39 protein-coding genes and 1 riboswitch are annotated in these 57,671 nt (G+C 47.2%); of the genes, 6 read left to right on the forward strand and 33 right to left on the reverse strand.

The features are described 5' to 3' along the window. The first annotated feature begins 428 nt into the window (after positions 1-428). Entirely contained in the window at positions 429-1,682 is a 1,254-nt protein-coding gene (locus IEY53_RS25750; RefSeq protein ID WP_189030093.1) for an MFS transporter, read from the forward strand. Positions 1,683-1,697: 15 nt separating this feature from the next. On the opposite strand, the gene IEY53_RS25755 is transcribed toward IEY53_RS25750, so the two are convergent. The 4 genes from IEY53_RS25755 to IEY53_RS25770 form a co-directional block, all read right to left on the reverse strand. Continuing rightward, on the reverse strand, positions 1,698-3,566 hold the full coding sequence (locus tag IEY53_RS25755) for a transglycosylase domain-containing protein (RefSeq protein ID WP_189030095.1): 1,869 nt from the start codon (positions 3,564-3,566) through the stop codon (positions 1,698-1,700). Beyond that, positions 3,563-4,186, reverse strand: a complete 624-nt coding sequence (locus tag IEY53_RS25760) for a hypothetical protein (RefSeq protein ID WP_189030097.1) — start codon at positions 4,184-4,186, stop codon at positions 3,563-3,565. The genes IEY53_RS25755 and IEY53_RS25760 overlap by 4 nt, the downstream gene beginning before the upstream one ends. Positions 4,187-4,280: 94 nt before the next feature. Further along, a complete protein-coding gene (locus tag IEY53_RS25765; RefSeq protein WP_189030099.1) occupies positions 4,281-5,399 on the reverse strand; it encodes a sensor histidine kinase in 1,119 nt (372 codons plus the stop codon). A gap of 19 nt (positions 5,400-5,418) precedes the next feature. Continuing rightward, positions 5,419-6,126 carry a response regulator transcription factor gene (locus IEY53_RS25770; protein ID WP_189030101.1) on the reverse strand — a complete coding sequence of 236 codons (708 nt, stop codon included), beginning with the start codon at positions 6,124-6,126 and terminating at the stop codon, positions 5,419-5,421. Positions 6,127-6,271: 145 nt separating this feature from the next. Between IEY53_RS25770 and IEY53_RS25775 the strand changes: the two genes are divergently transcribed. Then, entirely contained in the window at positions 6,272-7,546 is a 1,275-nt protein-coding gene (locus IEY53_RS25775) for a molybdopterin-dependent oxidoreductase (protein ID WP_189030103.1), read from the forward strand. 55 nt (positions 7,547-7,601) lie between these two features. Here IEY53_RS25775 and IEY53_RS25780 read toward each other — a convergent pair whose 3' ends face one another. The 21 genes from IEY53_RS25780 to IEY53_RS25880 form a co-directional block, all read right to left on the reverse strand. Next, complete coding sequence (locus IEY53_RS25780; protein WP_229696362.1) at positions 7,602-8,528, reverse strand: hypothetical protein; 927 nt, start codon at positions 8,526-8,528, stop codon at positions 7,602-7,604. A 13-nt stretch (positions 8,529-8,541) separates the two neighbouring features. Continuing rightward, complete coding sequence (locus tag IEY53_RS25785) at positions 8,542-9,774, reverse strand: ABC transporter permease (protein ID WP_189030105.1); 1,233 nt, start codon at positions 9,772-9,774, stop codon at positions 8,542-8,544. Then, the gene (locus tag IEY53_RS25790) at positions 9,771-10,490 is read right to left on the reverse strand and encodes an ABC transporter ATP-binding protein (RefSeq protein ID WP_229696363.1); all 720 of its coding nucleotides are present in this window, start codon (positions 10,488-10,490) and stop codon (positions 9,771-9,773) included. The genes IEY53_RS25785 and IEY53_RS25790 overlap by 4 nt, the downstream gene beginning before the upstream one ends. A gap of 12 nt (positions 10,491-10,502) precedes the next feature. Further along, positions 10,503-12,209: an alkaline phosphatase gene (locus IEY53_RS25795; protein WP_229696364.1), complete on the reverse strand. Its 1,707-nt coding sequence runs from the start codon at positions 12,207-12,209 to the stop codon at positions 10,503-10,505. Between the two features lie 208 nt (positions 12,210-12,417). Further along, positions 12,418-14,430 (reverse strand): NAD-dependent DNA ligase LigA, encoded by a 2,013-nt coding sequence (ligA, locus tag IEY53_RS25800; RefSeq protein WP_189030109.1) that lies wholly within the window; start codon positions 14,428-14,430, stop codon positions 12,418-12,420. Between the two features lie 169 nt (positions 14,431-14,599). Further along, positions 14,600-16,957 carry a DNA helicase PcrA gene (gene pcrA, locus IEY53_RS25805; protein WP_189030111.1) on the reverse strand — a complete coding sequence of 786 codons (2,358 nt, stop codon included), beginning with the start codon at positions 16,955-16,957 and terminating at the stop codon, positions 14,600-14,602. A 28-nt stretch (positions 16,958-16,985) separates the two neighbouring features. Then, a complete protein-coding gene (gene pcrB / locus IEY53_RS25810) occupies positions 16,986-17,702 on the reverse strand; it encodes a heptaprenylglyceryl phosphate synthase (protein WP_189030113.1) in 717 nt (238 codons plus the stop codon). Between the two features lie 196 nt (positions 17,703-17,898). After that, positions 17,899-18,768 carry a phosphatidylinositol-specific phospholipase C/glycerophosphodiester phosphodiesterase family protein gene (locus tag IEY53_RS25815; protein ID WP_189030115.1) on the reverse strand — a complete coding sequence of 290 codons (870 nt, stop codon included), beginning with the start codon at positions 18,766-18,768 and terminating at the stop codon, positions 17,899-17,901. Between the two features lie 111 nt (positions 18,769-18,879). Continuing rightward, the gene (locus tag IEY53_RS25820; protein WP_189030117.1) at positions 18,880-20,280 is read right to left on the reverse strand and encodes an undecaprenyl-phosphate glucose phosphotransferase; all 1,401 of its coding nucleotides are present in this window, start codon (positions 20,278-20,280) and stop codon (positions 18,880-18,882) included. Beyond that, positions 20,277-21,176 (reverse strand): glycosyltransferase family 2 protein, encoded by a 900-nt coding sequence (locus tag IEY53_RS25825; RefSeq protein WP_229696368.1) that lies wholly within the window; start codon positions 21,174-21,176, stop codon positions 20,277-20,279. Before IEY53_RS25825 ends, IEY53_RS25820 begins: the two co-directional genes overlap by 4 nt. A 214-nt stretch (positions 21,177-21,390) precedes the next feature. After that, positions 21,391-22,422 (reverse strand): glycosyltransferase family 2 protein, encoded by a 1,032-nt coding sequence (locus tag IEY53_RS25830; RefSeq protein ID WP_189030119.1) that lies wholly within the window; start codon positions 22,420-22,422, stop codon positions 21,391-21,393. 105 nt (positions 22,423-22,527) lie between these two features. After that, entirely contained in the window at positions 22,528-23,391 is an 864-nt protein-coding gene (gene rfbD, locus IEY53_RS25835; protein ID WP_189030121.1) for a dTDP-4-dehydrorhamnose reductase, read from the reverse strand. 304 nt (positions 23,392-23,695) lie between these two features. Beyond that, positions 23,696-24,832 (reverse strand): dTDP-4-amino-4,6-dideoxygalactose transaminase, encoded by a 1,137-nt coding sequence (gene rffA / locus IEY53_RS25840; protein WP_189030123.1) that lies wholly within the window; start codon positions 24,830-24,832, stop codon positions 23,696-23,698. Continuing rightward, on the reverse strand, positions 24,829-25,197 hold the full coding sequence (locus IEY53_RS25845; RefSeq protein WP_189030125.1) for an EamA family transporter: 369 nt from the start codon (positions 25,195-25,197) through the stop codon (positions 24,829-24,831). Before IEY53_RS25845 ends, rffA begins: the two co-directional genes overlap by 4 nt. Before the next feature lie 14 nt (positions 25,198-25,211). After that, complete coding sequence (locus IEY53_RS25850; protein WP_189030127.1) at positions 25,212-25,928, reverse strand: GNAT family N-acetyltransferase; 717 nt, start codon at positions 25,926-25,928, stop codon at positions 25,212-25,214. Positions 25,929-25,978: 50 nt separating this feature from the next. Next, the gene (locus IEY53_RS25855; RefSeq protein ID WP_189030129.1) at positions 25,979-26,923 is read right to left on the reverse strand and encodes a glycosyltransferase family 2 protein; all 945 of its coding nucleotides are present in this window, start codon (positions 26,921-26,923) and stop codon (positions 25,979-25,981) included. Positions 26,924-26,990: 67 nt separating this feature from the next. Continuing rightward, positions 26,991-28,910 carry a glucosyltransferase domain-containing protein gene (locus IEY53_RS25860; RefSeq protein ID WP_189030131.1) on the reverse strand — a complete coding sequence of 640 codons (1,920 nt, stop codon included), beginning with the start codon at positions 28,908-28,910 and terminating at the stop codon, positions 26,991-26,993. A 102-nt stretch (positions 28,911-29,012) separates the two neighbouring features. Continuing rightward, positions 29,013-34,175, reverse strand: coding sequence for a glycoside hydrolase family 99-like domain-containing protein (locus tag IEY53_RS25865; protein ID WP_189030133.1), 5,163 nt, complete (start codon positions 34,173-34,175; stop codon positions 29,013-29,015). A 36-nt stretch (positions 34,176-34,211) separates the two neighbouring features. Then, positions 34,212-35,882, reverse strand: coding sequence for an ABC transporter ATP-binding protein (locus tag IEY53_RS25870; RefSeq protein WP_229696365.1), 1,671 nt, complete (start codon positions 35,880-35,882; stop codon positions 34,212-34,214). Between the two features lie 15 nt (positions 35,883-35,897). Further along, positions 35,898-36,680 carry an ABC transporter permease gene (locus tag IEY53_RS25875; RefSeq protein ID WP_229696366.1) on the reverse strand — a complete coding sequence of 261 codons (783 nt, stop codon included), beginning with the start codon at positions 36,678-36,680 and terminating at the stop codon, positions 35,898-35,900. Between the two features lie 61 nt (positions 36,681-36,741). Then, positions 36,742-37,662 carry a glycosyltransferase family 2 protein gene (locus IEY53_RS25880; RefSeq protein WP_229696367.1) on the reverse strand — a complete coding sequence of 307 codons (921 nt, stop codon included), beginning with the start codon at positions 37,660-37,662 and terminating at the stop codon, positions 36,742-36,744. Between the two features lie 117 nt (positions 37,663-37,779). Between IEY53_RS25880 and IEY53_RS25885 the strand changes: the two genes are divergently transcribed. Continuing rightward, a complete protein-coding gene (locus IEY53_RS25885; RefSeq protein ID WP_189030135.1) occupies positions 37,780-40,527 on the forward strand; it encodes an O-antigen ligase family protein in 2,748 nt (915 codons plus the stop codon). 93 nt (positions 40,528-40,620) lie between these two features. Here the strand turns inward: IEY53_RS25885 and galU are convergent, their stop codons facing one another. Continuing rightward, positions 40,621-41,508, reverse strand: coding sequence for a UTP--glucose-1-phosphate uridylyltransferase GalU (galU, locus tag IEY53_RS25890; RefSeq protein ID WP_189030137.1), 888 nt, complete (start codon positions 41,506-41,508; stop codon positions 40,621-40,623). 350 nt (positions 41,509-41,858) lie between these two features. On the opposite strand from galU, the gene IEY53_RS25895 reads away from it, so the two are divergent. Next, positions 41,859-42,404 carry a glutathione peroxidase gene (locus IEY53_RS25895; protein ID WP_189030139.1) on the forward strand — a complete coding sequence of 182 codons (546 nt, stop codon included), beginning with the start codon at positions 41,859-41,861 and terminating at the stop codon, positions 42,402-42,404. Positions 42,405-42,808: 404 nt separating this feature from the next. Here IEY53_RS25895 and IEY53_RS25900 read toward each other — a convergent pair whose 3' ends face one another. The 6 genes from IEY53_RS25900 to uvrB all read right to left on the reverse strand — a co-directional run bounded on the left by IEY53_RS25900 (position 42,809) and on the right by uvrB (position 54,623). Continuing rightward, complete coding sequence (locus IEY53_RS25900; protein ID WP_189030140.1) at positions 42,809-45,331, reverse strand: U32 family peptidase; 2,523 nt, start codon at positions 45,329-45,331, stop codon at positions 42,809-42,811. A 244-nt stretch (positions 45,332-45,575) separates the two neighbouring features. Continuing rightward, positions 45,576-47,483, reverse strand: coding sequence for a stalk domain-containing protein (locus IEY53_RS25905; protein WP_189030141.1), 1,908 nt, complete (start codon positions 47,481-47,483; stop codon positions 45,576-45,578). 28 nt (positions 47,484-47,511) lie between these two features. Next, positions 47,512-48,588, reverse strand: coding sequence for a S1C family serine protease (locus tag IEY53_RS25910; protein ID WP_189030142.1), 1,077 nt, complete (start codon positions 48,586-48,588; stop codon positions 47,512-47,514). Between the two features lie 163 nt (positions 48,589-48,751). Then, positions 48,752-48,961 carry a DUF2759 family protein gene (locus tag IEY53_RS25915; RefSeq protein WP_189030143.1) on the reverse strand — a complete coding sequence of 70 codons (210 nt, stop codon included), beginning with the start codon at positions 48,959-48,961 and terminating at the stop codon, positions 48,752-48,754. 368 nt (positions 48,962-49,329) lie between these two features. Further along, positions 49,330-52,203: an excinuclease ABC subunit UvrA gene (uvrA, locus tag IEY53_RS25920; protein ID WP_189030144.1), complete on the reverse strand. Its 2,874-nt coding sequence runs from the start codon at positions 52,201-52,203 to the stop codon at positions 49,330-49,332. Positions 52,204-52,631: 428 nt separating this feature from the next. Beyond that, a complete protein-coding gene (gene uvrB / locus IEY53_RS25925) occupies positions 52,632-54,623 on the reverse strand; it encodes an excinuclease ABC subunit UvrB (RefSeq protein ID WP_189030145.1) in 1,992 nt (663 codons plus the stop codon). Positions 54,624-54,802: 179 nt separating this feature from the next. Between uvrB and IEY53_RS25930 the strand changes: the two genes are divergently transcribed. Together IEY53_RS25930 and IEY53_RS25935 are read left to right on the forward strand one after the other, a co-directional pair. Then, positions 54,803-55,579: a flagellar motor protein gene (locus tag IEY53_RS25930; RefSeq protein ID WP_189030146.1), complete on the forward strand. Its 777-nt coding sequence runs from the start codon at positions 54,803-54,805 to the stop codon at positions 55,577-55,579. Further along, positions 55,576-56,448 carry an OmpA/MotB family protein gene (locus IEY53_RS25935; RefSeq protein ID WP_189030148.1) on the forward strand — a complete coding sequence of 291 codons (873 nt, stop codon included), beginning with the start codon at positions 55,576-55,578 and terminating at the stop codon, positions 56,446-56,448. The genes IEY53_RS25930 and IEY53_RS25935 overlap by 4 nt, the downstream gene beginning before the upstream one ends. A 361-nt stretch (positions 56,449-56,809) precedes the next feature. Here the strand turns inward: IEY53_RS25935 and gcvH are convergent, their stop codons facing one another. Then, on the reverse strand, positions 56,810-57,202 hold the full coding sequence (gene gcvH, locus IEY53_RS25940; protein ID WP_189030149.1) for a glycine cleavage system protein GcvH: 393 nt from the start codon (positions 57,200-57,202) through the stop codon (positions 56,810-56,812). A gap of 184 nt (positions 57,203-57,386) precedes the next feature. Further along, positions 57,387-57,484: riboswitch (glycine riboswitch) on the forward strand. Positions 57,485-57,671 lie beyond the last annotated feature (187 nt).

Consider the following 57,671-nt stretch of genomic DNA (forward strand, 5'->3'; position numbering starts at 1 on the left):
CCTGAGCCAGGATCAAACTCTCCAATTAGTATTGAAAAGAGCGATTGCTCATTTTGAAACTGACGATTCATAAATGAATCTTGTAATCATTAACGCGTTCCATTTGTTCAGTTTTCAAAGAACTTGCTCCCGGCGTTTCGACATTCAGTCTTTAGCACAGGAATTAGATCATATCATGTTTCTTTACTTCTTGTCAACTTATTTCTTCATCGCGTTTGTTTCATTGTCGCAATGCCTCGTAAGCACAAGAGATAATATATCATGCGCAGATTTACTTTGCAACCCTTTTTTTATTAAATCAACAATTGACATATAATTACCGCTTTGAACGCACAAATCGGTTCCATAATTCTCCGGATGTGTCTACAATAAGATTTATCGTCCTTTTATTGTTTACATTAAATACTACCCATGCGGAAAGGAGCCCCATGACCAATAATAGAACCCATGCACTGCCTTCCAAAGGCACAGGTGCAGAAGATCGTAATTTACAACAGGCAACAATCTATCGTATCCTGCTGGCAGTCAGTTTTGTTCATTTGTTCAATGATTCCATCCAAGCTGTCATCCCGGCGATTTTCCCCATTCTAAAAGAGAATATGCTGCTCTCGTTCGCACAGATTGGCTGGATTTCCTTTGCCTTGAATATGACATCCTCGGTAATCCAGCCTATTATCGGGTATGCAGCGGACCGTAAACCCCGTCCCATTCTGCTCCCGCTGGGCATGTGCTGCACTTTTTTGGGTGTTCTGCTGCTGGCCTATGCGAATAATTATGTGCTGGTCTTGTTCTCGGTTATACTGGTTGGCTTCGGCTCAGCCGCCTTCCATCCCGAAGGGATGAGAGTGGCCCATATGGCGGCTGGACTGCGCAAGGGACTATCCCAATCTATTTTTCAGGTGGGCGGAAATGCCGGACAAGCGCTTGGTCCCATGCTGACCAAATGGATCTTCATCCCTTTCGGGCAGATTGGAGCCCTCGGCTTCACGATTTTTGCCGCTGCCGGGATTGCTGTCCAGAGCTATGTAGCACGCTGGTATCAGCAGATGCTGAATGACGGTTACACCTTTCGCAAAAAAGCTGCAGCCCGTTCGCTTGATCCTGCCCGCAGCAAAAGCATACTGACCGCCACCATTATTCTTGTGTTTCTTGTTTTTGTAAGATCATGGTACGGCGCTTCGATCGGCAGCTATTACTCCTTCTACTTAATGGAGAATTACAGCATGAAGCTGGACGATGCCCAGGTCTACATCTTTATGTACCTCGCAGCCGGGGCCGTGGGAACATTCTTCGGCGGACCGCTTGCAGACCGTTTCGGCCGGCGCAATCTCATTCTGCTCTCTATGGTGGGGACGGTTCCCTTTGCACTGGCCTTGCCTTTTGTAAGTCAATTCTGGGCAGCCATCCTGTTGCTGATTGGCGGATTCATTCTCCTGTCCAGCTTCTCAGTGACAGTTATTTACGCGCAAATGCTCTACCCGGGTAATATTGGAACCGTCTCAGGACTGATTACGGGGCTGGCCTTTGGGCTCGGCGGGATTGGCTCACTGGTGATTGGCAATCTTATCGATATTATGGGCATTACCACGGTGTTCATAGCCTGCGGCTTTCTGCCTTTGCTGGGTTTGCTTGCTCTGCTGCTACCCGGTGACGAAAAGCTCGAGCAATGGGCCTCGGAATAGGCCATCCTACCATTCCTAGCCGCCTCCTAAAGCCTTGCCTATGACTTGTGCAAACAACGCGGCCGCCACTCCGTTCCCCGCAGTCATATAGTTGTCTTTGTCCGTCCGGTCAAAGCCGATCCATACGGCTGCAGTATAGTGGGAGGCAAAGCCGGCAAACCATAGGTCCCGATTGGCCTTGCTGCTTACACCCGGCAGGTCCAATTGGGTTGTTCCTGTTTTCCCCGCTACCGGGATATTCAACCGTGCCCGCTTGCCGGTCCCTTCATTCACAGCCTGCCGAAGCATCATCGTTAAGCTCTCAGCTGTATTCAATGAAATTACCTGTTGGGGCAAAGAGACATGGGTGTACAGGACTCGGCCTTGGTTATCACTAATACTGCGCACCATATGTGCCTCGTTTAAGATTCCCCTGTTGGCAAAAACACTATAGGCCTGGGCCATTTTCAAGGGCGAAAATCCAGTATGCAAGCCACCGAGGGCAATCGGCAGATGGTTGTCTGCACTTGCCATCGCAAGACCAAGCTTGGCAGCAAAACCGCGGGCATAAGAGATCCCCACCTGCTTCAGCAGCCATACAGCCGGCGCATTAATGGATTGCTGAAGCGCCATCCTCATACTCACCTGCCCCCGGTATACTCCATTCAGATTCGCGGGACTGTAAGTCCCAAAGGCATTTTTGCGGTCTTGCAAGAGGCTGTCGGGAGAATAACGTCCACTTTCCAGCGCGGGCCCATAAACAATAATCGGTTTAAAAGCAGACCCCGGCTGTCTTGCATCGATCACCGCCCGGTTCAAACTGCCCGTGCTGGGATTACGCCCGCCCATCAAAGCAGCAACCTCACCGGTACGGTGGTCAATCATCACCATAGCCGCCTCCACCTGCCGGTCCTGTCCGTCCGGAGGGAAAAACTCCGCACGTGAGAAAGTCTGCTCCATGGCCCGCTGTGCACCGATATTCATGCCTGTCACAATGGTGTAACCGCCTGTCTGCAGCTCCTCTCTTGATTTCCCGGTAATCCGCACTGCCTCTTGCAGCGAGGCATCTATATAAGAGGCTCCTGCCACCTCAGCTTTAACAGCGGCCGGAGGCTGGTAACTCCGTTTCATAGCGGCCGCCATCTGCTCATATGTAATCAGGCCCTGCTGATGCATAATCCGCAAGACAAGCTCCCTTCTCTTCGTGGAGAGCTCGCTGTGCTCTGCCGGATTATAAAGGGAGGGACCTTTGGGTGTAGCCGCCAATGCGGCAATCTGCCAAATATCCAGATCTTTCAGATTGGATACGCCGAAGTAGCGCTCCGCTGCCGTTTGTACCCCGTATTGCCCTTGGCCCATATAAATCTGGTTAAGATACAGCTGCAAGATCTCTTTCTTGGACAGCCTCTTCTCCAAAGCCACAGCAATGGAAGCCTCATTAAGCTTGCGCAGCAGATTCTGCCCCCGGTCCAAGTAGAGCCCCCTGGCCAACTGCTGGGTGATGCTGCTCCCGCCCTCTGAAATCTTCATGCGGACCGTGTTGTTGAGAAATGCGCGGGCCATTCCCCGATAGTCCAGACCCTGATGGCTGTAAAAGCGGCGGTCTTCAACGGCCAAAAAGGTGTCGATAAGCAGCTGCGGCATTTCATCCAGCTGTGCAGTAATTCTATACCCCGATTCCGGCAGCGGAATCCTGCGTAGCACGGTTCCATCCGATGCGGTAATTTGGCTGGATTCCTGCAGAATCAGCTTCTCGGGATGGCGGCTCAGCATCAGCCCGCCGTATAGATGAATATAGAGCAGAAAGGCCAGCAGCAACACCGCGAGAAGCACCCCGACATCAAACCCGGCGTATCCTATACGCAGAAGGAGGCAACGCCAGGATCGTTTTTTACCACCGCTCATGACCGGCCATTCAGGTTCTCCAGGAACCGCTCCATTCCCATGGCTTCACGGGTTGCCATCTCAAGCTGTAGAGAAGCTCCCCCTGTTTCCTCTTCAGCCGCCGCTTCTGCCTCAGCGAGCAGACGTACCAGTGCCTTTGTCCTTAAAATAAGCGTCATCACTTCTTCGCTGTCCAGCTGATGCGCCTCCAACACTCCGGCTGAAACTGCCCTCGTATTCCATGTTTGCCCTTGCCTGTTCCGGTTGACTGTACGCAAATGGCCGGCCAGCTGCCCCAGTTCTCCACCCGAGATTACCGAAAGCTTCTCAAAAGAGCCTTTAACCGCTAACGCCTCACCGGCAAGCAGGAGTGCTTTCATATCTTCGGCGGTTTTTTGCGAACGCATCCAGAAGAGTCCTGCACTCCCCGCCATAAATAGGAAAAGGACGATTGGCGTCTTGCCAATATGATTGATAATCCAGTGGGTACACCGGACAAACAGCGCTTCTGATTCCGGTGTATAACGGGAATATATGATATGGAACATCCTCTGCACGGCAAAAAGGAACACTCCGCTAAGCAGAAGGCTGCCTCCGAATATATACAAATAGCTCAAACGCACCGTATGTAATTTTTTCAAAACGATCCCCTCCTTATGCAACGGGAGCCTCTCCCCATAACACAAGGATATCTTCCAAATCTTAAGAACCCCCCTGTAAGTTCTTAAGAATCCCTTAAGACTTCCCGTCCGGAGATAACGGAAAGCGGGTGATGAAGTCTGTCCGATACCGATCGCTTTGCGCTACAATTACACCCTGATGGCGTTCCACGATTCCTTTGGCAATAGCCAGTCCCAATCCCGAACCCCCGGTATGCTGCGATCTGGAGCGCTCTGCCCGGTAAAACCGTTCGAAGATATGCGGCAGATCGTTTTCTCCAATCATCTCCCCGAAATTACTGATCCGCACCACCGCTTCATCTCCTTCACGGCTCAGACCCATTTCCAGCTTCTTGCCCTCCCGGCCGTACCGGATTGCATTGGCAATCAAATTCTCATAAGCACGCACCAGTTCATAGGGAGCCGCCTCAATCCACAGGGATTCTGTCTGGTCCTCAAGCTCGTAAGTCATCCCTGCCTTGGACAACGCCGGAACCGATTCTTCTGCCAGCTGCCGCATAAACGCCTTCATATCCAAACGTTCCAGAACAAGCGGCAGCCCGCCGCTGTTGACCCGCGTATACTCGAATAAATCATCGATCAGTTTGCGCAGCACCAGTGATTTCTGATAGGCAATACTTACGTAATAGCGCATTTCTGTTTCTTCCCGGCAGCGGTCCTGCTCAATGTATTCCAAATACCCCAGAACAGAGGTCAGAGGAGTTCGTAAATCATGGGACACGCCGGTAATCAGCTCATTTTTAGACTGGACGGCCTTTCGTTCCTCCAGCAGGGAATGCTGGAGCCGCTCGGACATGATATTGATATTCTCGGCCAGTACACCCAGCTCATCCGCCGTGCGGACTTCAATCCGGTGCGACTCTCCAAGCCTTGTAATCTGCTGAATTCCGCGTGTGATCTCCTCCAGATACGAGACTATTTTGCGGGTATACATAAAAAAGAAAAACAGGAAGCTGATAATCCCGGTTGCGGTCAGCAAAGGGGTGGAACCAATATGGTTGATGATCCACTTCAGGATCAGAGAGTAGGGGGCCGATGGCGGAGCCGGATTCAAATAGACCATCGAGTTGACGAGCTGATAGCCTGTCGTAAGCAGCACTGCCCCTGATAATACGCTCAGCAGAAATGCCCAAATAAATTTCCAGCGGATGGTACTGATATATTTTGTATTCATTACAGGTTCACCTCACACTTTAGGACGGACCGTCCAGCTTGTAGCCAATTCCCCACACAGTCTGCACATAACAGGGCCGCTTGGAGTCCACCTCGATTTTCTCGCGGATATTGCGGATATGTACCATCACCGTATTGCCCCCATCCAAAAAAGGCTCATTCCAAATATTCCGGTAAATTTGCTCCATGCTGAGCACCTGACCTTGATGCCTGGCCAGCAGCTCCAGAATGGCAAACTCTCTGGGTGTCAGCTTCACCTTGCGGTTATCCACACTCACCTCATGCCTCAACGTATCAATGATCAAATCTTCAAAGACCAGCTCGTTGTCATTCCCCCTCACAGGAGCCTCTTGGTTGAATTTATGATACCGGCGCAGCTGTGATTTGGCCCGGGCCACCAGTTCCAGCGGATTAAACGGCTTCCCCACATAATCATCAGCGCCGATGCTGAGTCCGACAATTTTGTCCATATCGGAATTTTTGGCGGACAGCATAATGATCGGCATCTTCCGTTCCTCGCGGATCTTGATACAGGCGGCAATCCCGTCCATCTTTGGCATCATCACGTCGAGAATAATCAGATCCACCTCTTCCCTGTTCAGACAATGGAGGGCTTCGATGCCATCAGCGGCCTTGAGCAGCCGGTACCCCTCGTTGCTGAAATAAATATCCAGCAGGTCTACAATCTCTTGTTCATCGTCCACCAGCAGTATAGTTTCTTGTTTCACAGGCTTCGTTTCCTTTCTTCCTCTCTTTCCATTAGTCTATAAGAAATTCTTTGGAAAGGAAATTATTCAATGGCGAAGCTTTGCGGTACAATTAGTTAAAACTTAAATGAAAATGCCGATCTGAAATAAAGGGAGGGATTCACCGGTGAAAAAACCTTGGGCGGGAATTCGCAAAGGTTATGGAAAAAAGCTGGTCTCGATTCATGCCTGGAATGCCTGGCTGGTGTTACTGCTGTCCATAAGCGGTTTATTGCTGGTAGGCGGGTTCTGGCGCGAGGTGCTCGGTGAAGGGCGGGTATGGCTCAAGTGGGCACATATTGCCGTCGGACTTGTCCTGCTTATTCCTGTCGTTTATTATTTGCTGCTTGCCGCCAAACATTGGAAGCGGCTTGCGGGGAAACCCTCCCAAAAGGCCAATGTGGTCTTTGTATTAGTGCTGCTGGTTGGTTGGATCCTATCCGGCCTTGTACTCTGGCAATTCAGGCTGGCCGGCCCGAAAGCCGCCAATGCGGCGCTCCTGATTCATGATCTTCTGACCTGGGTCGGCCTTCCCGTAATCATCTACCATTCCATTACCCGGACCAAATGGCTGAAAGAGCCGCAGAAACGTTCCATCCGCCCCGAACCAAACACTGCTGGGGAAAAGGCCCCGGGCGAGGTTGGGCGCAGCCATCCGGACTCATCAGAACCCCAGCCTGTATACTCGCGCCGCGGATTTATCAAGATTGCCGTCGGTGCAGGACTGGCCGTTACTCTGGGACCCACCTTTGTGCGGTGGATCGGCAAATCCTTGCAGCTTCCGGGTACGGCAGATTATCTGGCCGATAATGCCAACCGTCTGCTTCCTGAACCCGTGCCCTCGGCAAAGTCCGTTCCGCCGGTCGGAGGAGGTGCAGAGGGGAACTTTCGCGTGTATACAGTAACAGACATTCCGGCTTTTGATAACACGAACTGGTCCTTTACAATCGATGGTCTGGTGGACAAGAAATTAAGCTGGAACTGGGAACAGTTCGTGCAGCTGCAGCGTGAGGTTCAGGTGAGTGATTTCCACTGTGTCACGGGCTGGTCGGTCTATAAAAACACCTGGGAGGGCATCCCCCTCTCCAAGCTGCTGGATATGGCGGGTGTTCAAACGAAGGCGGTGATGGTGAAGCTGTATTCGGGCGATGGCGTATACACGGACTCCCTGACCCTGGAGCAGGCCCGCATGGAGGATATTATGGTCGCAGTGATGCATGACGGCAAGCCCATTCCGAACCAGCTGGGCGGACCGGTCCGCCTTATCACTCCCCAAATGTATGCCTACAAGTCCGTAAAATGGCTGAACCGGATTGAACTGATTGAAGAGGAGCATATCGGATACTGGGAGCAGCGGGGTTATGACATTGATGCGTGGATACCCGGTGCGAAGCGGGTATAGACGAAGCAAAACCTCCGTCACCCCAGAGTGGGTGGCGGAGGTTTTGGTATTAGCTCTACAATGGAGTGAACGAAGCATCATATAGTCGGAACATGGTTTTGTAACCGGACTCGTCAATCTTGATGCCTACGTCCAGGCGCCCTGTAATTTGCAGAGGATCGGAAGTGTGCCTGAGCTTGCTGCCTTCAGGTACAAAAACGATCATAATCTTGTTCCAATACGTCTCATCCCCATTATCAAAGGGGCATTCCGCACCCGGCTCCGGGATCAGCAGAAACCAGTTTTTCTCAAAGGAAAGGACTTCGCCCATAAAACCTTTAATTGTAACTTCACTTCCGCTAAGGTCCCAGAACTGCTCCGAGGGCCGGGTCTGATCACTCCCATCAAAAAATCCACCCCACTCAATCGCTGGAGGACCATCAGCTGAAGGTGCGTTCTGACTCTGCACATCCTGGGACGGGCTTGCGGCCGGTTGTACAGTTGCAGTCGGTGCCGGTGGGGTTTCCTTCTCAACCGTGTCACTCTTAGCCCCGCTGGCAGAGACCGGGGACGGCGGGGCTTCCGACTCCTTCGGCACAGGCTGCTTTTTGGTTACAGGTGGTATAGAAGGCGTTTCTTTGGGAGGAACTGTGGCGACCATAGTAGGAACAGGCTCCTGAGTGGCCGGCGGAGATGATGTTGCCTTTGCTGATGACAGTGGTGCAGGTACCAGTGATGCCGCTGCTTTCTCCGCTTTAGGAGCCGCTGACACAACGTCTGAGTTAGCGGCAGCTGTCTGTGAGGGCACCGCAGGAGCCGGTGTCTGTACCTTGTGCGACCCAGCACCAGCCCCCTCCACCACTGCCTCTACATTCTCCTCCCGGACGGCAGCAAAGGATTCCCCTTGCCCTTCCGCCATCCTGTCCTGGCCACACGCCTGAAGCAAAAGCATACTTAAAACGGTGCCCGTCAACAAAATCAGCCTTCCTTGAAATCTATTCAACTGAGTTTACCTCCTAGGATTTGAACAAAGCCAACGGATGAAGACGGTACATTCGGAAAGCAGGACCCAAGGAGGCCAGCAAACCGACAGAAAGCGTACCGGCTGCAATGAGCCAATGCTCTGCCGTCCAGTGATAGGGGTTGATCTGAATGCCCGCTTGCGCAAAAAGGGTGTCTTGCAGCAAATAAGCTCCAGCATGGCCCAGAAGCAAGCCGAGCACGAGGCCTACCATCGTCACCAGCAGGCCTTCACTGGTCAAGCTCATCCAGACATAAGCTCTGGATTTGCCGAGCAGACGCAGCAGCCCCACATCCTTGGTACGTTCTCCAACGGCAGCAACCAGGGACAAGAGAATCGTTATGGCAGCCAAAAAGACACACAATGCCGTCAATATCCCCAGCAGCCGCGACCCCTGATCCACCGCATTCAGCACCTCCGATACCGCTTGGCTGGTATATGCCGCCTGAACCCCGTTGCTTCCATCAAATAATTCCTTCAGATCATGAGCCCCGAGCAGACTGACGGGCTTGACCAGCACTGCTGTAATTTCACGCTTTTCCTGGCTAAGACCATGCACAGCCCACGCATAATCGACTGTCGTAAATACGGCACGGTCATCGGAGGTCTGGAGTGGGGGGAGGATACCCGCAACGGTATAATGAAAGCTTTCATGAGCATGCTCCTCGCCACCTTCATGCTCTTCCTCTTCTGCATGCCCAGTCTCCAGGCTTCCATGATCCGCCTCCTGCACAAGTCCGTGCGCACCTGAGAACGTATCCCCTACTTGCAGCCCCAGGGATTTGGCCACATACGAACCAATGATAGTTTCACCAGTATGCTCGTACAGTGAACCTTCCTGCAGATTACGGCCGCCATAACGGGTGACAAAGTACCCGGGATCGATCCCGACAATGGGGAACCCGTTATAATTATCGCCCGTGGTCATGGCAAAAGCCTGATCCACCTCATCATCCTGCTGTACCTGCTCCAGAATAGAGAGAGGTATGTTCCCTGTCGGTGCTCCGATGTGATAAAAGGTGTTCAGCACCAGCTGGGTTTCACTTCCCGCTGCCCCGATCACCAGATCAAACGGTCCGTACCCTTTTTTTGCACCTTGCTCCACACTTTCCCTCGACAGGGTCAGCAGGACGATAAAGGCAACAGTTACCGCAACCGCACAGACGGTTAAGAGTGACAGGAAACGCCGATGCATGACGTTGCGGATCGTTAACCGGAAGAGGCTCATAACAGTACCTCTTCCCGTGTGGTCCGGCCTGTCGTCTGCATGGCGGCCGATGCTCTCCGGACCCGGTTAACGTCTTGAATATTTAGACATTTCGGAAACCTGCTCGCCATGTTGAGATCATGGGTAACCACAAGCAAGGTATGCCCCTGGGAAACGCTCAGCTCCAAGAGCAGCTCAGCTATTCCGTCTGCCGTCTCCCAATCCAGACTGCCAGTCGGCTCATCCGCCAACAGAAGCGGCGGCTCATTCACAAGCGCCCGTATAATTGCTACCCGCTGCTGCTGGCCCCTGGAGAGCTGAGAGGGCAGAAACTGCCCGCGGTCCTGAAGCCCTACCCGCTCGAGCCAAGAGTCGATCAGCGCTTTTTTCTCCTTGGGAGGTTTCCGGAAGGTCATGGCCATCTCCACATTTTGTCTTGCCGTCAGCGAGGGAATGAGGTGGAAATCCTGGAGCACATAACCGATCGTAGCGGCCCGGAACGCATCGCGTCCGGCCTCAGACAGCTCATGCAGCGGCTGTCCATTCACAGAAATCCTGCCGCTGTCCGCGCGCAGGATTCCGCTGATCAGATGAAGAAGAGTGCTTTTACCGGAACCGCTGGGTCCGGTAATCGCCACATTCTCCCCTTTTTCAATACGCCACTCAGGTATATCCAGAATCGGCACCTCTCTGCCATCCATACGAAATTGCTTCTTCAAGGCTTGAACTTGCAGCAAGACACTTCCCTCCTATCGCAATGCAATTCGTTCGGAAAGTGCATCCCATTTCAGGGTAGTCCCCTTCAATTGACTGAAGGTACTCAGCGGAAGATACAGCACGCCATTGTCAACATCAACTGTAGAGGTGGCAGCTTTGCCGTTAAGTTTGACCGTCTTGTCCGTAAGATTAATGTCTACCGTATTCTTTTGCAGGCTCAGCTTTGCCGTCGCTTTGTCTCCTTTGTAGGTTCCGCCCAATGCTTTGATCAAAGCTTCCGCAGGATAAAGCACTTCATTGTCACGGCTGACTTTAAATTTAGGGTACACATATTTGGATTGCAGCTCCTGGGACCGCTTGTTCAAATCAACACCCAGAATGGCCGCGCCGGCTTTGGCAATTTGCGTATTGTCGATCTGTCCCTTAATTTGATCCGCTATCGGACCATAAGCCCATACTCCTACATCGACTGCGGAGTGGCCATGACCGGACCAGCCCACCAGCAGACGTTTGGAGATTACCGCATTGTAGGCCCCTTCACGTTTGTAGGAGGACCCGTCTCCCGCCATAATTTGTTGAATCTCTTCATCCGTAAGGTCGGTGATCCACGTATTCCCGGTTACGATGCTGCGGATTTCCTCTGGCGTTTTTGCCGCTTCAAGAGCAGCGGCCAGCGTTTCGGAGGAATGCTTTTGTTTATCCCAAAGATCTATATTAATCTCATAGATATTGTCGCGGGATAAGGAAAGACCGCCCGTTTCGTGGTCGGCCGTGACCACAACGGAGGTATTGCCGTTCTTTTTGGCAAATTCAATCGCCGTTTTGAAAGCGGCATCGAAGTCCAGCGCCTCCTGCACAAGGGTTGGCAGATCGTTGGCATGACCGGCATGGTCGATACGCCCGCCCTCAATCATCATGACGAAACCTTCTTTATCGGCGGACAAAATGTTAAGTGCCTTGGAAGTCATCGCCGCCAGACTTGGCGTCTCAGCCGTACGGTCCGGAACATAAGCAACATGGGAGTTGCCGAACAAGCCCAGCACCTTGGTATTTTTCGAGGTAAGGGCGTTTAAGCCTGCGGCATTCTCAACAATCTTGTATCCTTTGGCCTGAAAGTCAGGCAGAATGTTTTTGTCGGTACGTTTGCCTTTTTCGTCTTTGGTGACAAAAAATTGCTTGCCTCCGCCCATCAGCACATCAACGCCGCTCTCCAGATACTGTGAGGCGATCGCCGATTCATTGTCACGGCTGCGGACATGGGAAGCATAGACAGCAGGTGTGGCATGGGTAATACGCGCTGTTGTCACGAGCCCTGTGGCTTTGCCGCTACTCTCAGCAGCTTCTATAACGGAGGCAAAAGGCTTGGATACATCTTCGTTGGAGACACTGATACCCGCGTTATAGGTTTTGTGCCCTGTGGCAAATGCGGTGCCGGCTGAAGCGGAGTCGGTTACAATCCCCGATACGACTGTATCTCCGTCTTCCCCACGGTCGGCGTATGTAGTCGCTTGTCCTACGTAATAAGGATCAAGATTGAGGTGGCTTGCCCCTTTGGTATACTGCTGATAATATCTGGCAGCGGAAATTTGGGCAGGTCCCATGCCATCCCCAATCAGAACAATCAGATTCTTGGATTGGGCTTTGGCAGCCCCTCCTGTACTTGTACCTTGCGATGCTCCAACCAGTGTAGCGCCAGATACTACAGCTACAGTCAATCCGCCAATAACCATGCTTTTCATAAGCCTGTTCATCGTATATCGTATACCCCTTCCTCATGATAGAGTTCTAACCCCATTCTATCTTGGAAAAGTCAGGGAATTGTTAAATCAAGCCTGTTATAGTATTAAATTAGCAACTGTTCATATAAAATACAAAAAGTCCCTTGGCTTTTCGCGGTGAAGCGAAATAACCAAAGGACTTATAGGCATTGCTACTAACGGCCAAAGATTAACTTTCCAGAAGCCTGATTAATTCTTCCTCATCATCAATGACCTGAATACCCAGCTGCTGGGCTTTGGCCAGTTTGCTGCCTGCTTTTTCACCGGCGATAACAATGTCCGTTTTCTTAGATACACTCCCGGAAACTTTAGCTCCCAGAGCCTCCAGACGTTCTGCCGCTTCTTCGCGGGTCAGCTTGGTCAAGGATCCGGTTAAGACGACGGTTTTGCCGCTGAAGAAAGAATCGGTGTTGACCACACGCGGCGCTTCCGGAGCCTTCGCTTCTACTCCCAGCTCCAGCATGCGCTGAATACTCGTCACAACAAATGGATCTGCAAAAAAGCCAACGATGCTCTCCGCCACAATCCCGCCGATATCCGGCAGCTCGGTCAATTCCTCGGCAGTGGCCTTCATTACAGCCTGAAGATCATGGTAATGCTCCGCGAGCATCCGGGTTGTGGCTTTGCCAGTGTTCGGTATCCCCAAAGCGTACAGGAAGGAGGCGAGATCGCGCCCTTTACTGTCTTCCAGCGCCTTCAGCAGATTCTCGGCTTTGCGTTCCCCGAAACGCTCCAGCTTCACCAGCTGCTCAAAAGTCAACTCGTACAAATCCGCAGGCTCATGGACATTCAGTTCATCATGCAGCTGTCCGGCAGTCTTGTCGCTGAAGGTCTCAATATCCATGGCATCCCGTGAGGCAAAATGCGTGATCCGGCTAATAATCTGCGGCCTGCAGTTAAGCTTGTTGTTGCAGAACAAATGCGCACCGCGCATTTCAAGGGGGAATCCGCAAGCCGGACAGCTCTCGGGGAAGATGATCTCCCCGCCGTCGCTTTCTTCCGTCACCTTGCCCAGGATCTCCGGAATGACATCGTTGGAACGGCGGATGAATACCCGGGTTCCCAGTGCATGCTTCAGATTCTTGCGTTCAATATCGCCGACATTGTTCAGCGTACAGTTCTGCACGGTTACTCCGGCCAGCTCTACCGCTTCAACCCGGGCCAACGGCGTTACTTTCCCCGTACGGCCTACGTTCCAGGAGACGGATTCCAGGATGGTCGTCGTTTCCTCTGCCTCAAATTTATAAGCCACTGCCCAGCGCGGGAATTTATCCGTATACCCCAGCGCTTCCCGAATCCGGAAATCGGTAACCTTGATCACCGCACCATCAATAAGGTAATCCAGTCCGGCCCGGCTCTCTTCGATCTCGGCCAGCTGCTCGGTAACATCATCAAAGGTCTCGAAATAGGTGAGATAAGGATTCACTTTAAAACGGTTCTTGCGCAGGAAATCCATCATCTCCCGATGATCCGCAAACTGTACCCCTTCGGCATAGCCTACATTATAAAAAAATGCGTTCAGCCTGCGGCTGGCTGTCGTCTTCGGGTTCAGGTTGCGCAGCGCCCCCGCAGCCCCGTTGCGCGCATTCTTCAGCGGCTCCGCTGCACGGGAGTTGTAATCGGCAAGGACCGAAAGGTTCATGATCCCTTCACCCTGTACTTCAATAACCCCTTCCTTGAACGGAATCGTTAAAGGCACCGACTTAATCGTCTTGACCTGGGCAAGTATGCCTTCACCCGTTACCCCATTCCCCCGTGTTGCCGCCTGCACCAGCTCACCGTCACGGTAGGTCAGATTAAGCGTCAAGCCGTCGAATTTCAATTCTACGGCATAACAAGGCACTGGCAGGGGATGCTCCGGGTTCTTGGTGTTGTAATCGGCCACTAGCTTAAGCACACGTGCATTCCAGGTGCGCAGCTGTTCGATATTCTGCGCTTTGTCCAGACTCCAGAGCGGTGAAAGGTGGCGATGTGGTGTAAAACCCTTGAGCAGTTCACCACCGACACGCTGGGTAGGCGAATTCGGCAGCACGATTCCGCTCTCCGCCTCTAACGCGACGAGCTTGTCATAAAGGGCATCATATTCCTTGTCGCTGATTTGGGGTGCATCCAGTGTGTAGTATTGATAATTGTGCTGATTCAGCTCGGCCACAAGCTCTTCCATCGTTTGCATCACATCCATCTGTGTACATCCCTCCGTCAATTAGGTTCCTAAGCTTCGCTGCAGACTTATATATATTCCTTCATTGCCCAAAAGAACGCTGCACAATCGCATCAGGCGCGGATAAATCCGCGTCCAGGCGGCTACAGTTGCAGCAGCAAAGCCTCGTGACGTCATACCAAAGGGCGGCTTATTCGACCTTGGTGATAGGTGCAAACCCGGCTAGCAGCCGTTTCACTCCGGTCGGTGCAGGAAAAGCAATCTGCAGCTCCGTATCGTTGCCGGTCCCTTTGACGGACACCACGGTGCCAATGCCCCATTTGCCGTGGGACACTTTGTCGCCGGCGGTGTAACCTCCGGCCGCCGCAGCCCCCGCACCGGGAGCGCGCACCGCTCCCCCGGAAGTCACGGTCACGCGGCTTTTGCCGGCCGCCGCTGACGCGGTGCTTCCGCCAAGCCCGGCGGTGTCCCCGCCGGATGGCGTTGCCGTTGCGGCTCCGGACCGGCCGCCGAAGTTCCCCCGGCCGCCGCCGCTGAAGCCGCGGCCGCCATAGGCACCGCCGACCTCCGCGCCTCCGCGCCGGAAGCGGTCCGAGGCCGAGCCCGTATCTTCCTTGAGTTCCTCCGGAATCTCCTCCAGGAAGCGCGACGGCGGATTCGCCGTCGTCCGCCCGAACAGCGTCCGCATCCGCGCGCAGGAGAGAAACAATTGTTTCTCCGCGCGCGTGATGCCTACATAAGCTAGCCGGCGCTCTTCTTCCAGCTCATCGTTGTCCTGGAAGGCCCGGCTGTGCGGGAATACCCCTTCTTCCAACCCGATAATAAAGACGGTCGGGAACTCCAGACCTTTGGCGCTGTGCATCGTCATCAGCACCACAGCATCACTGCGGTCTTCTTCATCGTCATTCACGCTGTCGATGTCTGCGATCAGTGCAAGGTCCGTGAGGAAGGAGACCAGAGACTTGTCCTCGTTGTTTTTCTCAAATTCCATAGTCACTGAGATAAACTCGTCGATATTCTCCAGCCGTGAGCGGGACTCCAGCGTGTTCTCATTCTGCAGCTCCAGACGGTATTGGGACAATTCGAGAATCTTCTCCGTCAGCTCGGTCACGGACAGGAACTCGACCATGCGGTGGAGCGCTTCGATCATATCGTAGAATTCCACCAGCATATTGCGCGTACGTCCGGCAAAGCCGAGATCGTCCACCGTTTCCAGCACCCGGAAGATCGAGACTCCGCGTTCACCGGCAGCCGCAGCCAGTTTCCCAACCGTCGTATCCCCAAGCCCCCGTTTCGGAACATTGATGATCCGGGTCAGGCTGATATCATCATCCGGGTTGGACAGCAGACGAAGATAAGCGAGCAAATCCTTGATCTCTTTACGGTCATAGAACTTGATGCCGCCCACGATTTGGTAGGGAATATCCGATTTGATCAGAATTTCCTCGATAACCCGGGACTGCGCATTGGTCCGGTAGAGGATGGCGTGGTTCTGGTATTTCTGGCCCTGCTTGACGTTTTTGCTGATCTCTCCGGTGACAAAATACCCTTCATCATGCTCCGAGTCTCCGCGGAACACCTTGATCTTGGGTCCTTCTTCGGAGTCCGTCCACAGCTTCTTCGGCTTGCGGCCGGTGTTCAGGGCAATAACGCCATTGGCGGCGTTCAGGATATTCGAGGTGGACCTGTAATTCTGCTCCAGCAGAATCGTCTTGGCTTCGGGATAATCCTCTTCGAAGTTCAGAATGTTCGTAATATCCGCTCCACGCCAGCGGTAAATGGACTGGTCGCTGTCCCCTACGACACAGATCCGGTGGTGACTGTCAGCAAGCATGCGGCACAGCATATACTGCGCTCTGTTCGTATCCTGATACTCATCCACATGGATATATTTGAACTTCTTCTGATAGAAGTCCAGTACCTCTGGAACCTCTTTGAATAATTCAATCGTCTTCATAATCAGATCGTCAAAATCCAGTGAGTTGTTGCTCCGCAGCCGTCTCTGGTACATCGCGTATACCTTGGCAATAAGCCCCTCGAAATAATCGCCGACCTTTTGCTCATACTGCGCAGGCGTAATCAGCTCGTTCTTCGACGCACTGATCACGGCCTGTATGGCCTTGGGTTCAAACTTCTTCGTGTCTATGTTCAGTTCCTTCATACAATTACGAATTACGGACAGCTGGTCCGTCGAATCGAGGATCGAAAAATTGGAGGTGAAGCCAATCCGTTCAATATCCTTGCGCAGAATACGCACACACATGGAGTGAAAGGTGGATACCCAGATGTCCCTTCCTTCAGAGCCGACCAGCTTGGATACACGCTCCTGCATCTCCCTGGCGGCTTTGTTGGTGAAGGTAATAGCGAGAATCGCCCAAGGCGGAGCTTTGCGGTTCGCAATGAGCCAGGCGATCCGGTGGGTAAGCACACGGGTCTTGCCGCTGCCCGCTCCCGCCATAATGAGCAGTGGCCCCTCCGTGGCTTCAACAGCCTGACGCTGCGGAGGATTCAGCCGGCTTACGGCTTCTTGTATACTAACAAGTTGCATGTATAACATGCTCCTTTCTAATCTGGGTTTAGAATTCTATCGGCCGTGTCTTGCGCACAGCTTCAACGGTGAGCAGCGCCTGCTGCACATCCCGGTAAATAATATTGCCTACCACCACGGTATCACAGAGCGCAGCTGCCTGCCGGGCTTCTGCCTCGCAAGTAATGCCGCCTCCATAAAAAAGCTGACTGTGCTCCAGACTCTCACGCACGGTCTGCACCGTCTCCATATCGCCAAATCTGCCGCTGTATTCCAGGTATACGACCGGCAGCGACATTAGCCTGTCCGCAACCTGTGCGTATGCCGCAGCCTCATCGCCGCTTAAAGCAGTCTCTGCTCCTGTAAGACGGGCTACCGCAGAGTCATCATTCAGCACAATATACCCTTCAGTGACTACCTGATCCCACGGTATCAGGAATCCGTAACGTTCTATGGCGCGGCGGTGGTGGCCTACGATCCAGGCCGGATCGGGTGTGTTCAGCACCATGGGAATCAGATACAGATCAAAGCCGGGAACAGCCGCTTCCAGATCCGATACCTCCAGGGCACATGGCAGATCATACTGCTGTACTCTATCCAGCAGCTCCACCGTATTCTCATAGGTTACACCGGTAGAGCCGCCGATTAGAATGGCATCCGTTCCTGACCGGCAAATCGCCGCAAGATCTTCATTGCCAAGCTCACGGTCCGGGTCCAGCTTGAACACATGCCGCCAGAGCTTCATCATTTGCAACACGGGTCTCATCTTATAATCATCCTTATCATTCATATGGGCAAATATGGACAAGCCAAAAACCCTCCTGCCGCCGCAAAAGATATAAATCCAGTCTAAGTCAGCGAGAGGAGGTGTGTCAATTTAAACGGCACAAAAAGGCGAACATTTTTTCGCCTTTTTGTGGAAGCTTTGGAGATCGCTTAGCAGCAACAGGGATAAAGGGCTTTCACCGCAATCCCCTGATGTTGTCCAGTTCCTGTTCCGGTACAAAATCCGTATAAAACCCGTCCACGCCCAGCGTCGACAGCTTGCGGATTTCGTCTTCATCATTTACGGTATGCACATAGACGCGGGCGCCGGCTGCTTTCAGCCGCTGTACAAAACCTTTGGTGGCACGCCCGACCGGCATCGTGATATCGACCCCCGTCTTTTTCACAAACTCAATCACTTGCTCATCGCTATCCTTGGACTCATAAAGAGTATAAATGACGGATGTAAAAGGATGCACCTTCTGAAGTTCAACCAGCATGTCCTGGTTATAAATCTGCGGAATTATTCTTTCCAGTATCGCCGGGTCCTGGCGCACCGCCGCTTCCGTCAGCAAAGTGAATTGCTCCGCGACAAGCTGCGGATCCGTCTCCTTGGTATCGGTAATAATATAAGCATCGGGATAATGCTGCAGCAGCTCCACAATTTTCTCCACATCCAGAGGCGAATACAGATCCAGAATAGGGCTGTTCATAAACTCGGTATATTTTAGAACGGTTCCTTGTTTCCTGGCCGGCAGCACATCCTGCTGCCCTAGATCCTTGCTCATTTCCCCTGACCACTCATGGCGGGCAACCAGCCTGTCATCTTTGGTCAGCAGCAAATCTGTCTCGAACACACGGGTGCCCTGCTCATAGTTGGCTACGAATGCTTCATAGGCATTGGTATATGGATGTCCGTTGATTCCGCCCATGGCATGCGCCACGACCCGGTGAGAATCAAAACCTGCCGCAGGCTGTTCCTCTTCCTTTTCCAAGAAAACTATCAGCAGCATGACCAGGGCCATAATGATAATCACAGATGCGGTAATCTTGTGTCTGTTCCTCATGTGCCTCAGCATCCTTTGCTAAAGAGTAGAATAGAAAAACAATACCCCGCTTTGCCATAGGCAAAACGGGGCTCTACATAAACTTCAGCTGGGAATTTCTGCGGACAGGCGTTAATACGCATTCTTGAAGCCGTTTCGGATCGTTTTGAAGATAATCCGGATATCAAACAGCAGCGACCAGTTCTCAATATAAAAAATGTCATGTTTGATCCGTTCTTCGATAGAGGTATCTCCGCGTAGCCCATTGCTCTGAGCCCAGCCGGTGATCCCCGGACGCACATGATGCTTCACCATATACTTAGGAATCTCGCCTTTGAACTGCTCCACATAATAGGGACGTTCCGGACGGGGGCCGACTACGCTCATATGTCCAAACAGCACATTAAAAAACTGCGGCAGCTCATCCAGACTGGTCTTGCGGATAAAGGTACCAAACCGTGTTCTGCGCGGATCTTCAGGCGTACTCCAGCCTGTATCTTCACCGCTCTCTTCCCGGATCTTCATGGAACGGAATTTGTACATCATGAAATTACGGCGGTTAAGGCCTACCCTCTCCTGCTTAAAAATCACAGGACCCGGCGAAGTCAGCCGTACCCCAAGCGCCACGATCAGCATCACGGGCATCATCATCACAATGGCGAAGAGAGAGAACACAATATCGAACATCCGCTTGGCCATTTTGTTGCCCGCCATATCGAGCGGGATATCCCGCACATTGATCATCGGCATCCCGGCAAAGTTGTCGAAATACGGACGCGCCGGCAAGTAGTCGAAGAAGTCGGGAATAATCAGCGTACGTACCCCGGCCTTTTCACAATCTGCAATAATGGAAGGATACTTCGAGTGGGCATCCAGCGGCAGCGCCAGGATCACCTCATCTACAGGCAACATCTCGAGCATCCCGGACAACTGATCGACTGTTCCCAGAATCGGCTTGTAGCGCTGTTCCTCCAGTCCATCCCAGGTATGATAGTCATCCAAAAAGCCAATGGCCTCATATCCAAGCTCCGGGTACTGCTCCAGATTGTTGTAGAATCTTTTGCCCAGCGTACCGGCTCCGAGGATGAGTACAAACTGGCGGTTGTAGCCTTTTTGACGAAGGGACTTTAGCATTTTCTTCATGATAAAGCGGTATAGCATGATGGAGAGCAGATTGAAGCTCATATAGACCGCCAGATAAGTACGCGAGATATTGATTTCTTTTACAAAAAACATCAGGCCAAGCAACATGAAAATTGCCACACTATGCACCTGGAATATCTTCATAAACTCGTCAACAAATCTCTTCTTCCGCTTCGGCAAGTACAGGGACACGAGAATCCCAATCAGTACCGCAAGTCCGCCATAGATCATACTCCAATAGGCATAGGATTCTATGGTCAGCGAGGGTTCATAATCCATCCAGCCGCTTCTGAATTTGAGCCACCAGGCTGCCAGGAAACACAACTGGATCACTACAAAATCAGCAACCATATACATCTGCGTTAAAAATTGTTGATTACGGCGAATCATAATCTCACCTCGGGTTTCGATTCATTGCGGGTGTCCGTATTCACAGCTGCAGAAAGACTCTGCGCCGGAAGCGGCACCGGTCTCGGAACAGTCAAGGCATTGCGCACAAGCGACAGCAGAAACTTCACGCCGACTCCAGCATAGACCGCTCCATTTATCATACTGTTGTACTGCCTGCTATAATGCTTGCGGTGAAATAAAATCATGGCCCGGTGGAATTCATACACGATCTTGAACGGCCTGCGCCTTGCACTGCCGCCTTTGAGGTGAACAATGGAAGTCTGCGGATAATAATGAATCCCCCAGCCGGCTTCCTTAATCCGGTAGCACCAGTCCAAATCCTCACCATACATAAAAAATTCCTCATCCAGTCCGCCGACCTGTTCAATCGTTTCCCGCCGGATCAGCATAAACGCGCCGACCAGGCAATCTACCGGATAATCCTGATCAGGATCTAAATAACCCAGCTGATAGCCGTTGAACCTTGGACGATCCGGGAACAGCTTGCTGAACCCAAAAGCATAATAGAACGAAGCCGCGGGCGTCGGGAAGCCCCGTTTGCAGGCTTTATCCAGCGAGCCATCCGGAAGGATAACTTTGCAGCCGGAAGCTCCGAGATCGGGCCGTCCGTCCATAAAAGCAATCATCGTCTCCAGCGTATCCTTACGCACCACCGTATCGGAATTAAGCAGCAGCACATACCGGCCGGAGGCAACCTCCATACCCTGATTGTTGCCTTTTGCAAAACCGACATTTTCTTCATTGGCAATCAACAGCACGCCCGGAAACTCCCTGCTGATCGTCTCTACCGAATCATCATGGGAGTGGTTATCTATTAGAATAATTTCATAGGAATAGTTCGTTTCAGAATCATAGACCGACCTCAGACAATCCATCGTCAGGTCGCAGGTGTTGTAATTAAGGATAAGAATGCTCACATCTACATTCACTGTGTAACGCTCCTGACAAAAATAGTAATCTCTCGACAACATTATAGCATAAAAAATCTGGAAAGTTGCGGACATAGGCAAAGATCCCGCTGTATAAATAGACCAGTTGCTCTATAATTCTACAATTACATCCCTATTCTATACTCATTCTCAACTCTTTCTATCCTCTTACTCTACCTTTTATCCGTCTCTGAATAACTCTACGTTTCTTCTTAAGAGCCGGCAGCTGGGCAAAAAAAGACTTCCAGGCCATGATTAACCCCGGCTCCTTCAGGAGCATATAACCAAACGCGGCAATCTCGTAAGGAAGCGCCACAAGCCAGGTGAGGAATAACGTCCGCAGCGGCTCATTTTTGTAGAGCATCTTGTAGCGGTTGATATAAGAGATCCGTCTGATGAAGATCCCTTTGCTGCTGCGGCCGGACGTCTTCCAGCCCCGTTCATGATAACCTACAGCCTTTGCCTCATAATACCCCTGCCATCCCAGCAGCTGCGCACGCCAAGCTACGTCCACATCTTCCTTATACGCAAAAAAATCCGCGTCAAAAAACTCGCCCTCAACGCTGATATCCTTTATCATCCGCCGCGAATACATCGCAGCTGCACCCGATACGCCAAACACCGGCCCCGACTCCGTCCAATTGCTGGACGGTTCTTCAGCCCCACGGTCAAAGGCACGGCGGGCCCGGTTCATCCGCAGCCCGGTGCTGTCCACTACCTGATGATCGGCCTTAAACAGAAGTTTGCCCGTCGCGCTGCCGATTTGCGGATTAGCCTCCATCTGCGCAACAAGCCTGGAGACGTAATCCGGCGCCAAAGTAAGGTCCGGGTTAAGCACAAGCACGTATTCGGTATCCGTGGCCGCAATGGCCTGATTGTGAGCAGGGGCGAAGCCGGTGTTGTGGGGGTTGCGGATTAGCAGAAGATTGGTTCCGCCTGCTGAATGAAATTGCTTGGAACCTTGCTCCGAAATAATCTGAGCCCCATAACCTGAGGATTCATCTGCTGCTCCTTGTTCGCTATAAAAAGCCTCTACCCGGTCAGCACACCCATCCCCGGAGGCATTGTCCACCACTACAATGTGCTTCAGCGGATAATCCTGCGCTAGGACAGCTTCGAGACACTCGATAATGTCCTCCGCGCTGTTGTAGGTAACGATCTGAACGCTTGCTGTTGGATCCTTGATACTCATCCTCGCCATCCTCAAATTCATAGTTATATTCATTATAGCGAAAACAAAGCAAAAACTCCCGCACCGATATACCGATGGGGGAGTAGTAAACTAATCTTATGTGCTTTATTCCTTAAGCTCCAGCAGGAAATCCCGCAGACCTTCGCGCCAATCGCGGATATCCGCAAATCCATTCGTCCGGATGGCCAAATGCTCCATGACCGAATTCCGTGGACGTGGTGCCGGACGCGGAAACTGCTCGGTCGCGCAAGGCTCAAGAGTTGCTGTGAACTTCAGCCCCAAGATATCCTCTGCCTCAGCAAAAATGGCTTGGGTAAATTCAAACCAAGTGCACGAATTGCTGTTTGAAGCGTGATACACTCCGTATTTTTCGGTTTGGATCAGTTCCAGCAGAAAGCGGGCCAGATCCACAGTATATGTCGGTGAACCTTTCTGATCGTCCACAACCTGGAGCAATGGCTTTTCCTGGCCTAGCTTCAGCATCGTTTTGACAAAGTTATTGCCATATTTGCCATATACCCAAGAAGTCCGCACGATAAAGAATTTGGAAGAAAGCGACTGGACAAGCACTTCACCTGCTCGCTTCGACTTGCCGTAGATACTCTGCGGGTCTGTGTTGTCATACTCGTGGTAAGGCTGGGTTCCCATACCATCAAAAACATAATCCGTACTGATGTACACCAACTTAGCCCCGGCTTTCTCTGCAGCCAACGCCACGTTGCGGCTGCCGACCGCGTTGATGAGATACGCCGTATCCACATCACTCTCCGCTGCATCTACAGCCGTATGAGCTGCGCAGTGAACAACCGTATCCGGCGCGAATTCGCCAACAACCTGGGTGCATTGCTCCAGATTGGTGATATCCATCTCCCGGCGATCGCAGCCGAGTACTTCATGGCCATGTTTTTGCAGCAACAGTACAACATCTTGGCCTAGTTGTCCGGCCGCGCCTGTGACTAGAACTTTCATGGTTTGACCTCCGTGTATGACTGAATCCTTGCATAAGCAATATTACCAAGAACTGCCTAGAGGGGTACATATTGAAGTTTATCCTATTTTTTCGCTATGCCCTGAGATGGATTTCGTTTTCCATTCCTTACTGTTTAACAATATGCACTTTCATCTGCTTATTATTACTGCCATGTTATTTCGGCAGAATCAGTAATCCTAGGGCTTTTAGTGCATTAGAACCCAACGTGTTTCTCCCTTAAAAAAGTTGTATGTTAACAACTATTAAGCCTATTGACGAGTTCGCCGACTTAAATATTACAATTTATGATTCCGCTATATAAAATCTGCCTATTTCTTCAATCACTACTTTAATTTCTTCTAATGGCAGATTGAAATATAGAGGTAGTCTTAGCAAACGTTCACTTTCTAGCGTAGTATATTTATCTTCACCGCTCATTTCCCCAAATTCATTTCCTGCAGAAGAAGAATGCAGGGGAATATAATGGAAAACGGTATGAACACCTTTACTTTTTAAAAATGAAATCAACCGAGTTCTTTGCTCTAAATCCGCAGTTTTGATATAAAACATATGAGCATTGTGAACAACATTTTCCGGTACGGTTGGAAGTTGTATATGACCTACTTCTTCAAGATGTTTCAAACCTTTATAGTAGGTATTCCAGCAATCCAAACGATAAGAATTTATTATATCCGCATTTTCCAACTGTGCTGATAAAAAGGCCGCATTTAGTTCACTCGGAAGGTAAGACGAACCAATATCAACCCAAGAATATTTGTCGACTTGCCCTCTAAAAAATCTTGAACGATTAGTACCCTTTTCACGTATTATTTCAGCACGTTCAATAAACTTATCATCATTTATAATGAGGGCGCCCCCCTCACCGCAGTTGTAGTTTTTAGTTTCATGAAAACTATAACAACCTAAGTGGCCAATTGTTCCTAAATACTTATTTTTGTAAGTACTCATTACACCTTGTGCCGCATCTTCAATGACAATTAAATTGTATCTATTTGCTAATTCCATTATAGTATCCATTTCACAAGATACCCCCGCATAATGGACCGGTACTATTGCTTTTGTTTTAGGGGTTATCGCGTCCTCTATCAAGGCTTCATTGATATTCATAGTATCTGGACGAATATCTACAAATATTATTTTGGCTCCTCTAATAACAAAAGGATTTGCCGTGGAAACAAATGTGTAAGAAGGCATAATTACCTCATCACCTTCTTGGATATCAGCTAGTATGGCTGCCATTTCCAAAGCATGGGTACAAGAAGTAGTTAATAACGCTTTCTTTGCATCAAAGTGTTCTTCAAACCAAATATGGCATCTATGTGTGAAATGACCATCTCCTGACAGATGTCCGCTCTGTAAAGCCTCTTTAATATATTGTTCTTCTTTCCCTGTCAACGCGGGCTTGTTAAATAGTATCATGTTATCGACCTACTTGATATTAGTATTCCTACCACTACAAATCCAAGACCAACAATCTTATATGCAGTAACAGGTTCTTTAAATAGAAAAATTGAAAAAATAAAGACCAAAACATACGACAGACTCATAAAGGGGTACGCATAACTAATATTAAATTTAGTCATCGCTGCCATCCAAAACAGAGAAGCAACAAATGCAGAAATCAACGAGGAGAAGATAATCGGATCAAATATTAGTTTTAGTAAAAAAAGCAGCTTGTCATAAATAGGATCTGGAAGACTACCGAATTTCGTTATCCTCCACTTCATGGCTAGTTGACCATAAACAGTGAAGAGTATAGTCCCTAAGATGTATAAATAACCCATATTAATCCTCACTTTTATTTATTTGTATTAACGTTGTAATAATACCAACTTTCCATATATTTAACTTTAAATCCATGTTTAGCATAAAAATTCTGAGCTATTATATTTCTGCCTTGTGTTGAGACTTCAACTTCTAGAACGTCCTTATGCTTTAAATAACCAAATAATGATTGCAATAAAATTGCTCCAACTCCTTTGCTACGATATTTCTCATCTACTGCTAAAATACCAATAGCAGCTACTTTACATGTTTTTATTTTAGCAGTAATAAAGCCAATCGTATCATTTCTATCCGTTACTTTTATACAAAAATCATCAAATTCACCATTTATAGATTTGATCGCCCAAATACCAAACATTTCATTAACTTTACTTTCTTTAAAAATTGAATCATGCCCATAATATCGACTATATATAAAAGACCTTGAAGCAAGAGAATATATACTGCTTTCATCCCCATTTGTAGCAAAATCTAAATTCGCCTCTGAATTAAGTGTTAGCTTTTCAATATTCATTTTGCAGGTTATTTTAATATCAGCAAAGTGGAACCCCCACTCTTCGAGAGAATTAATGACGGAAACATCATCGATTTTGCACAATGTTTGAACAAAATCAATTTTGTTTTTTTGAATATAACTATCTAGTAAATCAAGTGATTTTGCATCTATCTCACTTAAAGAAGCTATATTATATCCAAAGAAATTCGAGTCCCATTCCAATTTAGTAATCATTAACTCACTTCCTCCTATAGAGTAATACGAGCAGTTGATTAAATCCCTTCTTACTCTTTCATTGATAAGTCATTTTCTTGGAATGAAGAGCGCCTTACCGCATACTGCTGAGAATAAGAAACTTGACCAATTATTCTAATCAGGTATTCACCAACAATACCAAATGATATAAGGATCAAACCAGAAAATATACATATTAATGCAATAATACTTGACCATCCAACAGCGCTAATCCAACCGGATAATTTCCCCACGAGTACATAAATCACTATTAAAGCACCAATTCCCGAAAAAAGAAAACCAATCCAACTGATAAACTGTAATGGGAGGGTTGAATAATTGACTAGCATATCCATAGCTAATTTATAGCTTTTTTTCAATGAATAATTAGATTCGCCATATTTCCGAAAATCATGCTGTACTTCTATATTGGATATATTGTTTGTATTCTTCAATATTAGAGCGTCAATCATAGGATTTTCTGTATTATAAGCAATCACCGAATTAACCAGTGCCCTAGATAAGATACGAAAACTGGACATTTTAATATGTGCTGGTTTTGAAAATATCTTTTCATAACTCTTACCAATAATATAACTCCCAAAATTGCGATATCTCGCATGTTTCTTTATTACCGGGTTTCCAACTACACAGTCATATCCCTTTTTTATTTCATTAAGTAAATTCGGTATTTCTTCAGGAGGATTCTGCAGATCATCATCCATAGTAATAATAAAATCCCCATTCGAAAAATTAAATCCACATATTATCGCATTATGCTGTCCAAAATTCCTCATTAATTGAATAATTTTCACTCTTTTATCTTTAGAATTTAATTCTTCCATTTTCTCATAGCTTCTATCACTACTACAATCATCAACTAGAATTATTTCATATGAGATATTAGATGAGTTCAAAACCTTTGTTAGTCTTGCGTACAATTCCTGAAGACCTTCGTAACTATTGTAAACTGGGATAATAATAGACAAGTCCATAGAATTCAATCCTTTTCCTTATTATGTGGATACAAACAATTCAACACATCCTACTAAGACAATTCTTCTATGGAATATGAATCGTTTCCTCAATGTGCACTAGTCTCTTCGCATCATTATCACTAAAGATCAAAACAACTTTATAAGTCCCAGATATAAGCGTACTAGTATCGAATGAATATATATGATATCCCGTATTTAAACCATTATAATCATCTGCTTTGGTAGATTCTCTTCGCTCAATACCCGTTTTTAAATAATATTGTCTTTGGTCATTTATAAGGGCAGCTTGAATAACAGTATTTGAAGATTTTGCACCTTGGATTCCACCCCATCCTCCTAGACTAAGAATATTATTTTCATAAGAGAACCAATCTTTAGTATACTTCACTTCACTTGAATCCTTGCTATACATTTCATTAAATTCCTTAGCGGTAAAATCACTTGTTTCATAAGTAGACGGTCCAATTTTGACAATTAAGTAATCTCCAAAATCTTTAACATACCCTTTTCTCGGATATTGTTGCATTCCACTAGCATTCTTAATAATCTCTTGCTCGTCCATATTTGTAAGTTCCTTAAAATTATAACCATGCAAGTTCATAAAACGGAATATTCTCCCTGATTTCCTCAATTCACTTTGAATGCCGTTAAATCTGTCCCATTGAAAAATGGAGTATCCTTCAGTATCACCCAGTTTCAAATTATAATTTTCAGGCAAACCAACAAAAACGATTTCTTTTTGCGAATTGTCCCCATTGTATTCTTTTATTTCCTCTGCAATTGAATTCATTTTGGCCAAGTCCAGCTGATACCTTTTGTAATCTGTATCAAAGACCTGATTTATATATTTGGTCTGATATAATACAGTTAATACAACCAAAATGGACACTATTATATGAAGGTTTATCTTTAAGACTTTTTTATTCTGAAAATACATATAAATCAATGCAATAACAAAACCTGTGAATACACTATAAGTAATAAAAATTCGATTCACTAGATTTATATTTCCCGTGATAAAGTACATCGAAAAAGCAGACAGTATAATCCCCAGGCCTAATAACAAATAAGTTATTTTTTTGTTATTAACAGCACCCATAACGCTATATATCAGTAATAGAAATGCTGAAGCAAACGCTACATAGATGCCCATACTCTTCCCTATAAAACTGAATCCAAAAAAGACCTTTATAAATTCAAAAAGAGAACTGAATAAATTACCAACACTACTAAAATCGTATTGAATATAGTTCGAAGTATAGCCAGACGGACTAACAGAAAATAGGCTTTGCAGTCCCGATGTAATAACTGAGTTAAATAACAAAACAACGGCAGTTAATACTAATCCTTTTATTAAAATAAACAAAACTTTTGGAAGAGTAAACTCATTTTTATTTGACGAAAAATAAACTAATAAAAAGCATACAGTGAATATCCCAAAAACAAAATAAACAACTGCTAACTCTGAATAGGAGAGCGCAAAGGTGAACAAAATTACCGCAAACAACAAATGTACAAAGGATTTCTTATTAACGACTTGTTCAAAAAAATAATTGAGTGCTATTGGAATTAAGCAAAGAACTATCCCCATCTCAATAGTAGTCATCATAAAAATAAAATTTTCTGCGATCAATGGGCAAGATATACTCACACAAGAGAATACAATTATAGATTTGTCGTTGAAGTATTTATCTGAAAACTTTTGTAGAATATACCCCCATAATGTAATTCCTGTCGCAATCAGCAATACCCCAATAAAATCACGCCAAAAAGGTATATAGTCAAAAGTATTAAAAACATACTGGGTGAGATGCCCTCCCCATCTTCCTTGTGCCAACAACGCTCCGCCATTTATGTAACGATCGAAACTCTCATCATCTACTCCCATAGATGGGTTTGTTAATGTAAATCCATAGGCTAAAGCTATTGTTATTGAAATTGACAACCAATAATATTTATTTCGTTGAAGTGCTTCTGCCAACAACCCCATCACTCCCTATAATTACATGCAGAATACAGGGGAAGCTTGAATCGAAAATCAGACAATTATAACTAATCCATCAATCCATTTTCCCCTGTACCCTATTTAATATAAATCGGTTTTTTTCGTTCTAGATTCTTCTACTGCCTCTTTTGTAGCCTGCAAATAAGCGTAGCCGTACTTTTTATCAGGTTCCAAATAGGCTCCTTCTCCCCATTCGTTCCATGCATTAATAAATACTATTTGGTCGTCTAAATCGGACCTGTTTTTACCTTCTAGAATCACATCTTTCAACCATTGCTTGTACAATCCAGGTGTTGCTCCTTGAAATATCATCCCTTTATTATTTCTACGAGCTGTGTTGTCCCACATTGGCATCACTGCACGATAAAGCTTTGGTAAATTATACTTAAAGTACTTTTGGTTCTCTACTAAATCCTTATAATCGAAAACCTCTCCGGAAAAATCACCACGGATATAATCTATATCCTGTGTAATATTCTTACAATTTGTATACACAGTTCCTGGATGGAATTCTGAAATAGCATCATAACCTATCCCAAGCAGATCTAATTCGACCATATTTTCCTTTACAGCTATAATGTATAATTCACCAATCCCCTGCTCAAGGCAGTATTCACGCCAATATTGAAGTACGGTAGTAGGCTCTGGCATCAGTGCTGGCCTGTAAATGGTTATCATCTTTTTATCTTGCACAGTGATATATCGTTCATCCTTCAAAAATCTAACCATATCGTGAATCACATTCTTATAACTCTCCACACTTTTTGGCTGCTCCATTAAAATATCAGAATTTGTCCCATCGAAACGTTTTGTCCAATTTTCATTTGCCCAGCAAAGAGAGAATGGGAAATCCAGACTTTTATCCTCAAGGAACATTTCGATCGGCTTTTCAAGAAGGCGCTCACCATCGAACCAATAGTAATAAAAGGAAAATCCGTAGACCCCATGCATTTTCGCTAATTCAATTTGACGAAGCATATTCTCCCTAATCCTTAAATCATAAAATCCAAGCTCACCAGGTAAGCGAGGTTGATAATGACCTACAAATTGAGGTACTGCACGTGCTACATTATTCCATTCCGTTACTCCTTTTCCCCACCATTCTTCATTATGTTTGTCGGGATGGAATTGAGTTAGATAATAAGCCACTATTTTACTATCTACACCCTGGCGTCTAAATGGTAAATCAGTAATTGGTACATAAGTTGAAGTATCTTGGTCTGGGATTTTCAGTATTTGCTCAATATAATCAATTTTGTTTAATTCAGGCCCTTGTGTTTCATTAATCAGTGATGGACTATCATTAAATTCCTGATCTGCTGGGGAATATGAAAGAAGGCCTGGCATGAGAGTCTTTTTGGTATTATACAGAAATCTTTCCTTAACTCTAGGAGTCATTATTGGGAGTTTCCAAAAGGCACTCTTTAGAATCCGATAAAACTTCCTTTTTTGCGGAGCTATTGGGGAAAGGATCTCAAGTTCAACACTTGATGTACGTTCTAAGAAATTAACTGAGACAGACTCTACATGGTTACTTCTAACCAAATCAACTGTACGCTGAGTTATGGATGTCCATGTATTTTCCAAAGCTTCTTTGGTCAACAGTGAGCAATAATTTTCATCCGTACGCAAACTAATAGCTTGGTCAACAAATTCTATGAACTGATCCGGACTGTGTGCAATCAAACAAGATTTGTATTTCAGGCATTCGGGAAGTGCATACGTTACAATAGGTTTATTCAAAGCCATATACTCAAATATTTTCACAGGTGAAACAGATTTAGTTATATCATTTAGTAAAAACGGTAAAATTGCAATGTCATAGAAGACAGCATATTGACTAAGCTGTGCATATGGCTTAGATCCAATATAATGAACATTATCGCATTCTAATAGTCCACTTTCTCTTAGTGAACCATCATGTTCATACCCTATTAGTAATAATATATAATTTTCGTTCTCAGCTAATTTTTTCAGCATTTCAAAATCAATCCACTGAGCCAATGCTCCATGATAACCAATTATAATCTTTTCCATTGACACTATTTCTCTAATGTCTTCTGGTGGCTCTGTCGTAACCCTGTCCAAATTCCAGTGATCGTAATCGACGCCATTGGTTATTAACTCCATATTCTGATTACGAAATGGCTTTATTTGATCAAACAGCTTATCTGCTGTAGCCACTATAGAAATAGTGAGATTCTTTAATATATAGTCGTGACGTTCGAACACGAATTTAGGGATATTCCCCGTTATCTGAGGCGTTATCTCATCTATATATTCGTAAACAATATGGTAGCCTTTATTAATAAATAATTCCAACTCTTCAATCGTAGTAGCAAGATCTATAGACTGTAAACGAATAATTTTAAGACCACTCTTACGATCTAAAATTTCAAACAATTTTTTCTTGATTTCATAGTTATCCAAATTTATTACACATAACGTCGGGGTAACAAACTCACAAATTTCTATTTCTTTATCTACTAATGGATGCGCTCCATAAAAGGAAATCCCCCCAACATTCCCTGCTTGAAGAGACAGGTGCTGGAACCTTTGAAATAAGGGTGTATTCCATCCCATCGGAACATGGAAAATATCAATAAATGTATGTGGGGTATCCTCTATCCATTGGTCAATTACTTGCCAGATATCGTTGTGTTGAACGATTTCCGCAATCTTCCCCGAATCTTTAACATTTGCTATTGACTCTGGGCCTTTATCGTATATTTTCTTTACGGTCTTTGTTAATCCTATTGTTTTCATGTTTTGATTTGTCTTCTTCATGAGCTTGTAGCACTCTCTAATCAAATTAACAATTTGTTTTTTTGAATTTTTCGAGTGATCTAATGTGATTCTTAAAGGTTTAGTTGCTTTCCAAATTCTCGAGTTAATTAGTAAATTGTATTCTTTAGAGACTAATGAATTGTCATGCGCCAGTCTATTAGTTTGAAGATTCAGCGCATTTATTTTGATATCCAATTGCTCATTTACCCATGTTAGTTCATCTCTTAATCCCAATAAATCATTACGTTCTGCCAAAAGACTCTCGCCATGATTTTTCTCTTTTTTTAATTCATTATTAAGTCTATCATTTTCAATTTTCAATTTTTCTATTTCCCTTAATTTATCAGCATAAAGTTGAAAATGTTCTTGTGATTCATCTATTTGAATGTTTATTTTCTCTTTAATTTCTTCATACACCTGGTTTTCATCGAGGGCTTGAATTTTAAACCTTAACTCCAATTTCATTCCATTTGCCTGTATATCCCCAGTTAGATAAATAGGATCAGTTGTCAGGAAAAAATCCATCTCAGAGTCTAGAGAAAAAGAATTGAATGGTTTTAGAATCACAGGAGTCCCATCAATTTCAGATAATATTATGGAACATTTACAAGCATGACCTTCAATGGGATCAAACCGAATACCTTTAACGTTTTTGTATTCGCTAATGTCAAATTCCAATATAACTTCCATTAAATCACTATCATAGTAGTGTTGGACCTTCTCACGGTCATTAAATCCTTCACCTGTATCAATGTATACATTAGCCATGAAATTCCCTGTTATAAATATCTGTTCTGGATCAAGCAAGCTGATCGTATTCTTCTGATACATTTCCTTATTAAACATTTTCACATGTGTAGCCGAAAAAAAACCTTCCCATTTATAAAACACATTTATCATTTCAGTACTAATTCCAAATGTTTTATAAATATTTTTTTCCAAAACAAAAAAACCAACATGTCTATGTTTTGCATAGAACTCTTTGATAGATCGCCATAAAATGAACTCCACAGGCAAATCGCAATCCAGATTCCATTCATAATCAAAGACAATCCATTGTTCATTGGTGTAGAACATATTATCAAACAAAGTATCTACGTTGCTGAACGAGGTGAACTCCAACTGCCCGTTAAATACTTCCGAACCAAATATTCGGTGAAACTTATCAGAGTAGGAATTAACCCGAAGAGGTTCTGGTGATATAATAGTTTTAAATTTATTTAATAACGACAAGTAACCTTGAGAATCTTTATTCTCAACCTTTTCTAGAAGCAAAGTTTCAACCGTTGGAAGGTCAAGGAAGTCAAAGGCTAAATCATTTCCCTCCATGTGAGCAGGTAGTAACGAAATGGGTTCTTTATTGCTTTTAGAATGTTCGAACACTTGATACATATGCTTCAAATGTTCTTTAGCTTGATTAGTAAGCGGGCGCTTTAAGACAATAAGCTTGTCTTTTTCATTGATAATCATTGTACATATTTTGTAAGAGTCATCTCTATTAGCGTTAATTTTCACATATAATATATCTCTGGCGGTGTCGCCATTTTCAACATTACCGCTTTGATCATTATTTTTACCAGCAACAATCAGGAACGAATTGGCAAACACATTTTCTACTTCCTCTTTAACTAAGAGATTCTGCATTTGCACTTCATCAAAAAACATATAACGATCAGTATCATAACTGTTAACATCATATGACAAGGGTACCTTTTCAAAACCTTCATCCGAATAAATAATCTCAGGAAATTTGTAGTCTGGATAAGGGTAGTAAAACTTTTTCGCTATTAAACCACTGTCATTTAATAAAAGGCTTATCTCGCTTTTAGAGAAAGTTTTAACCTTTTTTTCATTAACATAACCATTCAGTCCAACAAACAAATCTCCAAGGTGATCTTCTTTTGCTCCAGAGAAATATTTTAAACCAAGTCTATTTTCAATTGCTATTAATACTTCTCCATCATTTTTCATATAATTTGACATACGTCTTATAAAATCTTCATAGGGTTTGTCACTATTTATAAATCCGCCTGCATATTCTAAAACACCATTTACAACAATGTAGTCAAATTCCTCTTTGAATTCCATATTTTCAAAATTACCTACAAATATTTCTAAATTTTCAATTTCTTTATGACGTTCAAAATTTATATTCGCACGCTTATATGTTAATTCTACAGACGCAACATATTTAGCCTTATCGCATAATAATCTAGTTATCGCCCCGCAACCTGAACCAATTTCCAGAATTCTGCACTGTTTTTTAAAGGGAAACCAGTTCAAAATATTTTCTCTTAGATGAGAGAGATGGTAAAAAGCCGGCCACCCAATATTGTTATGTTCCTCTAAATCATACTGTTTATTATTCATTACAATTTCCAGTATTGCATCTTCTATGGTCACACCATCTGAATAATTCGATTCATTATTATAGAATTCCAAATTGAATTTAGCCATTAAAGCCTCTCCATTCTAATTTTTTCTTTCAAAGCATTATTCTCCCTTGCGTTTTCTTAGAGACGATTCACTGGGTGTACCCATATCAAAGTGAACTTTAATATCTGTGATGTTGTCATTAACGATCATAAAAGAGATAATCCTTGAGTAAGTATCAATTTCGGTTAGAAACACTCTACCGTCAAAGAATGAAAAACTATACGGTACACCTTTTAAATCCAACGCTTCTTTTAGTTCTTCAAATTCAGAAGTTTCTAAGCTTTCCAAATTTTTCGTTCTAATTAACATTGGAGCAACTTCACCAGCACCGTTTTGATACACGCTTATATAAAAATAAGAACCGATTTTAATGATATCGTTCATCCCTCTTAATTCAAAGGGTACCTTGTATTCACAAATTTTATTAAACGGCGAACTTAAATAATCAGCAACTATAATTTTACCCGGCCCTGACACAAAAAAGAGTTTTCCATCTATGATTCGAATACTTCTGATGTAAGAGTTCTCCTGCAGGTACCCTAATCTTATTACTTTATCAATTACGACTTCTTCCCCATTATTACTCAATACAAATACATGTTGTGACATAGCCGAGATACCAAAAAACATCTGACTTTGTGCATCATATAATATTCTGTTAGGACTTTCACCTACACGGTCTATTATTTGTGTTTGTCTAAATGTATCACCATTTTTAACGAATACTCGAATCTCATTCCCATTCGTATCATCTACCAAAAAGACATTTCCATCACTAGAAATAGAATGTGGATTACCAAGAGTATCTGAAAGTGTCTTCCATCCTTTTATTGGATCTGATAGATTATTATTGTAAATAACACGTTGATGCCAGCAATCTACAATAAAGTATTCGTCCCCTACTTTCTCAATATGTGTTGGAGTATATAACTGTTTTTTCCATTCATTCGACTTATTAGTATCCAGTACTAATTGATCCTTCTGTTCCTTCAGTAAATACTCTTGTTTTGAGGATTCCATATATTCGCTGCATACTTCTTGTGCATTACCATACATCCGCACGGTTCCATGATCCAACCATACGACTTTATTACACATTGATCGTATTTGCTCAATGCTATGGGATACCAGTAGTACAGTAGTTCCTCCGCTCATCAGTTCGCGCATTCTTTTAGCACTCTTTTTCTGAAACTGTGTATCTCCTACAGATAAAATCTCGTCAACTATTAATATATCGGGATTAACTAGAGTCGCTATGGAAAATGCCAACCTCATAATCATACCAGAGGAAAAATTCCGAATCGGTGTATCCATAAAATTATGCAATTCCGAAAAATCAACAATATCATTATATCGTTCACTCAGATACTTTTTGGAATAACCCAGTACCGCACCATTTAGAAATATATTCTCTCTTGCAGTTAAATCGACGTCAAATCCCGCTCCTAGTTCTAACATTGGTGCAATATTCCCTGAGACTTCAAGTTTGCCTATTGAAGGAGACAGTATCCCGGAAATAATTTTAAGAAGGGTACTTTTCCCAGCGCCATTCTTACCAATAACACCAACAACATCACCCTTTTCAATTGAAAAAGAAACGTCCTTCAAGGCAATAAACTCCTTGTATTCAAGCTTGCCCGCGATTTTTTTCACCATAAATTCTTTGAGGCTTGATATACGGTCATTAGCCATACGGAATTTCATAGATACATTCTCTACTTTAATCAAGTGAAACCCTCTCTCTTATAAATAAAGAATAAATTGATTTTGAGTTTTCTTAAATACCAATGACCCGACTATTAAGGATATTATTGCGAACACCGCACAATAAATCCAAGCTAATGCATCAGGAAAACCATTATTTAATATAATCACACGAATAAATCTTATAAAATGATACATCGGGTTAAGTTCCAAAACCAATTTCATTTGTGGCGGCAGAATATTTTCTGGATAGAATATAGGTGTAACATAAGTCCAAATTGTTAGTACTATGCTATATAAAAACTGTGTGTCACGAAAGAAGACCATTAAAGAACTGAGAAGTAAAGATAGGCCACAAATAAAAATAAACACACATCCAATTCCATAAAGTAACGCCAAGTGATGATAAGTTATCTTCATCCCCGAGATAATAACCACGATGTATAATGCCATCAATGAAAATAAAAAATTCACACCACATGACAAGACACGCGAAAAAGGATATATGTACTTGGGCATATATACTTTATTAATTAAAGAAGCATTTTGTATAATACATGTCATTGCTTGTGATGTTGCTTCAGACATAAAATTGAATATCACTATACCGCTAAGTAGATAAACTGCATAATAAGGTATGTCAAATCGAAATAATGTTGAAAAAACCATATACTGTACTGTCATTATCAGCAGGGGGTTTAATAAACTCCAAAGAACCCCAAGAACGGATCTTCTGTACTTAGTCTTAAAATCTCTTTCTACTAGCTGTGCAAGAAGAAAGCCATATTTTTTATAAAAGAGAAAACTGGTACTTTTAAACACTATAATCCCCCATCACCTTATTAGACATATCCAGCCACAATTGAATTTTTATAATTTCAATCTAAATATACCCTATTAAAATCAAGAATTTAAACAGAAAATCTCCTTCTAAGCTTTGTCTGTATAACTGTGTTTTTTTTAGATATAGCACGCGCTCATACATGTTATTTCTAGGCTTCAAAAATAGTTCTAATTGCTCTCTTTGAGCACCATTCATATCATCCTCATAACACTTCCAAAACTCTAATGCTTGCTTATATAACATTCTCTTCCCTTTATTTGATGAATAACTACGTACTTTCCGAAGTATAAAATCCTTTAATGATTTATTTCCTCCAATTAAGTTTTTATCATGCTGTCTATATAATACTGACGGTACTGAATCAAAAACAACTTCTCCCAGTGCGGATATACATAAGTAGGACCACCAGTCATGCATAATAATGTTACTTGTATCAGGGTTCCTTCTTGTTATTCTATCTCTTGCAGCTTTGTTTATAGTAATAGTAGTCCCTACGGCGATATTCTCAATCAATGCATTGTAAAAAGACAGATTCTTTGTAGGGGACTTCGGCCATGCTTTAATTCTTCCCAGTTTGGAATCCGTCAAGTATGTTAAAGTGAAATGCATCAATGGTTTATTATTGTCTAACTTATTTAGGGCATTAACGGCCGTCTCTACTCTATGTGGCAACCAAACATCATCTTGGTCACAATACGAGTAATAAGAAGGAGAGCCATCTGCTTCTTTCAAAAGGACTTGAAAGCTTTCAACAGCACCAATGTTGTACCCTTTTATCAATTTAATCCGTCCAGGATATTTCAGAGTATAATATTGAAGTATCTCTAACGTGTTATCTTGTGAACCATCATCTCTTATCAATATGCTTATATCATTATAAGTCTGACTTATAATGCTCTCGATTTGTTCAGCAATATATAGTTCTCCATTGAAAGTTGATAATAAAACTTGAACGTGCAATAAAATTACCGCCTTTTAAATTGTACTAAATATTCACTTTAGTTTTTGTGAGAACTAGCTCCTTTGTACCTCATATGCTAAAATATCCTCGTACCTACAGGAAAAGGAGATTATAACGTGTCGAAACCAGTATACGGTAAAAATGCCGCTCAGTCGAGAAATGTTGAAAAGATATCAGGCTCGGTGTGGGCGCTCTGTGCTGCTTTTATTTTATTTTTGTGTTGGACCCCATTTCAAGTGGGATTGTTTAATGGACAACAGATGGACTTCGAGAAGCCGCTGTATATCTCGGCTTTGCTAAGCGGCCTGATGCTGCTGGCCTGGGTGGTCTTGTATTACAAGAAGTTCAAGTTGGACGAGCAACAGGATCTGGTAGCTGCGGCTACGCTGTTATTGCCACTGACTTACGCCTTGTCACTGTTTGTCGCAGTCTCGCATTATATGGCGATGAATATGCTGTTTATTCAGAGTATGTATGCCGCAGTTTTCATTATAGCCTTTTATCTCTTGAAGCAAAAGCAACTAAATGTTGTCATTCAAAATGCAGTGCTCGCCATCTCCTATTTTATCATATGGTTTGGGCTGCTGAACTGGCTTGGAGGAAGCAAATTCGCCGCCAGCCTGGTAGGCTGGTTCTCTAACACAGTTCGGAATGATAAGTATCTGGATGCGGTAATGACCGACTCCAACGGTCTGCGCCTCACTTCCATTTTCCAGTATGCAAATACATATGCAGCGTTCGGGATGGCCTTTCTGTTTGTTGCTGTGTTTGCTTTGATTCGCTCTCGTAAATGGTATGGTACCTTGACGCATGGGTTCATGCTTGTACCTATCATTGTGTCGATATTGCTGACCCTCTCACGCGGCGGCCTCGTCTTGCTGCCTGTAGTCTTCATTCTGCTGTTGCTCTTCTTAAAACCTGCACAGCAGATTCTCTGGATTGTGCACCTGGGGATTGCCGGTATCGCCTCACTGGTAATTGCTAATCCTATTACCACGCTTGGAACCGAGCTGAACACGGCGTTCACCTCTTTGGCAGCCTTGAAAGGCTGGGCTTACCTGCTGGGTGCCTCGGCCGTTGTAGCCGTTCTGGGCTGGATCATTCAGCGCTATGCTGCCCCTTGGCTGGAGCAAAAAACTGGCGCTTGGGGTGCACGCAAGCTGACCGGCCTGTGGATTCCACTCGGTTCTGTGGTAATGGTGGCCATTGTGGCTTTCCTGTTCATTGGGACAAGCGCCAAAAATATTCTGCCTGCGAATATCGGAACCCGTCTGGAGAACATTAACTTTAGGCAGCACAGTGTATTGGAACGGATTACTTTTTACAAGGATGCTATAAAAGTCGTCAAAGACTATCCGATTCTGGGTACAGGCGGCGGAGGTTGGGCATCGCTGTTTGAGAAATATGAGAACAATCCATATACGGTCCTTCAAGTGCATAACTTCTTCCTGCAATACATGATTGAGGTCGGGATCGTAGGGTTTGTCTTATTCATGGGTTTCATTCTGTACATTTTCTATAAATATACCCGCGGTTATCTTAAGCGGGATAAAAACGAATTTGAGAATGGTTTCTTCTACCTCATCATTGCCCTTTCTATTCTCGTTCACAGTCTTTTGGACTTTAATATGAGTTACGCGTTTATGGGAATTCTAGTCTTCCTCGGTCTGGCCGGGATGGCAGCTGTAATGGAGAGCAAACCGCTGCGTCGCAGTTGGAACAAGACAGGGATCCGTCTGGGGTATTATGGTGTCCTTACTGTAAGCACCCTGTTCATGCTGTTCCTGTCGATCAGCTACATCGGCTCCAGCAGTGAGGCTCTAAAAGGAAAAAGTCTGGTTCCTGTCAGTACATCCTATGAGGAGATCAAGGCTCCTTTTGCCGCTGCATTGAAGGACCGTCCAAGCCATCCTGAATCCGTCTTGTACGTGACTTCTTTGAATTATCAGGTGTTCAATCAGACTCAGGATGAGAAATTCCTGGCTGAATCCTACAGTCTGTTGACCCGTGCCTTGAAAGACGAGCCTTACAACAAGAATCTGCTGACCCAACTGGTCAATTACTATGATCTGAAAGGTGACAAACCTGCTGCCTTGGCAGTCTTCGTCGACAATGCAGATAAATTTGTCTGGGATATTAAATGGTACGACGGGCTGATCACCCGCGCTGCCGCTTTGGGGCAGGAGGCTCATGTCCAGAAGGACGATGCCAAGGAGAAGGACTACTTCTCCAAAGGGCTCGCAGCCTATAACGGCGTGATCGCAGGGATAGAGCACATTAAGACACTTCCTCCGGAACAATTGCAAGGGCGTGCGTTCTCGGTAACACCTACCATTGCGCTAAGTGCCGGAAAAATTCAGTACATGTCCGGTCAAAAGGATGAAGCCGCCGCAACCCTGAATCTGGGCCTTGGAACCGACTATCCTGACTTAGTGAACAGTGGCACACCTTGGAGTACCGAATGGTACGCTGCGCTGATCAGCCGTTCTTTTGAGCTGGGACAAGCTGCATACTCCCAAGGCAACCAGGACGGCAAAGCCTTACATTTCACAACCGGGCTGACCGCGTATAATCAGGTGGTTGCAGATCAAGGCCAGACGATTAACGCCACTCCTTCCACCGTTCTAAACGTGGGTAAAATGCAATTGATGTCCGGTCAAAATAAACCGGCGGCGACGACATTAAAGCAAGCCTTGACGGCAGACTACAACGATGTTGTCAACCGCGAGATTGCCCGCTACTACCTGGCAGCCTTAATTAAGGCAGGGGAAGAGGACCAAACAGTGTATAACGCACTGATTGCAGTGGATCCGGCAGAGGCTGAACAAATCAACGCTTTGGCATCCACACAATTCCAACAATAAATGTTTTTGTTAAATGACAAACGGCTGCGCTATCCCTTAGGGACGGCGCAGCCGTTTTAATTAAGTTCGAGATTGGTAAGTACAAGAATTAGTTCACTTCACCGCATTAACCATTTCACTGTCGATTACATCCTTCAAATATTGAAGCAGGCCTTCCTTGAGCTCTTCATGCTGGAGTGCATAATGAATGGTAGTTTGAATAAAGCCCATTTTCTCACCGACATCATGACGTTTGCCTTCAAAATCATAAGCGACAATCCGTTCTACTTCGCTTAGACGCGCTATGGCATCGGTTAACTGGATTTCACCGCCTACGCCGACCTGCTGTTCTCCAAGCATGTCAAAGATACGCGGGGTCAGAATGTAGCGTCCAAGGATCGCCAGATTGGAAGGAGCCTCCTCACGAGTTGGTTTCTCTACCAGCCGGTTGGCTTTATGAACGCGTTCTGCAAGCGGAACTCCATCTACAATCCCATAGCGGTGAACTTCTTCCCAGGGCACCTGCTGGACACCGACAATGGAGGATTTGTATTCTTCATAGACTTCGATCATCTGCTTCAGGCATGGTTTATCTGCTTGGACAATATCATCGCCTAGCAGGACGGCAAAGGGCTCGTTGCCAATGAATTTACGGGCGCACCAGATTGCATGTCCGAGGCCCTTCGGCTCTTTTTGACGGATATAGTGGATATCGGCCATCTCTGAGGATTTACGGACCGACTCCAGCAACTGCCATTTCTGCTTCTCAGCCAAATTGAATTCCAACTCGAATGAATTGTCAAAATGGTCTTCAATAGCGCGTTTGCCTTTCCCTGTCACAATAATAATATCTTCTATTCCAGAAGCCACGGCTTCTTCAACAATATATTGAATAGTCGGCTTATCGACAATGGGCAGCATTTCCTTGGGCATGGCTTTGGTGGCAGGCAAAAAGCGGGTTCCCATTCCGGCTGCGGGAATAATGGCCTTACGAATCTTCATCACATAAACTCCTTTATTGTATATACTCTTACTCTCAATTATAGCAGTTACATCCGCTTTTTGGCAGAGTGGTTTATTATACATAGGTTATGGGTCCAGGAAGCTACTAATGCAGAAAAAAGAGACGGGAGCTACCCGTCTGTTTTGGATCCATTCGCTGCAGGATGAGGGTTTTCCTTCCTTCCTTCCTTCCTTCCTTCCTTCCTGACGTCAAAACTGAAAGAAAGATTTCAACGCCCGCCTGCGCCAGACTTATTGCTCTATCCTATAAACTTAATCACATTGATATATTAGACCAATAGATGCAAAAGGGTTATTCTATACAAATCATATACGGATGGGGGATGGATATGGATTTTTATGATTTTGAGGTTACGTTAGTCGATGGGCATCGATTGAAGCTGGGAGATTATCGTGGAAAAATACTGCTTATCGTAAATACTGCGAGCCAGTGCAGCTTCTCCCGGCAACTGGCGGATTTGCAAAAGGTTTATGATAAGCGCAGGGCACAGGGAGTTGAAATTCTGGCTTTTCCGTGTAATCAATTTAACGCCAAGGAACCAGGAAGTAACACTGAAATTCAAAACGTCTACAAAAACCACCTTAACCTAACCTTTCCCCTGTTTGAGAAGACAGAGGTGAGGGGTGCTGAAATGCATCCTTTATTCCAATATCTTATACAGCAAGCTCCCTTTCTTGGTTTTGATACAGAGAGCAAAGATGGCCTATGGATGGAAAATTTTACGAGGGATAAACATCCGAAGATCTACTTAGGTGACGGAATTAAGTGGAATTTCTCCAAATTCCTCATTGACCGCGAAGGCCGGGTCAGACAGCGTTTCGAGTCTACGGCTGAACCCCTGGACATTGACGTTGCCATCGGATCGCTGATATAACATGACTATAGAACGCGAACCTGAGGAGGGGGATATTCATGTTAGATGAGCTGTACTGGGAACAGCTCTATCATCAGGACACAATCTACAGCAGCACCTATGCCGCACACTGCCTTATTTGTCGGAGCTAGCCAGACAGTCGGACGACCCCCAAGTGAAGCTGGATATCTACGCGACTTGCGGGTAGGTGATACCTATGAAAAAGCTAGTTATAGGCATATTTGCTCTTGGCTTACCGCTGCCATTTTATTTTCTTGGAATCCAAACAATGCAAAAACATCTGTTGAGAATCAAATTGATGCGGGCAGCGGAACACCAAAAAGGCCCGGGAGAACATCCGGGAGCAATCCAGTTGGATTGCCCCGGCTTCTCCCGGGCTTTTTCTATATCAAGTTGGTTTTCCGTTATTTCGCATTCACCAATTGCCCGCGTGTCACTCCGAGCTGGTTGGTCGCCTTGAGGCTCTTCCATACCTGTGTACCGGAAATCTCGCCACGCAGCGCACGGCTGTACAGACTGATAACCTCTGCTACCTGATCCGGCGTCTCTTCCAGAAACTCGACGCGGTAAGAGGATACGCCCAGCTCGCGGAAATGGTTCAGATACTCCGCACCGGACTGCTCTACAGCGTTATAGACGGTGTTGCGGCAGCCTTCGTCTACACGAACCGGGTGAGCCATGCCGATCCGGTCCTGCAGCGAAGCACGGTGATCTTCACACGGACGGCCACAGTTCGTAAAGTCTGTGCCTTCACTCATGAAGGTGCAGTATACGCAGTGCTCGGTGTGGAACATCGGCAAATGCTGGTGGATGACAATCTCCATCCGCGATGTATCGCTGTGACCCAGCAAATCGACCATTTGCTGAATGTTCAGGTCATACGATGGCGTTACGGTATCGCAGCCCGCTTCCAGGAACAGGTCCACGGCCTTGTGGTTGGCGATATTCAGCGAGAAATCACCAATCAGACGCGGATGCACCGCATCCGGGAACTCCATGCGGCGGCGCAGATAATAATACAGTGCGCCGGTATTGCGCACCAGCACCGCATCCGGCTGCAGGCGGAGAATGTTGGCGTGATAGCCATTCTCGCCAGGCATATGGATGCGCGGCGTAGCCAGCGCAATGAAAGCTCCCGCAGCCCGTACAGCGTCCACCGCTGCCGGGAACTGCTTGATGAACTCGAAGTCGGCGTAAATGTTCTTCACGCCGGCATCCAGCGCAGCCTGCACCTGCGGCAGGCTGCGGCACAGCGCGGTGAGCTCCGCTTCACCGCCGCCTTGGCTGGCGTCGCCCCTTAGGGCAGCGTCGCCGTAGATCTCTACCGCCCGTTTCACATAGACGGGCGGTTTCGGGCGCTCGCCCGCAAGCAGCTCCACCGCGCGGCGGCGGATGCTGTTCAGCTCGCGCATAGGCACGATCACGTCGCCTTCCAGATGCGACTCGAGCGCGTCCAGCTGGAATACGGTCCCGCCCAGGCGGCCGAATTGTTCCTCCAGCAGCGCGGTATCCATCGGACGCTTCTGCGCGGTTTCCAGCAGCAGCTCCGAATCCACCTGGACGGTCACGCCCTTCTGCGTGTCCGTCCACCAGGTCGCGAGTGGTTCACCGACGCGGCCCTCTACCTTGACCTGAACCGGGAAGACCCGGTACGGCTTCTCGGTCTCGTACGTCTGGCGCAGCGCTTTGTCCAGCGCCGGATCGTTGGTCTTCCAGATGCGGTCGCCGACATGCAGGCGGCGCAAGTCCACATCGCTCCGCCCGGGCACGATGTCGATAATCCAGCCTTCGCCGGCTTCACCTTCGAGCTTGATGCCTTTGCGGCGCAGATCGTAGACGCGCCCGCCTTCTTCCTTTTTCGTCGGGTCGCCGGCGTCGAACACAATCCCGTCACCACGCTTCAGCGGTGCATGAATGCGGCAGACTACGCCATCACGCAGGATCTGTTCGACTGTGCCGAGGTAGACACCGCGGCTTTTCGGGAACGTCCCGTCCACTAATTTCTTATTGTTCGTACCGTCCAGGAAGCCGTGCGTGAAGCCGCGCGAGAAGCTCTGCTGCAGCTCACGCATTTCTTCCGTAGATGGTGCGGACCACTCCCCGTCAAAATACCGGTCAATTGCCTTCCGGTACTTGCCAACCACGTTCGCCACATATTCCGGGCTTTTGAGACGGCCTTCAATTTTGAACGAAGTCACACCCGCTTCAATCAGCTCCGGCATCAGATCAATCGCCGCCAGATCCTTAGGGGACAACAGATACGTTACATCGCCCATCGGCTTGATTTCGCCATCCACCATGAGGTCGTACGGCAAGCGGCAGGCTTGCGCACATTCGCCGCGGTTCGCGGAGCGTCCGCCCCACATCTCCGAGGTCAGGCATTGTCCTGAATAGGATACGCACAGCGCACCATGGACAAACACCTCCATCGGCAGGCGGGCTTGCTCGCCAATCGTGCGGATTTGCTTCAGGTTGTTCTCGCGGCCGAGTACGACACGTTCCAGTCCGAACGGCTTCGTAAACTCAACGGCCTCCGGCGAGGTGATCGTCATTTGGGTTGAACCGTGGATCGGGAAATCCGGCGAGATTTCACGGATCATTTTGACCAGCCCCAGATCCTGCACAATAACCGCATCGACACCTGCATCCACGCATGCATCAATTAGTCCTTTGGCATCCGGCAGCTCATTCTCAAACACCAGTATATTAAAGGTCAGGAACCCCTTCACACCATAGCTGTGCAGAAACGCCATAATCTCCGGCAGCTCGTCCATGCGGAAGTTATTTGCTCTTGCCCGTGCATTGAACTTCTCTACGCCAAAAAAGACCGCATCCGCCCCGTTCGCCACCGCTGCACGCATGCAGTCCCAGTCACCCGCAGGAGCCAGCAGCTCTACATCTTCTCTGCGTATTTCTTGCTCTTTCATTTATATCCTCCCAAACCGCCAGCTGGCGGGTCATTTCTAGTTGCTTAACCTATTAATTGTATCAAATATCACACCGGTTCGCCATGTGTTTGCCAATATTTAAATACACAATTTAATGGCGTATCCCTTCGACCCTCCGCTCTGTTCCCACGTATAGGAATAAAAGCAATTCACCGGAGATACAAAAAAAACGTCCACCATCGCAATGGGGACGTTTACTGGGCAAGACTGCTCTTGAAGCAGTTTACTCTCCTGTAAAGCGGAAGGACTGCAGGGTTTGGTCGATTGCTTCCTGCTGCCGGATCGTAGCATTGACATCGTTCAAGGTGACGGTGATAGTGTAGGTCATCTCATCCTTGCCTACCACAATCTGCTTCACCTGCTGTGCAACGCCTTTTTTACTCTGATGAACCGTTAGCATGGTAGCCGGTTGGCCGGCAAAAGTCGTTGCTTCCTCACTCACAATCTTAGGCCCATTGGGATCGTTATTTTTGTTCTGGTAGAACGATTTAAGCGAATTCACGCTATTCTCCACTGACCCACCCTCAATCGAGAAGATTTGAAACCATCCACCCGTGAAGCGATACTCCACGTTCTGGGTCTCAAACACATCCTGATAAGGAGTCCACAGCCGCGGAATATCCACAGCAAAACCAAAGGTTCGCGAATTCTTGGTTACCGTGCTACGGCTAAGTGCCGCATAATCATCCGTTTCCAGCTTCCCGAAATTCTCCTGGACCCAGTCGAAATCAATCGTTATCGAGGACAGGATATCAGCTAACCGGGATGAATCCTCCTGACCGGCAGGCGTCACATATTCCACATAATAACGGTATCCGTCCTTGAGCAGCAGCGCCTGATATTCGGCTAGCCAACCTTTTCCTGTGTTCTTGTGCACTTCGTTAACTTGTCCAGGCTCACCCGAAATCTGCACCGGCTTGCTTCCTTTTATCAGCAACGCGTCCGGCACATAGCTGTCCCTGGCCTTGCTGTTCAGCTCCTGGGTCCAGCTGTCCAGCGTGGATCCGGCAGGAGCCGAGGTAACCTTGATGCCCAGGTATCCTTCCTCCCCGCCTTCATAATACAGATGTTTGGCATCTGTACTCCAGCCTGCCGGAACCTGCAGCGAAACTCCATAATCATTGTCGGCTGCTGTCTTCAGCCCATTTTTGACGGTGGACAGATCACGGAGCTTGTTATCCTTATTGTCAAAAGAGGGCTTAAACGAGTCGAGCAGCTTGGTGTATTGGCCTAGATCTTTATAATTGGTGGCTGTATCATCCGTCAAATAGACCTCATACACCCGATCGTCCGCGTAATATTTTCTGCTCTCCCAGAATGTACCGCTTGATTCCTGGCTGACAATCCGTGCATAGGGAACTGCTGCCTGTGGATAGACCTCCCGGTCCATTACCATCTCTCCGCCTTCTTCCGCTTCACCGATCAGCTGCTCCAGCAGCTCATCCGCACCCAGCGGTATTTCCTGCTGCACTGCACGTACCTCCAGGTAATATAGGCCGTCCACACTCATGAATGTGGCTATACTTTCATCCCCGCCGCTGTTGCCGACAATAAATTCGGTAGGGTAGTTCATACTCCATTTATAATAACTGTTCCCAATTCTGGTCTTTCCTGCATCCCCTTCGATTCCCGGCTCCCCGGCAGTCTGGTCCACTGTCCGAGGCGGCGTTAAAGACACCAGCAATCCACCGCTATCTCCTGGCGAAACCCTTGCTCCAAGCACACCGGCCACAAAACGCAGCGGTACCATCAGCACACCCGAAACCATACGGGGCGGGGCTTGCAGCTGGACCTTGATCCCATCCTTCCAGGCCGTCATACTGCCGATCGTCATCGCACCGGTATGCGAACCATACATAACTTTGACAACCTTGTCTTTTTCCAGCGATACAGTGCTGCCAAATGTCTTTTTGAATACGCCAAGCGGTACCATTACCGCCCCGTTTTCCACAAAAGGCTTATCAATTTGAATCTCTGCCCCATTAATCAGCGCTCGGGTACTGCCCACCTTCAGACCGAGCTGCAGCTCCATGTTCTCTGACGCTTGCACTCTGGTGGCTGGAAGTATCGATAATATTAGCATTAGAGCCAGCAATGTATGCAGACCGCGAATTATTCTTGTCTTCCCCATTCTTTGTTCCCCCTGTGTATTCTCCCGGTTATTTCCCCGTTTGGCCCATTTCATTCGCCGTCAGCTCTTCCCCGCCGAGCAGCGGATCGCCCTTTCCAAGCACCAGCTGGCGGGCTACGATATCACCGTCGCTTTGCATCAGCAGGCGGACTGTAGTGCCCGGTGTATAGCTTTTGAACAACTCGTTAATATCAACCAGGGACGCTGCAGGATGACCGTCAATGCTGTACAGCACATCCCCTTCGTTAATCCCCGCCTTGCGCGCTTCCGCAGAGACAACCTTCTTCACTGTCAGCGGATCTTCCGTAGGCAGACCCACAATCGCAGACCAGCTCTCCGTAAGTTCCAGGCCCAGGCTCGGACGTTTGACCTCCCCATACTTAAACAGCTGTTTCATAATGTACTGCACCGTCTCCGCCGGGATTGCAAAGCCCATATTCTCGATTTCTACTGCCGAGTATTTCAGGCTGTTCATCCCCAATACTTCACCCTTCATATTGAGCAGCGGACCGCCGCTGTTGCCCGGATTGATAGCTGTATCACTCTGGATTAACCGGTAGGCAGCATCCATACCTCCCCGTCCGAGACCGCTAATCACACCTACAGTTGCCGAGTTCCGCAGCGAAAAGGAGACCGGTGTTCCGATCGCGATGACCTTCTCTCCCACCACCGCTTTAGCGGACTGGGCGAACTTGGCAGGCTTCAGTGATTTGGCATTGATCTTGATCAGCGCCACATCGCTGAACTCGTCCAGATACGTATCCGTGATGCTGTATTTCCTGGTGTCCGAGGTTACCACAACCACATTCTCCAAATCCTTGATGACATGAGCGTTCGTCACAATCCAACCATCGCTGCGGACGATAATTCCCGATCCGTGTGCCAGATTGTAGCGGTCATCCGGGCCACCGTTGCCCTGACCGGAGGATTTGCCGATAATCCCTACTACAGACGGACTGACCTCCTTAATAATCTGCGGCTCAGGAGCCTGTGCAGAAGCCATACCCGCTGCGGATCCCAGCTGCCCCCCCAAACCGGACAATAACAAACCGCATAACAGCAAGCTTGCCACTCTCTTGATCCCTACATTCTTAACTCTTCTCATCAAACTTCACCGGACCCTCTCTTGTCCCATATAGCAGCCTGTACAGGCGAACTTATCGTATTTATGTAAAAAGACCCCTTCATTACCGTTCACGGCATTAAAGGTGTCTTTTGGCGTTCAACAACTATTCATCTCTGCCTTGTCTTTAAACAGCGGTAGTGCTTCAGCTTAACCAATGCATAACCATGGCGTAGTCAGAGACTATAAAAACCAATAAACTGACGACTCCAAATCCAATCGCAAACTTATTCTTCTGGGGAGCTTTCAGCAGCCGGACGACTCCAATGAAAATCAGAATAGTAAACAAAATCATAAAAACATCGAAGGTATTAAAATTAGACGGTTGTGTTGCGGCAGCTTCTGCAAGCAGCATGGCATTACCTCCTCAAAAGTGTTGTCAAGCAAGCTCCTTTATCCCCATATTACCTTCTATGTTATCGCTACCATTTCAGTGACGCAAGACTTATCTTAGAAAAATTATGTATTTGTCGCAAAAAATTTATTTTTAGCATCTCATATCGCCAACATTGATGACATTAGTCATAGATCGCACACTCATTATGCGGTTATCAAAGGGCAGGAGGGACAACTTCGGAGCTCTTGTTAATCTATCAACAATATCATGCCTCTTTGAATCTTATTTCGGACATGCTATACATATGCCAACCTGCCGTGAACTCTCTCCAAAAAAGAACTGCGTTCTCTTGACGCAGTTCTTGTAGAGGGAGATGGGGTCAGGCTTTATAGAACGTCGGAGGTCTGCAACTGCTGTTCTTCAGTCCGCTTTGTATCACGGATCAGCACAGGTTTCAAATATCTGCCTGTGTATGACTCTTCCACCTGGATAATCTTCTCCGGTGTCCCTATCGCCAGAACGGTTCCGCCGCCGCTGCCGCCTTCCGGTCCCATATCGATGATATAATCGGCTGTTTTGATCACATCCAGATTGTGCTCAATGACGAGCACGGATTCTCCCGAATCCACCAGACGGTGCAGTACTTCCAGCAGACGGCCGATATCATCGACATGCAGCCCCGTAGTCGGCTCATCCAGAATGTACAAGGTCTTGCCCGTACTGCGGCGGTACAGCTCAGAGGCGAGCTTCACCCGCTGCGCTTCACCACCCGACAAAGTTGTTCCGGGCTGGCCAATCTTGATATAGCCAAGGCCCACATCCATCAATGTCTGCATTTTACGGTGGATGCGAGGGAGATTGACAAAGAATTCAGTGGCGTCTTCCACCGTCATTTCCAGCACATCGGAGATGTTTTTGCCCTTATATTTAACCTCTAACGTCTCCCGGTTATACCGTTTACCTTTGCATACTTCACACGGCACGTATACATCCGGCAGGAAGTGCATCTCGATCTTGATAATTCCGTCTCCGCGGCAGGCTTCGCAACGGCCGCCTTTGACGTTAAAGCTGAAGCGCCCCTTCTGATAGCCGCGAACCTTGGCTTCGTTGGTCTTGGAGAACAAATCGCGTATATCGTCGAACACACCGGTGTAGGTGGCCGGATTGGAGCGCGGTGTACGCCCGATCGGCGACTGGTCGATATCAATAACCTTATCCAGATGCTCCAGTCCTCGGATCTCCTTATGCAGACCCGGACGTACCTTCACTGCCTTATTCAGTTTCCGGGCCAGGCTTTTGTAAAGAATTTCGTTAACTAGCGAGGACTTGCCGGAACCTGAAACCCCGGTTACAGCCGTGAAAACCCCGAGCGGAATTTTGACATTCACGTTCTTGAGATTATTCTCTTTGGCACCGCGCACCTCCAGCCAGCGGTCATCTGTAGACCGGCGCTTGGAGGTTACCGGAATAAACTTGCGGCCGCTTAAGTATTCGCCGGTCAGGGAATTCGGGTCCTTCATAATTTCATCAGGAGTCCCTTGTGCGATGACCTGTCCGCCATGAATCCCGGCTCCCGGACCGATATCAATAATATAATCGGCTGCCATCATCGTATCCTCATCATGCTCCACCACGATCAGCGTATTGCCCAAATCGCGCATATGAGCCAGTGTGGAGATCAGGCGGTCGTTATCCCGTTGATGCAGACCAATACTCGGTTCATCCAGGATATAGAGTACCCCCATCAGGCTTGATCCGATTTGGGTTGCCAGCCGGATACGCTGGGCTTCCCCGCCGGACAAGGAGCCGGCAGCACGGCTAAGCGTCAGGTAGTTCAAACCTACATTTACCAGGAAGCCAAGGCGGCTGCAGATTTCTTTGAGTATGAGATGGGCAATCGCCGTTTCCTTCTCACTAAGTTCAATGTTCTCAAAAAGCTTCTGGCAGTCTCCAATTGAAAGATCGGTCACATCAGAAATATTGTTCTGGTTGATCGTCACCGCCAGGATTTCTTTTTTGAGACGTTTGCCTTTGCACACATGGCATGGCTTTGCACTCATGAACCCTTCAATAAATTCACGAATGCCGTCCGAAGCAGTCTCCCGGTAGCGCCGTTCTAGATTGGGAATAATTCCTTCAAAAGCAACCATGGCGTCCCTCTTCTGGCCAAAGTCATTCTCATAATGGAAGTGAACCTTCTCGCTGCCCGTTCCATTCAGCAGCTTGTTCATCTGCTCCGGTGTCAGACTGCTTACAGGAACATTCTGCGGGATCTTGAAATGCTCGCAGACCGATTTCAGGAATTGCGGATAATAATTCGAGGTACTGCCTGTCCAGGCCAAAAAAGCTCCGTCTTCGATTGTTTTTTCCATATCGGGAATCAGCAGTTCGGGATCGACCACCATTTTGACGCCCAGTCCGTCACATTCGGTGCAAGCTCCGAACGGGCTGTTGAAGGAGAACATACGCGGCGCCAGCTCTTCAATACTGAATCCGCATACCGGGCATGCGAAGTTGGAGCTGAACAGCAATTCCTCCTGTCCGATAATATCGACCAGAATCTGTCCTCCCGACAGCTTCAGCGCGGTTTCGATGGAGTCCGCCAGCCGGCTCTCAGCATCTTCCTTAATCACAATCCGGTCCACAACCACTTCAATGGTGTGTTTCTTATTCTTCTCCAGCTCAATCTCTTCCGACAAATCACGTAATTCGCCGTTGACCCGGACGCGCACAAAACCCTGCTTGGAAATATCGCTAAACAGCCCCTTGTGTTCGCCTTTTCGTCCGGAGATTACAGGTGCCAGAATCTGCAAACGGGTCTTCTCGGGATATTGCATGATCCGGTCCACCATCTGCTCCACCGTCTGTGAGGTGATTTCAATGCCATGATCCGGGCAATGAGGATGGCCGATCCGGGCAAACAGCAGCCGCAAATAGTCATAGATCTCCGTGACCGTACCTACCGTGGAGCGTGGATTGCGGCTTGTTGTCTTCTGGTCGATGGATATTGCCGGGGACAAGCCGTCAATCGAGTCCACATCCGGCTTCTCCATTTGGCCCAGGAACTGACGTGCATAAGCCGACAGCGATTCGACATAACGCCGCTGTCCTTCTGCGTATATGGTATCGAACGCGAGCGACGACTTCCCTGAGCCGCTCAGTCCCGTCAGCACGACGAAGCGGTCGCGCGGAATCGTCACATCGATGTTCTTGAGATTATGTGCTCTCGCGCCTTTAATTACAATATTATCGTTCGCCAACGGTATAACATCTCCTTCGTTATCTTCCCCTCCCAAACCCTCCCAGTGGGAGGGCCCCAAGGGCTGCGCCCTCTGGACACCCGCAATGTTGGCGGAGGAGGATGGTGGGGATATACTTTGTCAATTTGGAACGTGGACCGCTTGTCCCTATCGGGACCGCTTCAACTATGGGCGCTCTTGTAAGGCAGCTCTCCCTGCAGGAATCGCTAAGCGCGGTAAGGCAGCTCTCCCTTCGGGAATCGCCAAGTACGGCAAGGCAGCTCTCCCTTCGGGAATCGCCAAGTGCGGCAAGGCACTCTCCCTGCGGGAATCGTCTGCTACACCTGTGCAGGTGTGCTTAAGTGCTATAAGGCGGTTATGCCAGCGAATTCGGCTGACACTAATTTATTCAAAAAGAACGGCCCGGAAAGCACCGTTCTATTTCGTAATTACTCTGCTCTGAGCTCGAGCAAGGCGTCGCGTAGCTCGGCCGCTCGCTCGAATTGCAGGTTCTTGGCGGCATCCTTCATCTCGGCCTCCAGACGCTGCATCAGGCTCTGACGCTCTTTCTTGCTCATCTTGCCGCCAACATCGCTGAGGTAATCGGCTTTGGATTCCGCCACCTTCGTGGCTTCGATGATATCGCGCACTTTCTTGTTGATTGTCGTAGGTGTGATGCCGTGCTGCTCGTTGTGGGCGATTTGAATCGTACGCCGGCGCTGGGTCTCGCCAATCGCCTTCTCCATCGAGTCGGTGATTCGGTCACCGTACATAATAACCCGGCCTTCGGAGTTACGCGCAGCGCGGCCAATCGTCTGGATCAGCGAACGCTCTGAGCGGAGGAAACCCTCCTTGTCGGCATCCAGAATGGCAACCAGCGATACTTCCGGCAAGTCCAGACCTTCTCTTAGCAAGTTGATTCCCACAAGCACATGGAACGTACCGAGTCGCAGATCGCGCAGAATCGCCATCCGCTCCAGTGTCTTGATATCGGAGTGCATATAGCGCACCTTAATGCCAATCTCCTTGAAATAATCTGTCAGGTCCTCAGACATCTTCTTCGTTAATGTTGTTACCAGCACCCGCTCATCCCGCTCTACCCGGTCACGGATTTCATTAATCAGATCATCGATTTGCCCCTCTGTAGGACGGACCTCTATAATCGGGTCAAGCAAACCGGTAGGACGGATAATCTGCTGTACCATCGTTTCACAACGTTCCAGCTCATAAGGGCCCGGGGTTGCAGAAACATAGACAATCTGCTTAACCTTCTCTTCAAACTCCTCAAATTTGAGAGGACGGTTATCCAGAGCGGAAGGCAGACGGAAGCCATGCTCAACGAGCACCGTCTTGCGCGCCCGGTCACCATTGTACATCGCCCGGATCTGCGGCAAGGTTACATGCGACTCATCGATAACAATCAGCATATCATCAGGGAAATAATCCATCAGGGTATAAGGTGTCGCACCCGGCTCCCGGAAGGTCAGCGGTCCCGAGTAGTTCTCGATCCCTGAACAGAAGCCGACCTCTTTCATCATTTCTATATCATAACGTGTCCGCTGTTCCAGACGCTGGGCTTCCAAGAGCTTGCCTGCGTCACGCAGCACCGTCAATCGTTCCTCCAATTCCCGTTCAATGTTGACCAGAGCTACCCTCATGGTCTCCTCTTGAGTAACAAAGTGGGAAGCCGGAAAAATAGCGATATGATCCCGTTCACCGATCAATTCACCGGTTAGCACATCAATTTCGGTAATGCGTTCAACCTCATCGCCGAACAACTCTACCCGGATGGCGTGCTCCCCTTGGGAGGCCGGGAAAATCTCAATCACATCTCCGCGCACACGAAAAGTACCGCGCACGAAGTTAATGTCATTACGCTGGTACTGGATATCCACGAGCCGGCTCAAAATCTGATTCCGGGGTTTCTCCATGCCTACGCGTAGCGACAGCAGTAGGCTCCCGTACTCCTGTGGAGAACCGAGACCATAGATACAGGATACACTCGCTACTATGATAACGTCGCGTCTCTCGAATAGTGAGCTGGTCGCGGAGTGGCGCAGCTTGTCAATCTCCTCATTGATGCTGGAGTCCTTCTCAATGTAGGTGTCCGAGGACGGAATGTAGGCTTCCGGCTGGTAGTAGTCATAGTAACTGACAAAGTAGTCTACCGAGTTATTCGGAAAAAACTCCTTGAATTCACTGGCCAGCTGTGCCGCTAACGTCTTATTATGCGCAATAACCAGCGTTGGCCGGTTCAGCTTGGAAATCACCTGTGCGATGGTAAAAGTCTTGCCTGTTCCCGTTGCTCCCAGCAGCGTCTGCTCCTTCTTGCCCTGCCGGATGCCTTCTAATAATTCTTCAATGGCATGAGGCTGATCGCCCTGGGGTGTATATTCGGACTGCAATTCAAAGGTCTTCTTGCTGATGACAAGATCACTCATTTGCCCGTCTCCCCTCTATCGTCTAAAATATATGAATATATTATAATTGTAGTCTAATTGTTCTCCCGCCATACGAGTCAGAAAAAAATGGAATATAAGAATACCTGTTCCCGTTCATTATACAGTGTTGTTAGGGTCTATGCAAACCATAAATATAGAATTTTTAAGGAGCTTAACTCATGGATATTACAGCTATAATCGGCCTATTGGCCGGACTGGCCGCCTTAATCGGCGGCTTTCTCTGGGAAGGCGGAAATATCTCCGGGCTGCTGCAGCTGAATGCCGCTTTGATCGTTTTTGGAGGCACCATCGCTGCCGTGATGATCAGCTTTCCGGCCTCCAGGCTGCGCTCCATCCCTTCCGCCTTGCACATGGCTTTTGGACGAAATACGGACAACATCCAAGAAAAAGCCGAGGAGCTCATTTCCATGGCCTCCATTACCCGCCGCGAAGGTGTGCTAACCCTGGAGAAGAGAGCCGAGGAGCACCCGGACCCTTACACACGGGAGGGCCTCATGCTCATTATTGACGGTACCGACCCGGATCAGGTCCGGCAAATCCTGGAGCTGGAAATGGATGCGAAAGAACTCAAGCATGACAGCTATGCCAAAATCTTTGAAGCAGCCGGAGGGTATGCACCCACCATGGGGATCATTGGTACAGTAATGGGACTTATTAGTGTACTCGGCAGTCTGACCGATCCCTCGAATTTGGGAGCTTCCATTGCGGTAGCTTTTACAGCAACATTGTACGGTGTAGCCTCCGCTAATTTAATCTTTTTACCCATTGCCTCCAAGATTAAATCCCGCAGCCAAAGCCAGCTCCACAGTATGGAGATGCTGATGGTGGGCATTCTTTCCTTGCAGAACGGGGATCATCCGCAGCTGGTACGCAAGAAGCTGAACTCTTTCCTTACGGACGAGGACGAACGTCCGGCTGCCAGAGGTTTGATATGAGGCAGAGAGACCGGCGGAAGCGCCGTGGAGATGCCCCCGAGAGCCGGGACCGCTGGATGATTACGTACGCGGATCTGATCACACTGCTGCTGATTTTTTTTGTGGTGCTGTATGCCATGAGCAGTCTCGACACGGAGAAATACAACATTGTAACCGGCTCCCTCTCTAAAACCTTCATGACAGGAGGTTCACCTGTGCTGGATGGCGGGACTGGCCTTCTGGACGGCGATCAGGGGATAGACGGCGGCGGACCGGATAAGGAACAGACTCCCGGCAACACGGAGGGCACCGCCAGCGATTCCGCCAACGGCAACGGGACAAACTCCAGCTCGAATGGCAGCTCTGACGCCGGAACAAGTCCAGTGCCTTCGGAGCGGGAGCTTGCCTTCCGCGAGCAGGAGGCCAAGCTGGCTGATTTAATGGGGGTAATCACCCAATATGTAGAGAATAACAACCTGGGCGACCAAATCTACGTGGCTGACAAGCCGCAGGGGATCGCGATAACGCTGAGTGACCGTTTTCTATTCGATGTAGGCAAAGCCGATCTGAAAGCCCCCTCCTACCCGGCGCTCCGGCAGCTGTCCGGCCTGTTCCGCGGCATTGGGGCGACAATCAGCATAGAGGGCCACACGGATAATATCCCGGTCTCGGCGGCTTCCATGTACAACGACAACTGGGACCTGTCCGGCGCCCGGGCATTGTCTGTATTGCGGTTTTTTCTGGAGCAGGAAAAGCTGAATCCGGACAATTTTCAATATGCCGGTTATGCCGACACCCGCCCTTCGGCTGACAATTCCACTGAAGCAGGACGCCAAAAAAACCGGCGGGTAGAGATTATCGTATTGCGGCAGCTTCAGGAAAAAGATTAAGTGGAGTGACAAATTGGGAGTAACGGGATGGGCAAGGAAATTTTAAGCTTTTGGCTGCATTTTTTGCAGCAGTTTGCGGACAAAACCGGCGCATTTTCGTTTTGACTGCATTTTGTACATTAGGAAAAGCAATAATGGACGGTTATTCTCATTTTTCTCATTTTTCGATGTACGAAATACATCAGAACACACTTTCGAGTGCTTCCGGTAGTGATTTTGCTGCACTAAATACATTGCATCTTTATATCCTCCACTATCGGGACAATAATCACAAAACACAAAAAGACAGAGCTCACACATAATTAACATCACATGTGCGGTGTCTGTCTTTTTAGTGCTGTTTTAACAGCAAATCCGGGGCTTATTCGCCAATTAATTCCTTATACGCAGCAGCGTTCAGCAGGCCTCTTACCGCAGCCGCATATTCGCCTTCAATCTCCAGCTCAAAAATCCAGCCGCCGCCATAAGGCTCGTCATTGAGCAGCTCAGGGCTGCCATCCAGCTTGTCATTGATCTTGGTCACAGTGCCCGATACCGGTGAATAGAGCTCGGATACCGTTTTGACCGACTCAATGCTGCCTACACTGTCCCCGGCCGAAATCACCGCTCCGACTTCCGGAAACTCCACAAATACGATGTCTCCAAGCAAATGCTGCGCATGATCGGTAATGCCCACACGAACGGTCCGGCCTTCGCCTTGCAACGCCCACTCATGCTCTTCGCTGTATAACAGATTGTCCAATACTTCGCTCATTCTTCAGCCGCCTCTTTTCCACATTTGGAGTTGTAAAATTAGTTATAGCCTAAGTTATCGGCCCGCATCGTGTCAATATTACTGACAGGAATTTTAAATTTGTCATCTTTTTGACGTTTTTTTGTTGACAGTAGGGTCGTATACCCGGTTTAATGGAGTCAGTAGAAAACAATACGGTTCGCGAATGATGGCATAGGGAGAGACTGTCTCTACAGAAGACGGCGCCGAAGGAGTAAACCCGGGACGGGTGAATCTCTCAGGCAAAAGGACCTTTGCCGGACGCATCTCTGGAGAGCTATCTGGCGCTTATTCCAGCGTCTAGATCACCAACGGGGAAACTTGTCCGGGGACTTCATTTCCTTGCGGCAGGGTAACTCTCAGGTACAAAGGACAGAGCGGTAAGTCTATTTATGCTTTAGTGCATAGATGGCTTCCGCCTGTCCTTTTTGGTATGTAATCAGACAAGGGA

Source organism: Paenibacillus albidus (assembly GCF_014644435.1).
In the GTDB taxonomy this organism is placed as follows: domain Bacteria; phylum Bacillota; class Bacilli; order Paenibacillales; family Paenibacillaceae; genus Paenibacillus_AQ; species Paenibacillus_AQ albidus.

What these genes read in the sequence shown, in the direction of transcription:
- IEY53_RS25750 (WP_189030093.1), top strand. Translation starts at nt 429, where the DNA reads ATGACCAATAATAGAACCCATGCACTGCCTTCCAAAGGCACAGGTGCA.
- IEY53_RS25935 (WP_189030148.1), top strand. Translation starts at nt 55,576, where the DNA reads ATGAGGCAGAGAGACCGGCGGAAGCGCCGTGGAGATGCCCCCGAGAGC.
- IEY53_RS25795 (WP_229696364.1), bottom strand. Translation starts at nt 12,209, where the DNA reads ATGAAAAGCATGGTTATTGGCGGATTGACTGTAGCTGTAGTATCTGGC.
- IEY53_RS25785 (WP_189030105.1), bottom strand. Translation starts at nt 9,774, where the DNA reads ATGAGCCTCTTCCGGTTAACGATCCGCAACGTCATGCATCGGCGTTTC.
- IEY53_RS25825 (WP_229696368.1), bottom strand. Translation starts at nt 21,176, where the DNA reads ATGGATTGTCTGAGGTCGGTCTATGATTCTGAAACGAACTATTCCTAT.
- IEY53_RS25855 (WP_189030129.1), bottom strand. Translation starts at nt 26,923, where the DNA reads ATGGACTTGTCTATTATTATCCCAGTTTACAATAGTTACGAAGGTCTT.
- rfbD (WP_189030121.1), bottom strand. Translation starts at nt 23,391, where the DNA reads ATGAAAGTTCTAGTCACAGGCGCGGCCGGACAACTAGGCCAAGATGTT.
- IEY53_RS25915 (WP_189030143.1), bottom strand. Translation starts at nt 48,961, where the DNA reads ATGCTGCTTGCAGAAGCTGCCGCAACACAACCGTCTAATTTTAATACC.
- IEY53_RS25850 (WP_189030127.1), bottom strand. Translation starts at nt 25,928, where the DNA reads ATGATTACTAAATTGGAATGGGACTCGAATTTCTTTGGATATAATATA.
- gcvH (WP_189030149.1), bottom strand. Translation starts at nt 57,202, where the DNA reads ATGAGCGAAGTATTGGACAATCTGTTATACAGCGAAGAGCATGAGTGG.
- uvrB (WP_189030145.1), bottom strand. Translation starts at nt 54,623, where the DNA reads ATGAGTGATCTTGTCATCAGCAAGAAGACCTTTGAATTGCAGTCCGAA.
- pcrB (WP_189030113.1), bottom strand. Translation starts at nt 17,702, where the DNA reads ATGAGACCCGTGTTGCAAATGATGAAGCTCTGGCGGCATGTGTTCAAG.
- IEY53_RS25765 (WP_189030099.1), bottom strand. Translation starts at nt 5,399, where the DNA reads ATGAATACAAAATATATCAGTACCATCCGCTGGAAATTTATTTGGGCA.
- pcrA (WP_189030111.1), bottom strand. Translation starts at nt 16,957, where the DNA reads ATGCAACTTGTTAGTATACAAGAAGCCGTAAGCCGGCTGAATCCTCCG.
- galU (WP_189030137.1), bottom strand. Translation starts at nt 41,508, where the DNA reads ATGAAGATTCGTAAGGCCATTATTCCCGCAGCCGGAATGGGAACCCGC.
- IEY53_RS25830 (WP_189030119.1), bottom strand. Translation starts at nt 22,422, where the DNA reads ATGAGTATCAAGGATCCAACAGCAAGCGTTCAGATCGTTACCTACAAC.
- IEY53_RS25820 (WP_189030117.1), bottom strand. Translation starts at nt 20,280, where the DNA reads ATGATTCGCCGTAATCAACAATTTTTAACGCAGATGTATATGGTTGCT.
- IEY53_RS25815 (WP_189030115.1), bottom strand. Translation starts at nt 18,768, where the DNA reads ATGAGGAACAGACACAAGATTACCGCATCTGTGATTATCATTATGGCC.
- IEY53_RS25905 (WP_189030141.1), bottom strand. Translation starts at nt 47,483, where the DNA reads ATGGGGAAGACAAGAATAATTCGCGGTCTGCATACATTGCTGGCTCTA.
- IEY53_RS25865 (WP_189030133.1), bottom strand. Translation starts at nt 34,175, where the DNA reads ATGGCTAAATTCAATTTGGAATTCTATAATAATGAATCGAATTATTCA.
- IEY53_RS25930 (WP_189030146.1), top strand. Translation starts at nt 54,803, where the DNA reads ATGGATATTACAGCTATAATCGGCCTATTGGCCGGACTGGCCGCCTTA.
- IEY53_RS25755 (WP_189030095.1), bottom strand. Translation starts at nt 3,566, where the DNA reads ATGAGCGGTGGTAAAAAACGATCCTGGCGTTGCCTCCTTCTGCGTATA.
- IEY53_RS25910 (WP_189030142.1), bottom strand. Translation starts at nt 48,588, where the DNA reads ATGAGAAGAGTTAAGAATGTAGGGATCAAGAGAGTGGCAAGCTTGCTG.
- rffA (WP_189030123.1), bottom strand. Translation starts at nt 24,832, where the DNA reads ATGATACTATTTAACAAGCCCGCGTTGACAGGGAAAGAAGAACAATAT.
- ligA (WP_189030109.1), bottom strand. Translation starts at nt 14,430, where the DNA reads ATGGATGTGATGCAAACGATGGAAGAGCTTGTGGCCGAGCTGAATCAG.
- IEY53_RS25895 (WP_189030139.1), top strand. Translation starts at nt 41,859, where the DNA reads ATGGATTTTTATGATTTTGAGGTTACGTTAGTCGATGGGCATCGATTG.
- IEY53_RS25900 (WP_189030140.1), bottom strand. Translation starts at nt 45,331, where the DNA reads ATGAAAGAGCAAGAAATACGCAGAGAAGATGTAGAGCTGCTGGCTCCT.
- IEY53_RS25845 (WP_189030125.1), bottom strand. Translation starts at nt 25,197, where the DNA reads ATGGGTTATTTATACATCTTAGGGACTATACTCTTCACTGTTTATGGT.